Source organism: Burkholderia cepacia complex sp. TUM26381 (assembly GCF_057439935.1).
In genome coordinates this window covers 55,755-97,736 of the sequence record NZ_JBYATD010000004.1, presented here as the reverse complement: position 1 = coordinate 97,736, position 41,982 = coordinate 55,755, and the positions used below count along the sequence as shown (strand labels likewise).

The window sequence follows — 41,982 nt, the reverse complement described above, 5'->3', positions numbered from 1 at the left end:
GCGACCTCCGCTCCCGTTATGGATTTGTCATATCGATCCGTAAGGTACCGACCTCAAGGTGAACTGTCAACACAACCCACCTCACCTTGCGCCCGTGATGCACACAGATCACCTCACCTTTCGGCCCATTCACTTCACCTCTCAGCCAAAAGACCTCACCTTCGATGCCATTTTTCCTCACCTCTCCGGGGACAATCGCTCACCTTGCCGCTCAATCCACAGCGCCTTCGACACAAAATCCCTCACCTTTCTCCCGTAAGCGCATGATTTTAAAAGACTGTGCTCGGCCTGTTTGTGGTTTGTGGGTTTATCTTTTAAAAAACGAACCACCCACGTTTGTAAGAAAGCCTCGTCGCGAATACTCGACGCGCTTTGCCCAGGAGGAGTTCCGTATTTAATGGAGTACTGCTGTTGGCCCGGGACCTTAGGCTTCTAGCCCTTTATCACACTCCTTCCATGGTGAGGTGAAATGTGGGAGTTGCCTGAAGGCGCCTCGCCATTCTCGCTTCAGGGTTGAGCAAGGTGAGGCAATTTGTGAAGAATCGGCGGCTCGCTGAGCGGTTGAGTCCTGAATCTGAACACATTTCACCTCACCTTTAATGAGGATCGTTGGCGTGATGTACATGCCCGCCCGTGCTAAAGCCTTGATCCACCTGTATATGTGGTACGTAAACGTCGAAATGCGGATCCTCACACGATTGAAGTAGCTATTCCGGGGTGAGGCGGGTATTCTACGGTTCGTCGCTGGAATAATTAAAACCGTATAAATGTACGGCAAGCGTGGAAAAATCACCTCACCGTCGAATTTAAGAGGAACCGTCCAATGAAAATGAGCGAGTTGCCGGCCGTCGAGCGGCACGTGAAACTCTCCCAACTCGGGGAGTTCGCCAAGCGACTGTCCGTCATGACCGACGAGCTTCGCGATCAAATCTTAGCCCCGCGACCGCGTAAGACTGCGCCGGTCTTCACAATCGGTGAATTGACCGACATGTGCGGCATCGATCGTCAGAAGATTAATTACCTAGCAACAAAGGAAGGCGGCAGTTTGCCGCCGGGTGAAGCCCACGGCACGGGGCGGTCTCGAATTTTCACGCTTGCGGAGGCGCGCACCTGGGTGCAGCAGGTATCGAACGTCCACCAGACGGCGCTCGTTACTGGCCAAGGCCACCACCGCGGCCGCGTGTTGATCACGGCCAACTTCAAAGGGGGGTCGTGTAAGACGACAACCACGATGTGCATCGCGCAAGGCTTGAGCCTGCGTGGCCGACGCGTCCTGGTTATCGATCTGGATCCGCAAGCGTCCTTATCGGAGCTCTGTGGCCTCTATGCCGAGAAGGACGTGACATGGGAGGACACGGTGCTCCCGTTCATTTACGATCCGGCGATCGAAGGCGGCTTGGGCGCGAAGGTCCAGACCACGTATTGGGACGGCCTCGACGTGATCCCGTCCCACAACTATCTGCATGACGCCGAGTTCCATTTGCCGACGGCGCAGAAGGAAAATCCCGAATACGAATTTTGGTCGGTGTTGCGTCGGGGGATTGAACCGCTGCGCGCGCATTACGACTACATCATCCTCGACACCGCGCCGTCGCTGTCGTACATGACACTCAACGGTCTGATGGCAGCGGACGCGATGGTGATGCCGCTGGTTCCTGAGAGCCTTGACTTCATTTCGTCCGTATCCTTCTGGTCGCTGTTCTCCGAGGTTGCGGCCGGTTTCGTCGAGCACGAGGTCGACAAGACCTACGATTTCATCTCGGTGCTGCTTTCGAAAGTCGATTACGGCACCACGTCATCGGCGCCGGTAGTTCGGTCATGGGCACAGCGCGCGTACGGCGATTGGCTCGCAACGACGGAAATTCCAGCGAGTTCCGTGATGAGCAATGGTGCACTCGCGTTCTCGACAGTCTTTGATTTGTCGCGCTCTGACGGCGTTACGAAAACCTTGGCACGAGTGAAGCAACCATTGATGGATTACTGCAAGTGGATCGACGACCAATACGTGACGCAATGGAGGGCTGAAGCATGAGCAGCTTGCGTGAACGCATGATGAGCAAGACCGCGGACCTACGCCCCGCGAAAGACATCCCGCTCGAGCAGCAACCGGATAAGCCGGCGTCACCGCGCACGGCACCGGGTATGGCCGCTGCTCTCGCTACCGTGCAGAAGCGCGTACTGGAGCTCGAGAAAGGCAGCGGTTCGTCCGAGTTGCCGATCGCGGAAATTGTTCCGAACCCGTGGCAACCGCGACGCGTATTCAACGAAGCGAAACTAACTGAACTCGCAGAATCGATTCGAGAAGCTGGGCTAGTCCAGCCGATCGTTGTACGTCGAGCGGCATCCGGCTACCAGATTGTCGCCGGCGAGCGTCGCTGGCGTGCGCACAAGATGATCGGGAAGGACACGATCAAAGTTGTGATTGTCGACCTCTCCGACGAAGACATGGCGATGCTGGCCTTGGTCGAGAACGTGGTGCGCGACGGCCTTACGGACTACGAGGTTTCCCGCTCGATCCGCGAAACGGAGAAAGAGTTTCCGAACCGCAAGCGCATGGCTGAGGCACTCGGCATCTCGCGATCGGAGCTCTACCGCTATTTGGCCTTCGCTGATTTGCCCGGATTCGTCGTCAAGGACTTGGATATCCAACCGCGACTGCTCGGCGCCAATGCGGCGGAGCAAGTCGTTTCCGTGCTGCGCAACCGCGAAGACCGGGCATTCGAAATTACCCAAGAGTTGTGGTCGCAGGTAGTTGCCGGCGACCTCGATCAAACCAAGCTTGCGAAGACGATCAAGCACGCGATCGAGAGCGACGGCAAGGCCGGGGCCATGAGCGATCGAAATATCGAAAAGATTTTTGCTGGGAAAAACCAGGCGGGTTCGATTACCAAGGACGCGGGCGGATTCACGGTCAAGATTAAAGCGGGGATGCTCACTGCGGAGAAAGAAGAGCAAATCCGGGCCCTGATCGCGCAACTGTTCGCGCCGAACGAGTGATTCGTTCCTGATAGCACATCAAGCCCGCCGTGCGCGGGCTTTTTTGTTCGCCTGTCCGTGTCCCTACTAGGGACACGGACAGGCGACAGTCGTAAGCATCGCTGTCGCGAAGGGAAACCTTAATGCGGTGTCTCTATTAGGGACACTCACGGGCCGAGGGTGCTTGGATAGATGTAACGAAACTGCGAGATAGCGCGTGTCCCTAATAGGGACACGCGATCGGACCTCAACCTCCATGGCTTGGCTATGGCTGCCTGCTTCTCTCGTTCGCGCGCAGGTGAGCCCGAGAATGCCGGCCTCACCCGTCAGGCGCGCCAACATAGCTACGACATCAGACACGGCAAGCTCAGGAACAATCCTGGCAGATAGCGAATCTTCATACGCAGTTGACCAGTCAGAGCAATCCGACAGTCGGCGAACTTCATGCACCCAAGTACTTCCTCAAGACCTTCATCTAGCGTGCGGAATTGAACCTTGGTCGATCGCTCTACATCTGGTTTTGGCGACCCTATCCTCAACAAGCGAAATGGCTTCACTGTAGAAAGCAACCCTTTCATCCCAATGGCTTCCTTTCACGCATGTGCGAAAGACGAAGCTCGCGCGAAACCGGCGAAGGTATTCCGAGTCGACTGGTGCATCCTTGGAGAACCAGGCGACCGCGAAAGTTTCCTTCGCTAGCGCGTCCTGTTCGTCGACAAAGCCTAACCGTCGGTCTTCGCCATCCCGTCGGCCCTCTCCTTCCATGATGGAAAGTAGCGGGCACGAAAGCATGTTGCGGTAAGTCGATCGCGCGAAGGTTCTCGAGCGCAGCCAAGCTCCTCTTGTCAAAGTGCTCTTCGCCGCTGTTCGCTTTTTTGATAAGCGAGACGACATTGCAATCTAGAAGATGGAGGGTCTCGGTTGGGGCTGCTTCGGCGTTCATGGCGAGGGGGCTGCGAGGGCTTGGAGAACGTCAACATTCTTGACGCGGTGGTGACAATCCAGCTCAGCCATAGTTGACCCACAGCACCTCTCCGCCGGGACATTGTGTAGCTACTTGAGCCGCGGATCGAGGTTTTGGGCGCCGGGGCAGCGTGTCGCCCGCTGGTCGAACGTAAGCAACGGCACCCGGCTCGCGGCGCCGGCCTGACCGAAGTGCAGGCAGTCAGCGAAATCTCCGCCGTGTTCGCGATACAGGTGCAGTGCACGTTCGAGCGCGCCTTTCTCCTCAAAGCTCAGTTCCCGCGTTTCAAGCAGCGCCGTGAGCGCTGTCAAGATTTGCGGGCGCTCGAATCGGTAGCTTGACCGCAGCACCCATTCGAACCCGAGCATCACGGTCACAGGCTCGTAGAACGCTTCGGGTTGCACCGCCGAGGCCGAGAACAGTTCACATATGCATGCGACCTGGTTGAGGTCGTCATTGGTCGGCCACCGTACCAGAACCCGACCCCGGCCGCCTTTTTCATCAACCATTCAGTGCTGTAGAGAGATATATCGCGATACAGCATAGGCGGTAACCCGCTACCTGACGCCGCGCTATTCGCGCCGGCTGACGGTGCGGATCTCGCCGGCCGCATCTGCCGCCGCGGCCCTGAACCGCTGCCAGGCGAGCTCGAGCGCGGCCATCTGCTCCTCGGCGTCGGCCGCCAGCCGCTCCCGGTGATCCGTCAGCCAGGCGGAGAGCGCCTCGGGGTCGGCCCGGTCGTTCGCGCGGCGGCCGGGCGTGGCGAAGTGGCGGTGCAGGTCGTTGACCGACACCGCGTGGCCGAACAGCACGCGCATCAGCTGCCGCGTGGTGGTGATGGTCACGTCCGGCGGGGGTGGGGCGATCGCCTGCACGAACGCGATCACCGTGCGCGCCCGCGCGCGACGCTTGATGCCGCTCATCAGGCCGCGCAGGTGGCGGCTGCCGACGTCGGGGTGGTCGAGCATGGCCTGCACGGCGTCGTCGTGATCGGCCGGCGTGAAGAACGTCATGGTCCAACCGTGCTGTATGAAGATATATCTTTATACAGCACGGAGTTTCGGCCGTCGAGCCGAGCCAAGAAATGGCACATCTGATAACTTTTCTTATCAGGTGTGCCACTTTTGCTTGTCAGATTCCCGATTCTGCACGACACTCTCTCCTGACCCTTGACCGGCGCGGCCGAGCGGGGCGGGGCGGGCGAACGCCGCGAACCCGCCCGTCCGCGACGCCGGACGCGCGCCGTGTGGCCCGCTACGGTTTCCGTGGCGTCCCACACACCGCGATGGCCCCGACCAACGACCACCAACGGAGTACAGCCGATGGGCGAAGCACGGCAACGCGGTACCTATGCACAACGCGTCGAGCAAGCCCGCGCGCGGGCACAAGCGCAGGGGCCAGGCCAAGCGACTACCGCGCGGCACCGGGCCGCCGCGCTGGTCGGCGTCGCGGCCCCGGAGCTTTTCCAGGCGCGCTTTCAGGACGGGCGGCTCGCGGATCCGTCGAGCGCCGTGGTGCCGCTGTATCGACAGACCGGCGAGGCAGGCGCGATGGAAGTGATCGGCACGGGTTTTTTCGTCGCGCCGAGCACCCTCGTGACGGCCCGGCACGTTGCCGAATGCGCCCTTGCGCCCGATGACCAGGGGAACCCCGGTCTCTGGGCCTACCAATTCGGGACCAACGGCGAGTACCTTCCGCGTGCCGTCGTGCACGCCGCGCTGCACCCGACCACCGACATTGCGCTGTGCGTGCTGACCCACATGACCAATGACCGGACCGGTGTGGCTCTGTCCAACTCGGCTTTGCGGTTGAGCGCGCGCGACCCGGCGATCGACGAATACGTGTACACGTACGCTTATCCGGACACCGTGTTCACGCAGGAAGGCGAGCGCGGTCGGCTCGATCTGAATCCGCATTTCTACGATGGCCACATCGTCACGCACTATCCCGAGGGGCGCGATCGCGTCATGTTGCCGTTCCCGAGCTTCGAGACGTCCATTCACATTCACGGCGGGGCGAGCGGTGGACCGGTTTTCGACGCCGGCGGGGCGGTCGTCGGCATCAATGTGTCGAGCCTGCAGGAACCCGACACGGACTGCTCGTTCATCGCTAAGGTCCGCGACGCCTTTGATCTGCCGTTGCCGGTTGTATTCGTGGCGGGCCAGGTCGAGCAGTTGACGCTGCGAGAGTTGGCGAGCCGCGGATTCGCGCAGCTGGACACGGGTTCGACACCTGTACCCACTGGCGGTGCGCATTGAGCGACAGCGTCGGCGGCGAAGCCCGCAAACACCACTACGTGCCGCAGTGCTACTTGAAGGGGTTCACGCACGATCGGCGCAAGGACTCGCGGCTCTATGTCGTTGACGCCCGGCGACGGCGGCTTTTCTACACGACGCCGTCGAACATTGCGGCCGAACGCGACTTCAATCGCATCGACGGCGATGAGCCGAACGCGATCGAAGCCATTTATGCCGACTTCGAATCGAAAGCCGGCCCGGCCCTGGTTCGCACCGAAGCCCGCCGCGCCGTCGGCAGCGAAGCGGATCTTGACGTCCTGCTCGAGCTGATCGCGTTGTTCGCGGTGCGAAGCCCGCGGCAACGGGAGAACCTGCGTCAGTTTTACGAGCAGTCCGCGCGCGCGATGATGAAACAGATGGTGGCGACCAAACAGCGCTGGGAGGCCCAAGAGCAGAGCACGATCGAAGCGGGGGGCATGGAATCCTCCGATATCAGCTACGAGGCAATGAAGGCGTTTGTCGACGCAGGTGAATACCGCGTCGACGTGACGACGACTCGACACGTGGTGACCGAGCTCGAATTGCTGCCAACCGTCTACGATCTTCTGCAGCGTCGGACCTGGGTGGTGCTGCGTGCCGCTGCGGATTCCGGAGGCTTCGTGACCAGCGACAATCCGGCGACGCTCTGCTGGGACAACGAGGACATGGCGGGCGGCTTTTTTTCGCCCGGCTTCGGGTCGGCCGATACCTCAGTGGTCTGTCCGCTGTCGAAAACTCTCGCCCTTCGCGGCTGTTTCGACGGCCGCTCCGGCATCGTTGATCTACCCGCCGATCTCGTTGCTGCCGTCAACACGCGAACGATCGCGTTCGCGGATCGCCAGGTCTATGCCGAACATGATCAGTTCACGTTTGTCTCCCCCGATGGACGTTTGCTGAAGGGGCATGAATTGGTTTCTCTGCCACCTGCGGAGTCGCCCGATTCTGATCGTCATGAATAGCCAGGAGCCCACTATGGATCCCCGGATCGTCTCGCTGATCGCCGCGAACCAACTCGGCGCGATTGCGCTCGACACCTCGGTGGTTGACGCGCAACAGCGCAACCTCGAAGGCGGCTTGCTGCGGCGCGTCGAGCAGTTCCATCGCAGCGACCGTGTCCGCGTGCTGATGCCGGACGTGGTGCGACGCGAACTGCTGGCGCACCTGGCGCGCGATGCGACCGAGGCGAGGAGGGGATTCGCGCGCGCTGTGCGCATGGCCGCACGGGCGCAGGTGCTGTCCCGTGACGCGCTCGACCAGCTTCGAGTCATCGAGCCACAGTTGGTCGCGCCAGAGAGTGCGGCGGAGACGAGACTGGCCGGATGGCTGGCGCGTACTGGCACGGAGGTACTCGACGTCGCGGCTCGGGTCAACATGCGCACCTTGTTCGACCGGTACTTCGCGGCACAGGCGCCTTTCGCCGAGGCGGGCGAGAAAAAGCATGAGTTCCCCGATGCTGCCGCGCTGCTGGCGCTCGAGCACTGGGCCGACGAGCACGAAACGGCCGTGCTGGTGGTGTCGACCGATTCCGACTGGCAGCGATTCTGCGCGGCGCATCCGCGGTTGATTTGGACGCCCAATCTGAGCGGCGCCTTGGGTGCGTTTCAGGACGAAAGTGCGCAGTTTGCCGCACGGCGGCTCGCCGAGTCAGTGGTCGACGGCACGGCCCCGGCGCTCACGGAGGCGTTGCTTGTGGCGGGCCGGAATTTCGTGCCCCAGGTCACGTTGCTTGTGGACGCTCACTCTTCGGCATTCGACCTCACGTGGAGCCATCTCGCGCAGCTCGACGATATCCGTTGGAGCACGACGAACGGTGTGCTCGACGACTTCGAGGCGATCGATCACCGCGACGGCAAGGTAGTGGTGCGGATCGAGGGCACGCTGCTGACGAAGGTCGTGATGACGTTCACGTTTTCCGCTGGCACGGGCACCGGCGACGCGACCCTCCCGGTCGGCGACCGAACGATGGTGCTCGATATCGAGATACCGTGCGCGATCCTGGTCACGCTCGACGCTGGCACATCCCGGCATATCGTGTTCCACGACATTGAATTTTTGCCGACCGCCCATGCGATCCTCTTCGGCGAGATCGAGCCGGACTGGGATGCGTCGCGCGACGTGAGGGGATGGCATGACCCCATGGTGTGACATCGCAGCAGCCGGAGACCAGTGACGTGCGCACGACATCCACCCGTTCCCTGCTGCGTTTGACGCCCGCCCACTTCGCGCTGTACCGCGCGTATCTGGAGGGGCTCGACGAGCCGACGCTTCACGCGCACTACGGCGTGCCGGGCACGGACGTGCGCGTCACGCGCCGCACGCTGGCGACACTGCGCGACACGCTGACGATCGCCGCGCGGCGCGCGCGCGACATCGACGCCGCGCACCTGTTGCGGCTGAAACCCGGCAGCCTGCCGCGCGACGCGCACGCCGGGGGCGCCGAGGGTGGGGCGGTTGAAGTGCCGACGCTCGAGGTCTTCCGCGCCGAGGTGGATCCGGACGCGTTCTACAGCGAGCGCGAGCTGGTCGCGCTCTATGTCGAGACCTATCCGCCGGCGACGTCGCCCGCGCTCGATCGGAAGGTCGCCCGCAATCGCCGCCTGCGCGAGCGGCAGGACGCGGCACTCGCGCGCATGGAGGCGAGTCTCGTCGAGGCGCCGCAGCTGGAGCACGCGCTCGACGGCTGGTTCGACGCGCGCGTAGTCGCGCGGCTCGCGGCCGCCGGCGTCACGACCTTCGCCGAGTTGCTCGCGCTGATGCGCGCGCGACGCCAGCGCTGGTACCGCGCGGTGCCGCGGTTGGGCAAGGTCGGCGCGCAGCGCCTCACCGACTTCATCGCGCAGCACCCGGACACGCTGGGCTACCTGTCGCCGCTCGCGGTCACGCCGCGCCGGCAGCTGGCCGCCGGCCACCCGGTGCTGCAGCCGGTGCCGGGCGCGGGAACAGGGAAGGACGGCGACGTGGTGCCGCTCGAGGCGCTGCGTGTGCCGGCCGCACTCGACGGCTCGGCCGGGCTGAACCGCGCGCCGGTGCCCGCCCACCAGGCGGAGCTGAACACCGACCTGCAGGCGGTGCACGCGTGGATCGCGATCCGCGGCGCGCGCAGCGAGGCGACCCGCCGCGCGTACCGGCGCGAAGCCGAACGGCTGCTGTTGTGGGCGATCGTCGTGAAAGGCAAGCCGCTGTCGTCGCTGAACACGCCGGACTGCGCCGAGTACCTCGACGGTTTCCTGCGGGATCCGCAGCCCGCCGCGCGCTGGATCGGGCGCGGCCGCGTCGAGCGATTCGATCCGGCCTGGCGGCCGTTCGTCGGTCCGCTGTCGGAACGCAGCCGCGACATCGCGCGGCGGATCCTCAACGCGATGGGCGCGTGGCTGGTCGGCCAGCAGTACCTGCGCGTGAATCCGTTCGGCGGACTGCCTGCCGCGCCGTCGGTGCCGATCGACGCGACCGGCCGCACGCTCACCCGCGCGCAGTGGCAATACGTGCTCCAGACCGTACTGCGCCCGGTGTCAGCCTTTGACCGGTCGGGCGAACATGCGACGAATCAGGCGACGCATGCACGCGATGCGTTCCTGCTGCTGTTCGCCTACGCGACCGGGCTGCGTCGCGCCGAGCTCGCCGCGGCGACGATCGGCGCACTGTCGCGCACCGCGCTTGACGGCGCCCTGGACGACGCGTGGAGCCTGCGCGTGATGGGCAAAGGTCGCCGTGCGCGCACCGTGCCGATGCCACGTCGTCTGATCGACGCGCTGCGCGTGCAGCTGCGCAGCCGCCCGCTGCCCCTCGAGCTCGAGACGGCGCCGGCGGAGACCCCGCTGATCGCCCATCTCGTGACAGGCCAGGCGTTGCACCCGGACGGGGTCGGCTGGCTGTTCAAGGGGATTTTTGCGCGGGCCGCCGACCAACTGGCGATCGCCTACCCGAACGCGGCCGCGGATCTGCGCCGCGCGAGCACGCACTGGCTGCGCCACACCTTCGCGAATCACGGCCTGGACGCCGGCGCCGACATTCGCGACATGCAGGAGCTGCTCGGCCATGCGAGCCTGGGCACCACCACGCTCTACACCAAAGAGGACGCGGTGCGCCAGTTCCAGTCGGTCGAGACGTTTTTCAATGCGGCGCTCGACGGCGCGGATCCGTCGGCGGCCGCCCCCGCAATGTCGACGCCGGCCGCGGCAACCGGTAGCGCGTCCGCAACCCGCGAGGCGCAGCTGGTCGACGTGCATGTGACGCTGCGCATCGAACCGAAGCGCGCCGGCGGCCGCGGCCGGGCGCGGGTGCTCGAGCGCATCGAGCGCGAGGTGCTGGCCGGCGTGGCACGCACGCCGACCCGCGACGGGGTGACGGTGCTACAGGTGCCGTTCGACAACGACGACGGCTTCGATCGGCGCGTAGACGACCTGTTGGTTGCGATCGCGCTGACTGCCGAGCAGCACCGCTGCGCGTCGGAGAGCGACGCTTGGGCAGAGGTGGCAGGCGAGCGCTGGCGCTGGTGAATGTGAACCGGCGCAGCTGTGCGCCAGCAACGAGGAGCTCCATGAGCATCAGTTACGGGACGATCGCATTGGCAATCGCCGGCTTTGCTGCCGGCATGCGGAGCGCGTATTACTGGTACGCGTCGGCCGAGGTCGACCTGAAGCCGCCGCCAGTCGCGCCGTACGATCCCAACGATCCGCTAGCGTTCGAGCCACTCGAAATCGAACAAAAGCAACTCTGGGCGGACGTTCGTCAGACCGAGCGAACCGAGGCGAACTGGAATGCGCTCGTCGAGGCCAGTCGTGAGATGGGCAGGCTGAACAAGATCGCCGCCCGATGGACGGCCTTCGCGGTGCTGCTCGGTACGGGTAGCTCGCTGTGGTCGGCGCTGGGCGGTCCGTGAAAATCGAGAGTCTCAGCCCCGTGCAATGAAAGTTGTAACGGGCTTGCCGGTGTTGCTGTCTCGACGGGGCGGGGCACCGTTGAGGTGCCCCACTTGAGCCCTTAGTCTTGCTGGCGCGCCCCTGCTTTCATCAGTGCGGCCTCAATGCCGGCGAGCCGATCGAGCAGCGCTCGCCTCGGTCTGCAGTCCGAGTAGCCCTCACTCAGCAGTTCGCGAATGCGGCGAACGGCCTCAATCTGCCTACCCCGATCGACGATCGGTTCTTGGTGAGTACCGTAGTAGGCCGCACGAAATTGCTCGTCCGACATTTGGTCACCTGGATATTCCAGCTGTATCCAGTCATCCAGCGTCGTCCGGACAAACTCGATGGACCTACGTGGTCCGCCCGGGAAACCATGGTGGTCAAGGGCGTGCACGAGTGGCCCCACAGTCAGATGGATGTCGAGAGGCATCCGTCTTGCCGGCCGCCACCGAGACTCTATCCCGCCCACGCTCGATCCGTACGGCAGCGCGCCGTTACGTTCCACGCCTCGCGGCGCGGGCATCGGCCGTGGCCGTCTATTCTTGCCCGTAGCCTGCCTGCCCGGACTGTCGAACTGGGACCAGTAGCCGGCCGACTCTCCGTCCCATTCACGTTCCTTTCCGCGTCCACCGAGCTGAGCGAGTTGCGTCGACAAGCTCTCAAGTAGCGTCCGATTGGCACAGAAAACGTGCGGAATCGTCGTCGGGTTGTGAAGACCTTCCCACTCCGGCGTCGCCATGTGTATTCCCTGATCTGCGACCCAGGTTCGGCGCTCCTCGGAGTTAATGTGCGAATAAGGCTCATCGATAAACACCCACGCGCCCGTCTTGCTGTCGATCCACCGAGAAGGGTGGTCGAACCCGGGCAGGTCATCGAACATGCGCATGGGGCGTCTCTGCTGCAGCGTTGTAGCCGGGCGCAAACCGGTCGCAGCCATAAAGCGCAGTGTCCGCGCAGCAGCGAGCAGTTCATCGCGAGCGAGTTGCTGCTTGCTGACGTCCGTCCTCAACTCGAGGTGATCCGCCGATTCGAGGAAAAACCATCCAAGGTTTTTCGCGGTCCGCAGCTGATGACTTGCGATGACATCGACCAGCGGCTTGGGCAGCCTGATCGTGAGGGTCTCACGGCCGGCACCATCGGCGTTTGCCCAATACGCACTCAGGTATGCCGCATGGGTCGTTGAATGCGCGATCCGGTTCTGCGCATGACGCAGATTCTGGCACCCCGCTTCGCGGGACGCTTCGTCGAGAGCCAGATGATGGGGGATTCCGCGATCGCGCTTGATGGCTTTCGCGAGGCGCTTGATGCCGTCCAGGGTGGACGGCCGTGCATTGATGCTCGGCATGACGGTTCTCCGGCCCTGTGTGCAGCGTTACCCGTCCACCGCTGCGTTCCAGGGCCAAAGAAGGCCATGGAATTGGGGTCACCGCGACAGTGCCGTTACCAGCTTTGCGAAGACGGGTTGCGAGCGCCTGCCTAGCGCTCGTCGACATGATAACCCGTCTGGGTCCGCCCTACCACTGCGGGTATTTCCGCTCTTCCAGCGCGTCGGCGCGAGCGGGCGAGTCCGGCCGTTGCATGCGGCACAGTCGACCAAAATCCCGTGGCAGCGTGTGAAAACGTCCGCTTCCTGGGTGCGGGCCGACTTTGCGGACGTGACGAGAATATGGCCGCGTCACGTAAAGGGGGGCGATGAGGTCGAGGCGGCCCGTATAATTTGATGGTAGCCAGCCGCGATGCCTGACAGTAGCGAGCGTCGGCACGCATAAAAAAGCCCCGCTCTAGGCGGGGCTTCGAACAACTGGGGGCTTGAGCCTTTCGGATTAGGCAGTCGAAACTGTTGGCACCAATCGGGTCGCGCCCCACTAGACTGTAGACCAGCACTGCTACTGGCCGAACGCACACACTAGTCGAAATGTTCAATCTTGTCAACCAGCCCGAACGAATCGCCTTGGCACGGCTCGCTGAATTTTTCTCTGATCGCAAGCATTGGTATCGCTCGCTCTGGGGTATCGGCACCACGCTGTCGATGGAGGAGTTGTTCGAATCCTGTTCCGTGATGCGGCAGGGACATTTGAGCGAGCCCGCAGTCAAGCGCATCGCTTCATCGTTACAAAGGCGGGTTGGCGGGCACCCTGCATTCACCAGGGAAGAGAAAGCCTTCCTGCGCGAACAGGTGCAACAGGTGCCGCGTGCTGAGGGCGTTGCGCATTATGCGATCCGTGAGTTTTCCGAGCGCGTCTCGCGCGACTATCTCACGCGGTGGGCAGCAGCGGTCCAACGAGGCGATTTTCGCGCGGAGCACTTCGCGCGGCACGTTGGCGCCCATCTGCTCGACAGCGGATTTTCCGGCCAGTATCTGCGCGCTTTGATCACTTCCACACAGGAATCGCCTGAGGCCGTGACCCTGGCAGAGTTTTGCGAACAGCTGCAGGGCGAGGTGCGGACAGCCGTTCCGCGGCAGTTTGAGGTGATGCTTGCGTTCAGGACTGCCCCTTGGGTTCGTCGCGGACTCCCCGACATTTGGTTGACCGGCGCTGCGATTACGGGATGGTTGTCGGCAAACGGATTCGACACCACGGGGGTTCGAGCGGCGGCGGCCATGATCATTACCGTGCGTGCGCGCGACGAGATTGGAGCTGCAGAGGCCGCTCGCAATGAAGCCGAGCGCTATTCAGCGCGGGCGCTTCTTGGGACCGGCCAACCGCTCGCATACCTTCCCAACCTGTGGGTCCGTGGCAGCGCGGACGCAGCCCCAATGACTGCCAGTGCCCGGGGCGTTGCGGTAAGAGAGCTGTTTCGCGAGGACCGGGTATTTGCAACAGACGTTAGCCAGGACGTGGATGCGGCACTAGAGCTACTGGCCCACTTGGAGGGAAGTTCGCCGCCGGCTGCGGTTGCGGGCGGATGGGGCGCAATAGAGGGCTTACTCGCGGATCCGAGTGACCGCTCTTCTGCAGCTGACAACTTGGCCACACTGGTAACTTGCTCGTTCCCCCGTGCGGAACTAACCGCATTGTCGCATCGCGTCGAGCGCATCATGCCGGCCGAATTTGCCGAGCTTGCGGGTGTGGACGTCAATCGAGAGCGTTGCCGAATTCTGGCTGCCATGATTCTCGAGAATCGTATCCCGGTGCTGACGAACGTCGCGGACCAGGCCGCCGTTGCACGGATCCGAAAATTGCTTGCCGATCCTCGTCTTGAACTTCAGACGATCAAAGACATGATCGGTGACTCTTTCCACCGGCTCTACCGCCAGCGAAATTTGATACTGCACGGTGGGCGACTCGATAGCGTTGCGCTTACCGCCAGCCTTCGCACCGTGGCAAAGCTCGCCGGTGCCGGGATGGACAGGATTACTCACGGTCATTACGTGCAACGTCTTCGACCGCTCGAACTCGTCGCGAAAGCCAATATGGCATTGGCATTGGTTGGGCGGGATGATCCTCTGGGATGTGTCGACTTGCTCGAAGTGGACTGACCAGCAACCGCTACACTAGAGACGCCGTGCCAGGACGACGGGTGATTGTACTGTGCTGGACGGCTGTCTGACGCCGCGTCGCCAGTGCGATGATCAGTAACCCCTATGCGGTACCGTGGAACAGATCGCCGAGTTGAACCAACAGGTTCACGCGTGCATTAAGGAAAAATAGGAACGTTGAATCACATGATGAAAGTTCGTACCATTTCTGTCGAAGCCGCAAGCGCCCAGCGCGCGGGGGGCCTCATTTCGGACTTCATGCTTCAACGCATCACCGGCGGCTGGTGTGTGTTGCTCATCGAGACGGGGCGTACGGATTCACTGGTTGCCGTGCAGCGGAAAGATGTCCAGGCAACGGATGAAAACGCGGCAACGTTTCCGACCTCGGATGAGGCGTTGGCGGTCATCTTTCAGATCGGCTTCGACATCGCGCGCAATGCGATCGGTATGTGGCGCCCGGAGCCGAAGCATATGGAGCGCCTTCAGAGTAAAACGATGGACGTGTTGAAAAGTGTCGTAGATGCACCGAAGAACGCCACATGACGACTCGCTGAGCAGGAGCGCTTGATGCGAAACTTTGTAATCGTGCTTTTGCTGATTGTGACGCTCGTATTGGGTCGAGCTTTAGTGCAGGTCGAAAACGCGCGGTACGCCCTTTGGCTCGGAATGTGCCCGAACATGCGACAGATAACTGCGGCGATCGGGGACAACAGTTCGGGCCCTGACGCACTGAACTGTACGACGACGATTCAAACCCGCACCGGATGGTGGTGGCACCTTTACTATGCAGTGACCGAAAACGGCTGAAATATCGAGGACGATGGGATGCGCAGACTCGCGGAGATTGCAGTCGAGGTGAGAAAAGACTGGCACCCCATCAACAACGGAGGCGCCGCGTCCGCCCTCGATGCGATGGCAACGATGGGCCTGGTCACGGAACCCTATGGCTTCGACCAGAATGGTTATGGCGTGATTGGCCAATTTCTATCGAACGCTACAGGATGGCGCGGCCCGGTAGCGCGACGCATCAAAGCGGAATTGCGCGCCATGTGTGCGCGATAGGATACGAGAGCGAAGCAGCAGCCGGAGGTCGCGATGAAACGGGTGAATCGGTTCGCGGAGTACGAGGGCTGGACGATCGAGGCGTCACCGATCATTTTGGCGAATCAGCGGCTCTTCGTCTCGGGTGTGATCGTCTCACGTGGTGACGAGCGGTTCATTTTCACCGATCTTGGCAATCGCGTTTATCGAGCCCAAGCCTACGAACGCGGGATCGAATGGGCAAAGCAGTGGATCGACAACAACTACCGATACCGCACACCTCAGTCTCCGAATGAATAGCGGAATTAGCGTTGGGGGGATGTGGCCGGAGCACGGCGGTGCCGCGGCTTGAAAAGGATCTTGCGGCGCCCGACTCACCGGCCCTATCTGGCCACGTTGGGCCACGCCTCGAGTACCTTAAATTCCTTCGGCGAGGCAACCGGATTCAGTAGCAATCCAAAGAAGCCGGCGAAATCGTCGGGATGCTGTAGGAAACGTGCAGCGGGCTCAAGGCTCCTGAGTGTGACATCGATCAGCTGGCCGGCGGCCGTGCGCACGACGGAGTGCGCTACAAACACGTGCATGAGCCCCTCGGGAAGCGAATCCTGGCGTTGGCAGAGCCATCCGCGAAGAACCGCGTCACCGGGATGAGCGGACACCCAGGCGTCCGCGTTGTCGTGGCATTCAGCAACCACCGGCTGCCAATCGGTCAGTTCGTCGGCTCGCGGTACCGCAAAATTCGCTGGCTCGTTGCGTAGCTCCGTGAGCAAACGTGCCGCCAGCTGGGTGAGAGAATCCGTCGTCGGCCACGTACCGAGAATGTTGGTACCCATGTAATCTTCCATCGTCATATGACTTCACCACGGCACACGGCTTCGCGAGCCATCGCTCAACGTCCATTGCAGGGTAGCTGGGCAAGAACGTGCGGGATATGAGCAAAGATTTTTTGCCATGTTTCCTGCAGCAACGGCCGATACGTGATTTCCGTGTCTGGAAATCCGATCGGCGCGAAGCCGCTTAGTTGGAAATGACGATGCGCGCTCAGTGCGCAAGCGTCACAGAACTGCCGGATGCCCAACTGCGCGACAGCCTGTCCAGCCTTCTCGAACTCTGCGACCGAGGTCACGAAAAAGGGCATTGTTTCGACCAGGTTCGGAGCCAACCCGACATTGGCGAGCCGCCGCCGCACGCTTGCGATCAGCTGGTCGACGACGTGCTGCGCAAAGAGGTACCAGTCCTCGTACGTCACCACGATCGGATAGATTGGCAACCCATTCGGCGACCAATTGGTGAGGCCATTGATGGCGTCGTCGATGTTCCGGTAGTGTTGGACCACTGCACGTGCCAGTTCGTCGATTGAGGCCTCGAGCGCGTCACCATCGGTGATTTGCTTCGCTTCACGAGTCATCCGTCGAGCCTTGCACTCCAAGAACAGGTTGCCGGTCGAGTCACTCACGATCCAGTCAACACCATGCTTTTGCTGCTTGTTGACTGTGTAGACCTGCTCTGGATGAGTGACAAACGTCTTGGGATTGAAGATCTCCTTGAGCACCACCCCGACGTACCGCTCAAAGGCTTTGCCATACAGATCCCCGAAATGTTTGTCCGTGTTGAGCAGATCGTAGAACAGTCCTTCCGTGACCCGGCGTAGCAGAAGATCGGGTAATGGGCAGCACAGGCCCGGCGTTCCATTGACGTCGAGACGAATCAACGGATACTTTTCCAGCGCGTTCCAAGTATAGGCCCACGTCTCGTCGTAACTTGCCAAGGTGCGCAGCTCGTCGCGAGTTTGTTCCAAAGTGACGGCGATTCGCCGAAGCAGGGCGTCGCGCATCGGGGCGGGCACACCGAACTCGCCGTAATCCTGAGCCGGACCGGTGTAAGGTGAACGATGTGCGGCGCCCCCTAGGATCAAAGCCAACGTGTACAGAACATGCACCGGAGCGCCCATCGCCCGTTCGAAGATCGGCGCGATCGCTGGTGAACCATAGATGTGATGCGCGCGGAAAATGGCTGCCCCGTAATCGGTCTGCTGCCAGCGCGCCTGCTGATGAATCCGCGGATGAAGCGCTTCCATTGCAGTGCGCTCCGAGTTGACGGTGTGCGCGGTAATTTGATTGTCGATGCGCCGAATGTGATCCACAAAGCCGAGCAGGCCGTCGACACTGGACAAGCCGTCTTCGGTGCCTTCGGCTTGCAGAACGATTTCTCTGCATAGCAGGTGAAGCTCCCAGACGTAGATCTCGAACCACTTTCCTCCGCGCACCCAAAGCTTTGCACTGCCCGACACGTCCGCAAGGCGCTGATACCCCCAGATGCGCTCGAGTGAAGGCCGAAGCGCGAGTCTCTTGAGCTGGTTGCGGAACGGTTTATACAGGTCATAGACGTCCAACTTTTTCTCCGGGATGCAGCAATGGCCTGATGATGCAGATCGCTCCGGCGCTACAGGGCAAGGCCGGAGTAAGGACTCGGCTCTTTGAACATGTCTTCCCACGCGTTCTCCCACTCAAGTCGCAAGTGTTGATGCCCCTGCTGAGCTAGATTCATCCAGACGGAATGGCCAATGGCACGTATCGCTGGATCATCGCCGGGGATCACTGCAGGTAGTCCAAGACACTGCCTGTAATTGCTTTCTTGCCAGATGCACAACGAGATATAACAAGGGCGTAACCAGTCCTTCGTCTTGTCGGTGTGGAAGTCCTGCAGCACGATTCTGGCAATGTTGTAGGCATTCACATAGAGATTCATGACCCAATATCGAAACAGTACCGCGTCCCACATGTCGTCCGACGACGTGACTGGGCTGTCTAGACCGTAAAAGAATTCACGTAGGCCCTTGTCCAACTCCTTAAGCGTCGGAATGTGAGGGCGCAATTCACCGGAGAGGCCTACGAACGGTGTCGGTGGCTGCATGATAAGAACATCAAATTGCGCCGACAGAATCATGAACTCGAGCAGCCGCATTCTCACGGCCAGGGCCGGATTCGGTTGTGAAAGCTGCCTGTCTATATCTGCGAGGCACTCCGTCACGAGGCGTTCCTTTCCCGCTTCGCTAAAATGCTTCCCAAGACCTTGCGATTTGTCGTTCAACACATCTCGCAAGTGTGGAAGCACCTTACCGAGCACTGGATGCCCGGCAATAGTTTTAGCGAGCTGTCTAGCCTTCCAACCTTCGGCAATTCGTTTAAACATTCTGTTCCCCGGTAGCAAGTCCGTCAGGTTGCCGTAGCGAGTTCGCGCGGAAGCCGGATCATTCTACTTTGGAACATGTCGTTCACTTGAACGGTTAAACTAACTCAAACGGGCGAGAGGCTAAACGTTAGGGGATCCGCATGGCACCAGTGGATGAGCTGGACTGGCAGAAATTGCCCGGACAGGTTCAACAGGCGTTGTCGGCAGGTTGGAACGCGGGCTCGATGCCTGCCGAGGCCTCGGCGCTATACAGTCCATGGTGGCAGCTGGAAACGTGGCTGCAGTCCCTGGTCTCTGTGGAGCTGCGCAGCGCGAAGGGCTCGCCGTGGGCTGAAGGGTCGCCACGCAACTCTGCGGGTCGGCAGCAGAAGGACGAAGCCTATCGCTACATGCAATCGCCTGACGCGCAGGACCAGCTCGCGTACTTTGACGCGGCGCCGCTGCTAGCGCTGGAGCAGAACCTGATCGAACCGGCTGAGTTTTCCGCCGCGGGTGCGAAAGTGATCGCGCGTCACGCGACCTTGCCGAACAATTCCTAGTCTAGAACGAGGGTGAAGCGTGCCAACCCAAACCTACCATCGCATTGAACTTGCGCTCGAACAACTCGATACGGCGCTCATGCTGTTTCTCGAGCACCGCACCTTTCCGGCAGTGATCACGCTCGCGGCTGCAGCCGAGGAGGTGTTAGGCAAAGAGGTGAACCGATGCGGCTGGCAGGTCGCACTCGATCGCCGGCTCAACCAGGTTGCGCCGGTGGATCGTAAAGCAGCAATTGTCGAAGCGAATCGCGTGCGGAATGCGCTCAAGCACTTTAGTGACCACGAGCGAGGTGAATTCACCGCCGATCTGGAAGAGACCGCGCGTTGGATGCTTGAACGCGCTTGCGAGAACGCGCATCAACTGGCGCTCGATGTCCCGCGCTCAGGGGCGTTTGGCGAGTGGTATCACCAGACGCTCGTCGAGCGCCACGCGGCGCAGCAAGCAACAGGGCCGACATAACATCGTCGAAGACGAAACGGGGCGAGCGTGGAAACTGGATCGAACGCAATGGTCGATTCCCGGGCAAGGCATGCTGAATACTCGGTTTTGCGGGAGCGGATTGTCGAGCACATCTTCGTCGGCGAGGCCATGCGGCGCCTCTGGCAGCTAGGTTTCCTGGACGTCGAGATTCTGCGTGCGGAGTTCGATTCGAGCGGCTATGACCTCGTCATGTGCTGCGGTAGCGTGATGCGCCACGTCCAGTTCAAGGTGTCGTTGGTGGATGGCTCGCGAGGACAGGTGACCATCAACCAGCGTTTGGCCCACGCGCCGAGCGGGTGTGTGGTTTGGCTGGGCGTCACGGAAGATCTGGAGATCATGGAGTACCGGTGGTACGGCGCCGAACCGGGGCGGCCGCTGCCGGACCTCACCGGTCGCACGCTGGCCCGCCATACACGTGGTAATGCACAGGGCATGAAAGCAGAACGATCGAATCAGCGGGTCCTCACGAAAGGCGCCTTCAAGCGGCTCGGGAGTCTGGACGAGACGCTCGAACGTCTCTTTTCGATCGAACGGTCCAAATAGGAAAGCCCGTCGGTGTGCTTGCCGACCTTGAACTGTGACCAGATCACCGCCCGTGCCTGCGAAAGGAGTCAATCGGATGGCCGACCAGCTACTCATGATGTTGCAGTCCGTGACGGCAGAACAGTTCAACATAGGAAAGAGAGAATATGCCAAAGGATAAAGAACACAAAGGGCAATCAAACCACGAGCTTTATGGCGTTTTTCTTCATGGCAAGTGGGTCTCTCATTCCCCTGTTTTTACGGAAAAGCAGGCCGCCGAAAGTTGGTTGACGAAGCGAAAGCAGCCAGATGGCTACAAGGGGGCGGTGGTCAAAGGATTGAGAGCGGAAGCAAGCGAACTGCGCATAAAAGCAGGGAAAGTGTTAGTGGATGCGAAACGGGAATCGGACCGCTTACTTGAGGAAGTGCCTCCCAGCGACGGGCTATATCACTTGTTTATTAAGGGTAAGCTGGTTGAGGACGCGCCTGCTTTCACCGAGAAGCGGACCGCCGAGATTTGGTTGTTGCTGCAAAAGCCACAGGACTACAAGGGCGCGGCGTTCAAAAGCCTAAAATCGGACGCGAAGCAACAGCGCAACCGAGCTGCGCGAGCATTGGTGGCCGCCGAGCGGGAGTCGGTCCATTTACTTGCAGTTGCGAAACAGCTTGATGCAGTGCCAGTACCGCTGCCGGGAACCAATTTTGTCGGTGTCGAGTTGGTACGGCCGAAAGCAGGCAAGGGTGTTGATGTCCACGCAGAACTGACCCACCTGAGGCAGTAATTTTCATCGAATTTTGACCCACGTGATTGAATGCCCTGCTCAATCTTTGAGCAGGGGATACAGAGGTGATCACGGTGGGCATATTGGCCAAGATCAGGCGGATGTATTTCCGCGAGAAGGTCCCGCTGCGCGAGATTGCTAGGCGCACGGGCCTGTCCCGGAACACGGTGCGCAGCTGGCTTCGGCAAACGGATGCCGTTGAGCCGAAGTACCCGAAGCGCGTCAGCCCGAGCGTCGTCGACGAGTGGGCCGCGCAGCTGACGGGCTGGCTGCGGGCGGACAGCCATCGCCCGAAGCGTGACCGGCGCACGGCGCGGTTCATGTTCGAGGCCATCCGCGGCGAGGGCTACGCCGGCAGCTACGGCCGCGTCAGCGCCTTCGTGAGACGCTGGCACGAGGAGCAGGCTGAAGCCCCGCGCAGGAAGGCCTATGTACCGTTGGCCTTCGAACCCGGCGAAGCATTCCAGTTTGACTGGAGCTGCGAATACGCCTTCATCGGCGGGTTGCGGCGACGCCTGGAGGTCGCCCACGTCAAGCTCAATGCCAGCCGGGCGTTCTGGCTGGTCGCCTATCCGACCCAGAGTCACGAGATGCTGTTCGATGCGCACGCCCGCGCATTCGCCGCGTTTGGCGGCGTTCCGCGCCGCGGCATCTACGACAACATGAAGACCGCCGTGGACAAGGTCGGCCGCGGCAAGGAGCGCGCGGTCAACGCCCGCTTCGAGGCAATGTGCGGCCATTACCTGTTCGAGCCGGAATTCTGCAACCGTGCCGCCGGCTGGGAGAAGGGCATCGTTGAGAAGAACGTGCAGGACCGGCGCCGCCAGATCTGGCACGAGGCCGCGCTACGACGCTGGGAAACGCTGGAGCTTCTGAACGAATGGGTCGCGGGCCAGTGTCGTCAGGCCTGGCAGATGCGGCACCCGCAGTGGCCCGAGCTGACGGTCGAGGACGTGCTGCAGGACGAGCGCACCAGGCTGATGCCCAATCCACGCCCGTTCGACGGCTATGTCGAGCAGACGCTGCGGGTGTCGTCGACCAGCCTCATCCACTTCCAGCGCAACCGCTACAGCGTGCCCACCGAGTACACGAACCAGCTGGTGAGCGTGCGCTGCTATCCGGCATATCTCAGCGTCGTCGCCGACGCCCAGGAGATCGCACGCCACGAACGCAGCTTCGAGCGGCACATGACCTTCTACGACTGGCGCCATTACATCACGCTGGTCGAACGCAAACCCGGCGCGTTGCGCAACGGTGCTCCGTTCGTCACGATGCCACAGCCGCTGCAGCAGTTGCAGCGGCACCTACTGAAGCACCCGGGAGGTGATCGCATCATGACGCAGGTGCTCGCCGCGGTGCGCGAACACGGACTCGATGCCGTGCTGCTTGCTGTGCAGGCAGCGCTGGACTCGGGACGCCCTAGTGGGGAGCACGTTCTGAACGTGCTGAGCCGGTTGAAGGCACCCACCACGAGCACCAACCTCGCGACGACGAAACTCCAGCTTACCGAAGAGCCGGCCGCCGACGTGAGCCGCTACGAAACCCTGCGTGCCAACCCACCGGAGGACCGTCATGTCTAACGACATCGCCGCCCAGCTCAAGGGGCTCAAACTGCATGGCATGGCGAGCACCTGGCCAGAGTTGCTGGCGCAGTCGCGTCACACGGAGTTCGACCCGGAGCGCTTCATGAAGCAGTTGCTGATGGCTGAGACGGCGGAGCGACAGGTGCGCTCGATCGCCTATCAGATGACCGCCGCTCGCTTCCCAGCTCACCGCGACCTGAAGGGCTTCGACTTCGCGCAGGCGCACGTCGACGAAGCGCTGGTTCGAGAACTCAGTGACCTGTCGTTCCTCGCAAGCGCACACAACGTCGTGTTCATCGGTGGCCCCGGCACTGGCAAAACGCACCTCGCCTCAGCGATCGGAATTGAGGCCGTGCAGCGCCATGGCAAGCGCGTGCGCTACTTCTCGACCGTCGAGCTGACCAACGCACTGGAGCAGGAGAAGTCCATCGGCAAACAAGGCCAGATCGCCCATAAGCTAATGTACGTCGACCTGGTGATCCTCGACGAACTGGGCTACCTGCCGTTCAGCCAGACCGGTGGCGCATTGCTGTTCCACTTGCTCTCGAAGCTGTATGAACACACGAGTGTCGCGATCACCACCAACCTCAGCTTCGGTGAGTGGGCGACCGTGTTCGGGGACGCAAAGATGACGACGGCGCTGCTGGACCGCGTCACCCATCACTGCCACATCGTCGAAACGGGCAATGAATCCTGGCGCTTCAAGTCCAGTTCTGCCAAGGCGAAGGCAACCAGAAAAAGAGCAGCAAAAGCAGCAGGCAGTGAGGAGTTATCCACACCGGAATAGATGTACTACGCTGTCTCGGGGTGGGTCAGATTTAGATGAAAACGGTGGGTCAAGATTCGGTGGAAATCAACATCGGAGACTTCCCATGCAAGCAGTCCGAGCCCGCCGTACCTCATCTCGCGTTTATGTCGGGGACCGGAATGATGCGTCGGCATTTCAGTCCGATTACGCGGTTTCCTGCTCGAAAGTCGGATAATCGGTGTAGCCCTTGGCACCAATGACGCCATAGAAGGTCGACCGATCGGGCTCCGTGAGCGGCCAACCGTTCTTCATCCGCTCCACCAAATCGGGATTGGAAATGAAGGCCGTGCCGAACGCGATCAGGTCAAGTTCTCCCTTCGCCAGTTCGGCTTCGGCGAGCTCCTGCGTGAAGCCGCCGGCGCCGATCAGCGTGCCTTGGTAGGCCTTGCGAAAGGCCGCACCAAAGCCATCCGGAGTACCTGCTGCAGAAATGGTCGTCTGATAGTTCAGGTGCACGAACGCCAGCTTCCGTTCGTTCAAGGCCGAGGCCATGCTCGCCCACGCATCCGCTTCCCCTTCGAAGGCCTCCATATCGTAGATGCGCCCGAACGGCGAGACCCGCACGCCCACCTTTTCACCGCCAATGGTGTCTGCCAGGGCGTCGATCGTCTCCAGCAAAAAGCGCTGACGATTAGCGATGGAACCACCATATTGGTCGGTGCGGGTGTTCAGCGCGCTGCTCAGGAACTGGTCGAACAGGAAGGCATTGGCCGCCATCACTTCCACGCCGTCGAAGCCTGCGTCCATCGCCCGACGCGCGGATGCAACGAAGTCCTGAGTGACACGTTGCACTTCGTCCGTGGTCAGCGCACGCGGCACACTCGGGAGAACCGGGCCCTCCTTGCCGGGTTCTACCCACGCGTAGACCATGGTCGTGGTCGCCGGCACTTCGCCCGACGACACCGGAGCCGCATTGCCAGGCTGGATGGAAACGTGGGACAGCCGACCAACGTGCCAGAGCTGGGCAAAGATTTTGCCGCCCTTTTTGTGCACGGCGTCGGTGACCTTCCGCCATCCTTCCGTCTGCTCGTCGGTGTACAGACCCGGCGTATACAGATAGCCGCGGCCCTCTTCGGACACCGGAAGACCTTCGGTGATGATCAAGCCGGCGGAAGCACGCTGCGCGTAGTAGAGCGCGGTGAGATCGTTGGGAATGTTATCGGGCGTACGCGTACGCGTCATCGGTGCCATGACGACGCGGTTGGCGAGCTGCGTCCCGGAGAGATCGTAGGGCGTAAACAATTTACTCATCATGTTGCTCAAAATGTAGGTGCGCCAGGGCGCTGGTGAGTGTCGGGTTAAATGCGAAATGAAACGGACGGCTATCTAACAGCCGGGAATCTGCTTCACGCGCATTTCGGTCAGTCCGGAAAGAATCGATACCTTGTGAATGGGGGGCTGCCTGCCTAGTGAGCGCACCCGTCAATGCTGCAGCTCATGCCTCCGGTGTCTTCGCTTTCGTCCGGTACGTTCTCGGCGGAGTCGAACAACGCTTTTTCGAACACGGCGACTTCACGTGCGCCCGAGAGGTACGTTCGGTTGTTGAAGACAAACAGCGGAACGCCATTTGCGATTCGATTTGCCTCTGCTTCATCTCGCGCGATTTCGGACACCATCTCGCGATCGTCGAAGGAGAGCGCCGCAGCGGAAATGCCGATGCTCTTTGCAAGGTCGATGAGCGCGGCTCTATCGAAGATGTCAATCCCGTCGGTCGTCGCGGCCCGGTAGATTGCTTCGATCATCCGTTGTTTGTCTTCGGACGTTTGGACACTTTTGACGAGTAGGTGCGCGTCGCTCGTATCGCCAAAGCGCATGGTCTCGAATCGGTAGTTCAGACCTTCCTGGGCTCCGGCCGAGCACACCGCATCCATCATTCTTTGCGCTGCTGTCGCGTTTCCGAACTTGGCATAAAGCGCGTCTGTAAAGCCGGTCGGAACCATGCCTCGCGCAAGACGGTAGGACTTGTGTGTCACGACCACGTCGACGTGCTGCGTCACGCCTTCTATCGCTTTTTCCAGGCGTCGTTTTGCGATCCAGCACCAGGGGCAGACAAAGTCCGACCACACTTCTACATTGACCCGCTTCATGTTTCATCCTCAGCTAGAAATTGCTGCCTAGTGGCGCTCCGCTCGCAGCGGTAGCGCCGGGTAGGACATTTACTCGCGACCGAGATGGTCCAGCGCGTCGAGCACATGAGTGCTATAGACCACAGCGGCGCCGGCATTGAGATTGATGGCGACACCAAGTGCTTCTGCAACTTCTTCCTTCGTCACACCAAGCTTGTTGGCTTCTGCCGCGTGAAAAGCGATGCAGCCGTCGCAGCGTGTTGTGACAGCGACTGCCAACGCAATCAGCTCTCGCGTCTTTGCGTCGAGATGATTTGTCTTGGCGCCGGCGGCACCGAGCAAACCAACGCCTTTGAGCGTGTCCGGGGTGTACCGTGCGAGTTCATGCACGCGACGAGTGACGGCGCCGATTGTTTCAGTCCAGTTTTCCATGGTTTTCTCCAAATAACAACCAACTAGTTGGTAGGGTAAATACTCAAATAAAAGAGCCATGTTCACGCGGAAAACGGCTCTGGCGCTGGGTGCAACGATGAATCGTTTGGGGAAGCGATCCCCTTTTTATGCTGCGGAGACGATGAGTCGAATGATGCCGCGGTCGAGCGTTTCGCCGTTCTTCATGGCCCACTCGACAAAGCTGGCTCCCTCTAGAACGCTCAATACCTGATACGCCTTCTGGCAGCTCCCCACACCGGCGGGGATCTCGCCGTCGCTGATGCCCTTGTCGATGACCCTGGTCAGCCAGCGCAGTTGCAGCTCGAAAAACCGGTGCGTGAGCTTCTGCAGTTCGGGCGGCAAAGCAGCCATCTCGGCGGCAAGCGCACCGCAGAGCGGGAGCAGGCTTCCATCACTGCTGGCGCGAAAGGTATCGAAAAATCCGTTCAAGCGGCCCCAGAAGTCCTCATTCTCGCGGTCGATTCGCTCGAACGCTTCCACCACTCTCGCGACATAGGCTTCCACAATCGCAACGCCCAGATCTTCCTTCGTCGGGAAGTGATGGTGAATGCTTGCCTTCCGGATGCCAACGGTTTCGGCCAGATCCGCATAACTGAAGGCGGCATAACCCCTCGAGCGCATCAGGCCTTCTGCAGCTTGAACCAACGCGTCGCGCGTACCTACTGCCATGCATCCTCCGGCACACTGCCATCTTCAATTGAACGAACCCAGCGAATCACTGCAAGCGCAATCTACCTACTAGTTGGTTTTTTGTCAAGCATGACGGCGCATCTCGTCTTCGCAGCGGGCCAACCTTGCAGGGACGCCCCGCAAGCAGATGGTAGAGGAACGTGTCCCCAATTGCACTAACCGACCTCGTGCATTTTTTCATTGAGCGGGCAGCGCCGCAAATTCGTCCGATCAATCTCGAAGGAGCGTCACGACTACAAGGACGAGAAATGCCCTTGTGACGCTACCAACTAGATGGTAGGCTTGCCGCGTGTTTGAACTTTTCCCTGCGCGAGAGCGCTCCTAGGAGGACCAGCAGATGACTACCCACCCGAACGGAATCGATGTGCCGGCTTTGCAGCAATTCGCGCAAGAAGTCGCCACGGACCCCACGAAGCGAAACGCGCGCTTCAACGTCAAGACGAAATGGGAACACCAGACGCGTTCCGTGGCGACTGTCAGCCACTATGAGCTGGGCGGGGTGACTCACCAGCGGCATTTCGAAATCGCAGCGGACGAACCCACCCAGCTTTTGGGCATGAATAGCGCGCCTAATCCGCAAGAGCTGCTCATGGCCGCGCTCAACGCTTGTTTGACGGTCGGATACGTGGTCAACGCCGCCGCGATGGGGATCACTGTCCACAGTCTGGAAATCGAGACCGATGGTGAGCTGGACTTGCGCGGTTTCCTCGGGCTCGACGAGAGCGTGAACCCGGGATACGACGAAGTGAGCTATGTCGTTCGCCTGCACACGGACGCTTCGCGCGAGCGTGTCGAGGAGTTGCACCGGGTCGTGACGAAAACTTCGGTCAACCTCGCGAATTTCTCGAAGGCGATCCGCATGGTCTCGACTCTCGAAGTCCGCGAAGGCTAACCAGCGGAGGTACTTGCGATACCGGCCGCGTTCTGCGTTCTCCGCGAGGCGAGCTGATTCATGGACGCGGCAAGACGAGTAATGTCCGCGTTGGCGCGGCCGCGCATGCGGAACTGATCCAGACATTTAAATTAAGGAAGCCAAAATGAACGATTTTTCCGGTAAGAAACTTCTTGTCGTCGGTGGCACCAGCGGTATCGGGCTCGCAACGGCCAAACAAGTGCTGAAAAGCGGCGGTAGCGTCGTCTTGACGGGAAACAGGAAAGACAAAGCTGAAGCGGTCCGTGCCGAACTGAGCGGGCTCGGTCCGGTCTCCGTGATTGCGGCGAACCTCATGACAGAGGAAGGCATGAACGCCATTCGCTCGGAGATCAACGCGAATCACAAAGATATTTCGCTTCTGGTGAATTCTGCGGGAATCTTTGCTCCGAAGGCCTTCATCGACCACGAAGAATCTGATTACGACATGTACCTGTCGCTCAATCGTGCCACTTTCTTCATTACGCGGGACGTGGTCAGGAACATGCTCCGCTGCGAAGCTCCAAGGCGCTATCGTGAACGTCGGGTCGATCGGAGCCCAGGCAGCGCTGGGCGACTCCGCGGCATCGGCGTATTCCATGGCAAAAGCAGGTCTGCACGCGCTCACGCGCAATCTCGCGATTGAACTTGCCGATGCGGGTATCCGAGTGAATGCTGTCTCGCCGGCGATCGTACAGACGTCGATTTATGAAGGCTTCATGGCGAAGGAAGACATTGCCGGTGCGATGAAAGCGCTGGAGTCGTTTCATCCGCTCGGACGCGTTGGTACGCCCGAAGACGTTGCAAACACGATCGTCTTCCTTCTTTCAGACAAGACCTCGTGGGTAACCGGTGCCATCTGGAATGTGGATGCGGGGGTGATGGCCGTGCGCAAATGATGGCTGTTTGGATGTGCGCGCGCTAGCAGTACATGGGCGACGGAAACGTGATGAAGGAGGGGCTACCGCTGCCTCCAGCGGTGGTCCAACAGGACAGTGAAGGCGTAGTCGACGACTTCATGGACGGCGAGCAAGGAGTGTGCGATGCGATTTGCAGTCTATAAAAAGGATGGGCACCGCGGCATCGCGGTGGAGCACGGCGGGCGATGGTTCGGGCTGACCGCCGAGGACACCGCCTATCCGGGCGATCTGGATGCGCTGCTGGCGCACGGCGCTGATCTTGCCGAAGTGGGCGCGCTTCTCGCGCGCGGCGCGCCGGTCGATCTCGAGGCGGTGCGCTTGCTGCCGCCGTTCGGACGGTCCGGCAAGATCGTCTGTGTCGGATTGAACTACCTCGACCACTCGACCGAGACCGGGTTTGCGAAGCAGGCCTATCCGACCGTGTTCGCGCGGTTTGCGTCGAGCCTGATCGGCCATGGCGACCCGATCGCGCTGCCGGCGCAATCGTCCCAACTCGACTACGAGGGCGAACTAGTGGCGGTGATCGGCAAGGGCGGACGCAGCATCGCGCGCGAGCGGGCGCTCGATCATGTTGCCGGCTATTCGATTTTCAACGACGCCACGCTGCGTGATTACCAGTTCCGCACGCCGCAATGGACGATGGGTAAGAACTTCGACGGGACGGGGGCATTCGGGCCGTGGTTCGTCACGGCCGACGAACTGCCGCGCGGCTGCAAGGGGCTGAAGATCCAGACGCGCCTGAACGGGGCGGTCGTGCAGGAGGCATCGACGTCGGACATGATCTTCGATGTCGAGACGCTCGTCGTGCTGCTGAGCGAAGTGATGACGCTGCAGGCCGGCGATGTGATCGTCACGGGCACGCCTGCCGGTATCGGGATGGCGCGCGAACCGCAGCTCTGGATGAAAGCCGGAGACGTCTGCGAAGTCGAGATCGAGCGGCTCGGCGTGTTGCGCAACCCGGTCATGCCGGCGGCGATGGTCCGGCGCGACGCCTGACGGACGCGCATGGTGCCCTGCGCTCGGCTCGCCAAACGCGCCCGTGCACTCAGACGCCTGCAGCCAGGAAGTTCACCGGACCGTCAGTCAAACGCAAAGCGGGGGGATCCGATCCGCCCACGGTTCAGCGCGCTCAAGCTGCGCGGCGAGCGAGAACAGCAGCGACTCTGCGCCGAACGCCCCCGCGAAATGGCTGCCGATCGGCAGGCCTTGCTCGTCCCAGTAAAGCGGCACCGACATCGCGGGCTGACCGGTCGCGTTGAACCATGCCGTGAACGGAGAAAACCGATGCGCTCGATCGATGACTTCGCTCAACGACTGCGTGTCGTCCGCGGTCGCAAGTTCGGCCGGCGCAAGCGGCGGCATTGCGAGCGTCGGCGTTAGCAGCACGTCGTAGCGCTCCATCAACCGGCCGAACGTCCGGCCCAATGCATGGATCCAGTCGACGGCGCTCGCGTATTCGGCGCCGCTTGCATTGCCTTTCTCCCGCAGGATGATACGGGTGCGGGCCTCGATTTCGCCGTCGCGCACCGGAAGTCCGCGCTGGTTGCCTATCATGTCGACCAGCGCACGCGTTTGTGCGCCGATGATCGTGAATACACGGTCATAGAACGCTTCCGAATCGACCGGACTATCGAGCGGCTCGACGTGGTGTCCGAGCGAGCGCAGCAACGCGACGGTATGTGCGAGTGCGGGTCGGCAGGCCGGATGAAGCGGCCACGGTGGAGCTTGCTCGATCACGGCGATTTTTAGCGGCCGCGGATCGCGCTGCGTGGCCGCGAGAAACGTCTCCGGTTGGCATGGCGCCGCATAGGGCGCGCCGGTATCGGCGCCCGCGGTCAGGTCCAGCAGGGCGGCGCTGTCGCGAACCGAGCGCGTGATCGCGTGGTTGATGGCCATGCCGGCCCATCCTTCGCCGATCATCGGGCCATTCGGCGTTCGGCCGCGTGTCGGCTTCAATCCGAACACGCCGCAGCAGGACGCGGGCACCCTCAGCGAGCCACCGCCGTCGTTGCCGTGCGCGAACGGCAGCACGCGCGCGGCGACAAGCGCTGCCGCGGCGCCGCTCGATCCGCCGGCGCTCACATGCGGATTCCACGGATTGCGTGTGACGCCGAAACGCGCTGAGGAGGTGCAAAACGACGTGCCCAGTTCGGGCGACAGCGAGGTTCCAGCGATCGGTATGCCCGCGCGCCGTAGGCGCCCCACGAGTTCGCCGTCGAAGTCGGGCCGGTAGTCGCCGAACAGGAACGATCCGTTCGCCATGCGTGCGCCGCGCACCGGCATGAAAAGGTCCTTGATGAGTGTCGGGACACCGGCGAGTACGCTCTCGTGGCCAGTGATGGTCGATGCGGCTAGTCTGGCCGTTTCGTCGAGGCGCTCTGCGACGGCATTCAGCGAGGGGTTGATCGCGTCGAGACTGGCGAGGACGGCGTCCAGCAGTTCCGTCGGCGTTACTTCTTTCTCGCGAACGAGCGCCGCGAGCGCGATGCCATCATGCGTGGCGATGAGCGTTTGGAAATCTTTCATAGGTCTATCGTTCGAGAACAAGAAAATGGGAGTGGATCAATCGTCGCCGCGGCTACGAAATGCCGGCAGCAACCATAGCAGTGCCGTGGCGGCTGTACCGGACGCGATGGAGACGATTGCGGGACGCAGTCCGCCGAACGCCTGTGCACATCCGAGCACGACCAACGGGCTGAGGAACTGGCCCAAATAGAGCGCGGCTGTGAAACCGCCCAGGGCGCGGCCACGAATCGCGAGCGATAGCCTGCGCATCAGCGGCAGGATTGCGTTTGGGACCAGCATGCCGCCGCCGAAGCCGTGAATCACGACCGCCACGACGATGGCCGGCACCGTATTGGCGCTCGCAAGCAGATACAGACCCACCGCAAGCAGCACAAGGAGCGCGACATTGACGAAGCGCCGGCCGAGCGCGTCGCGCAACCATGGCCATGCGATGGAGCCGGCCAGCGTCGATAGCAAACCGATACCCGAGACCGCACCGATCATCGTCGACGAGTGCTGCCCGATGTCGATCATCAGCTGCGGCATCTGCACCGGGACCACGAAGGAACTGACCATTCCGACGCAGATCAGCAGATAGCCAATGGCGAGCGTCGACGCGAGCTTGCCGCCGGACAGCGGCGTGCCGCCGTCGCCCGGCTCGGCGGGCCGACCATGACGCAGCGGCTCCCACAGCAGGGCGGCAATCGCAGGTATGAGCAGGATCGGCAGCAGGTAAAGATAGAACGGATAGCGCCATGCGTGCTCGCCGGCCGCGCCGCCGAGCACGAAAAAAATCGTGCCGACGACACCGATCGTGACGACCTGCCGGTTCACGTAGCGCACCCGTTGTTCACCGTGCCAGTAGTCGCCGATTAACGTCGTGCAGCACGTCATCACGCACGCTTCCGCGGCGCCGAGCGCGAACCGGCAGACGAGGATCGCGGTGAAACTGTCGAGCCATGCCGGCGCAGCGCCGACCAGCCCGTACACGAGCGTTGCTAGCAAAAGCAGCATCTTGCGTCCGACGCGATCGGCAAGCCAGCCGGCGAGCGGCGCACACAGCGCGATCGCAAGGGCGGGGCCCGTCGCGACGAGCGGCACGAGTGCGGCGAGGCGCGGGTTGGCTGGCACGAAGTCCGCCGCGAGTTTCGGCAGGATCGGCGCGATCATGACTGCGCCCATTACGGTGAGACTGCTGCCGAGCAGCAGCACAGCACCCTGGCTGGCGCCGGCTTGCCTAGCGGCACGTGAATATGGCGCGGTATGCGTGGAAGAAAGCGGATTCATCGACTGCTCCCGAATCAGAACATCAGAACGACAGCGCGGCACGCAGCGCGATTTGGTACCCCTGCGCGTGGTTTTGCGCACCGAATTCCTTGTAAACGTGCAGCCATACCGCCGGCTTTCCCGGTTCGACATAGCTGATCGCGGGGCCCAGCGCGTTCACGTGCGCGCGGTTGCCGTCGACATTCGGGCCGTGGTCGTTGCTCAGTTGCCGCTCGATGTAGCCGCCGAGGCCGGCGGTGAACGGGCCGATGTGCTGTCCGAGCGCGAATTCCTGGCGGAACCCGGTGCCGCTTCGATAGTTCGTTGCACGGTTCGTCGTGTTCTGATCGACCTCGATGCTGGTCGAGATTTCGAATCCGCTGTCGGTGATGTACGTTGCGCCGATGATCGGCGAGAAGGTCCAGTGGTTGACGCCAGGATTGAAAAGTCGAGTGGACCGATAGGCTCCCGTTGGCGCCTGCACTTGGAGTGCGACGTTGACGAACAGATTAGGCAAAGTCCACGCGAGAATCAGCGGCTGGAAATCCGCATCGCCGATATTGGTCGGATCGGCCGACATTGCGAGCGTTCCCGCGGGCGTCGGTACGTTCACGTGCCCGTTCAGATTCAGGAACGGCACGATCGCGCCGAAGCCGACGTTCGCGCCGAACAGCCTCGCGTTTGTCATTCTGATGTATGCGAGGCTCCACGACGCGGCTGTTAATGAGAAGTCGGCATTGCCGCCGTTGCGCATCGTGTGCGTCGAGTAGTACGCGAAGCGTGTGGCGAGCGTGCCGTTGGGCGTGGGTGGCGGCGTCATCCCCGCGCCGAAATCGAACACGCCGAACGGCGTGATCGGGCCGTCGTTTTCAAGCGCGCCAGCGCTCTGACATGCGAGCGTTGCCGCCAATGTGCCGATCGCGACGACGGTGGTGCGTGTGCGACAGTGCCGCACGCCATGCGGGCGTCTTAGGACTTTCATCGTGCCGTTTCCCGTACAGTTAAAATGTGTACGGAGTCTAGGAACGTCAAAATCCGGCGCGTTATCCGCTTTTGGTAATTATCGTGGGGGGCGTTTGAGCGTATCGGACGGCAGTTCGCCGAACAGTTCCCGGTAGTGCGACGCGAATCGGCTCAGGTGCCAGAAGCCCCAGCGGCACGCGACGTCGCTGACCGAAGCGCTCGCCGGGGAATGTTCGCGCAGTTCGCGACGCACCGCGTTGAGCCGTACCACACGCAAGTACCACGCAGGATGCGTGCCGAGGATTTCCTCGAAGCAGTACTGCAGCTTGCGCCGGCTCGCGCCCACCGCACGGCATACGTCGAGCACGGTCAGTGGAACGCCGGGCTGCGAGATCACGAGCTCGCGCACGCGGTCGACGATGCGACGCCGCGCGGATGGATCGAGCCGAACGGGCCGGCCGGCCGCTTCAAGCGCGTCGACGAGTTCGATCAGAATAGTGTCGCGCAGCGCCTTGCGCGTCTGCAGACGCGCAAGGCGCTGCTCTGACGTGTCTGCAGCGCTGAAACCCGCTACCAGCAAGGATTTCAACGCTTCGTAGCGGGCCACCGGCACGCGCGCGATGCTGGTTTCGCTGGACGGCGTTTCGCCGGCTTCGCCATCGTTATCGCCGAGCCATACCAGCCTGCGAAGCGTATCGGTGGGGACAGTCAGCAATACGACGTCCTGGTGGTCCGGGGTGCGCAACTCCGGCAGCGATGTGCCGCTGGAGACAAGCAGCGCTTTGTCGCGCAGCGGTGAGCCGCCGCAGTATCCGGTGCCTGAGGTTTCCAGCGGGATGCTGAACGACGTGCTACCGGCGCACTGGTCGCCACGTTTCAGCAGCGAGCGATTCACGCGTTCCCTCAGGAGCTGCATCTCGTCGAGGCGGATCGCATGGACGGTACCCTGGAAAGGCCCAGGCGAGAGCTGATCGAGGTGGATCGACCAGCCGTGCGTGCATTCGGCGAGGCTGTCGACGTCATTGCAGGTGAAGCGCCGGATGAACGGCATCCCGTCGGTCGAAGAGTCGCCGGTTGTCGCGGGCGGCAACGGGGTGTACGGCATGGCAGGTTGGGCGATGGACGAAGACCAGTGCTGACAGTGCGCACACCATAAATCGGTGACAATGCGTCTTTACCCCGAGGCCGGACGTGCCCGACGCGCTCGCGGCTGGCAGACCTTCGGCCGACGACGTCGGCGGCGAATTCACGAGCCAGCCTCCGTCATCGACTTCCTGATAGCGCCGCATCAGCGGGTTGACTTGGCGAACGCTCAGACCGATCCGTTACGCTGCACCCCCGGGTTTCCAACCCATCTCGGCGATCAGCATCACCTTGGTTCGGTCAAGTTCTCGCATGGCGCACTCAGTGAGATTGAGTACCGGGAGAGTCTCGGGCTGACGACATAACCGATCGTATGTCTATGCAGTTATTATTGGTGCATACAGAAGAGAGACCTAAAGTTTCAAAATAATTACAAAAGACGCCGATATTAATATTCGCGTAATAATTTGATCGCTGAATTTCAAAAAGAACTCCGGAATTTTGCTGGTGCGGCGAGAATGAGGGCGCGTTGGAGAGTCGATATTTAATTTATAACTATTGCCTTTTTTATCTATCGTTTGATCCAAAATTTGCAGTTGCTGGATGCGCGTCAATGACTATGCGGCGTATAATTAAGTGAATTTGAAAGCCGTTTGTCATAAATTGCTTTGTACATGTGGGGTCGCTGGGAGATGCAACTTGTTTGACGCCCGGTTATCGCATAAACAGAGGCGCCATTGTGATTGCTGCTCGCACTCCCGTCAGTGCCATCACTTTGCCGACGTTCTCAACTGAGGATCATTATGGTCACCGATCCGTGTTAGTGCTCAGGGATTCGAGAAAAATCCGAGGCCCTGAGCAGTATCCTGGGATACGTGTTGTGTCCCGGCCGAGGTTCGTCCGGCGGCGAATTGCGACTCATAGGTTACCCCCACTGCTTGCCGGCTGCACCTATTTCGCTCTCTTATTTTAAATGCAAGGAAAACCAATGAAAGGCAAAAGCAGCACGCGCCTCGTCCTAATGCTCTCCGCCTTGGCCGCGCTCGCCGTGCAAGCGTCCGCGCAAGCGGCCACCTGCACGCCCCAGTGGAGCAGTTCGGCCAGCACCAACACCACGAATCTGCAGAACGCCATCCAACAGTGCGCCGCCAGCGGCACCAGTAGCAGTCCGGGCCTGGTCGACCTGGCAAGCAACAACGGCATCTCGACGGCGGTCATCACCAGCGTGAATCTCGCCAGCAATATCGTGCTGAAGTTGGAGAAGGGCTTCACGCTGAAGGGCTCGCCCGCGCAGCCCTCGAGCGGCGCAATGCTGACCGGCAGCAATTTGAGCAACCTGACCATTACCGGCACCGGCGCGATCGACGGCGACGGACAGGACTACTGGCCTGCCGCAGTCGGGCAGAACAATACGGCCCGGCCCAAACTGATCGCCATCACCGGCTCAAACCTGCAGATTGGCTCGAACTTCACCGATGCCGGCAAATCGCAGTCGATCGTGGCCTTCCCGAGTTCGTCCAATGCTACCGGCAGCGCACTGATCATCCGCAACTCGCCGAAGGAGCAACTGGTGATTGAATCGGGCTCGAAGAACGTCACGATCGACGGCGTGTGGATCTACGCGAATCCGAACCGCAATGCCAGCGGTGACGATCTCGCGCCGAACACCGACGCGATCGACATCATCGGCACCCAAACGGCGACCATCAAGAACTGTCTGCTCGACACCGGCGACGACGATATCGCCATCAAGTCAAACGCGGGCGGGGCGGCCACCTCGAGCGTCAACGTCAGCCATTGCGTGGTGGGCGGTGGTCATGGCATCTCGATCGGCGGCCAGGAGGCGGCCGGCACCACGCTCGCCAAGCCCGGCGTCTCGCAGGTGACGGTCGACACGATGCAGTTCAGCGGCACCGACTACGGCTACCGGATCAAGACCGACCAGACCGCCAAGGACAGCGGTGCCACCACCGGCGTGACCTACCGGAACACCTGCATGCGCAACGTCCAGCAGCCCTTCCTGTTCACCTACGCCTACGCCTCGGGCACCGGCGGCGCCCTGCCGATCATCGCCAACGTCACCATCGACAACGTGATCGCCACCGCCACCAAGCAGCAAGGCGCCATAATCGGGCTCTCGGACAGCCTGATGGGCGTGCCAAAATCGGGCGACACGGGAATCAGCATCACCAATAGCCAGATCAGTGGCGGTAAGGCCTTCTCCGTGACCGACGGCGAATTGCAACTGGGCAGCCACAGCAGCGCGACGACCTCGACCGGTTCGAACGGACAAGTAGTGGGGATTCCGGATACCGGCGCGACGCTGTCCTGCCCGAGCAGCATCACGATCCCTGCGCAGATTTGAGCGACATGGGGACACGTCTTCGGTAGGGGCCAAATTAGGATCAAAACGCCTGATGCGTAAGCGCGAAATCCTCCGCACCTAGCCGGCACTGCTGAATCGATCCACGATTGCGTCCGCAACTCACACTTGCGGACGCAACCACGATGACAGCTGACACGATTGACCTCGTTTACCTGCCCCTGAAGGTGATGCACGTTTCGCCGCACGGCAAACGGTCGTTCGATCCAGATGGGAAACGCCGCCTGGTCGAAGCATGCTTGCAACCCGGCGCGTCACTATCGTTGGCCAGGCTGGCTTACCCGGATACGGGAGGCCAATCTGATCCGTTCAATGTCGTGCAAGGGCTGCTCGCCCCATAACGCGGCGTGCGAAGGCTTCTTGGGACGGCTGAAAACGGAACTGTTTTACTCTCGAGACTGACAGACCATCACCACCGACCAATTCATCGAGGTCGTCGACTCGTACATTCGCTGGTACAACGAGAAACGGAGCAAGATCTCGCTTGGCGCACTCAGTCCGATTGAGTACCGGGAGAGTCTCGGGCTGACGACATAACCCAGTCCAAGAATTCCGCCGCACCCCCAAACGCGACACCTGAACTTGGGACCTACATGTATGTCATACCCGGATTCAGATGTCCACCTTCCAGCTAATTAAAAATGTCCGGTTTTAAGGTTGGTTTTGCTGCGTTTCTTTCTTCGCTTTAACCGTTACGCAGAGTCGAAGGTCGGCGCCTGAACGGGCAGGGCGCTTGCGTTTGCTTCCTCAGTTTTTGCTGACCGACGGCCAGGTTTGTCTGCTGGCTTTGCGGTTTGCCGACGTTGCGCCAGATCGACGATCACATGCTCGACGTCGGCCTGCGTGATCTTGCGTTGCTTCTTCTTACCCGGCTCGGCCTCGTTTCTGTTGGTCCGCGTCGAGTCGCCTCGATGCGTTCGAGATGGGGCCTTGCCGATTCGACTGTTATCGCGTTGCGCCTGAAGCGCTTGCGCGATCTGCAGCACGTGACTCAAGCGCTTGTGTTCGACGACGGCACCTTGATCGATTTCAGACAGTCGGTCGTACTGTCTGCAGTCCAACACACGGTCGTCAGCCCGGAGTTCGATCCGTCCATCCGGGTACTCCAACACCTCGATCTGCCGGTCGATCAGCTTCCGGTTGGCCGGCGTGTCCTCCAGCAAGTACATCACTCGGTCGTACTGCACCGTCAGCGACTTCGTTACCTTCCGCGGCTCGCGCCACGTCAGCACCAGGTCCAGGCTTTCGTCAGGCCGCAGTGGTCGGTGCGCATTGAAGTCGCTCTTCGGCGGCTTCGCGAAGCGTGCGTTGTAGGCGGCCATGAAGGAGGGCGCGTAAGCGTTGGCGTCGGCTACCGTGTTGATGCCGCGCAATCGCATCTCCTTGACCAATCGGTCCTGCAACGTCAGGTGTGCTCGCTCGACTCGCCCCTTGGCTGAACTGCTGTTCGCGCAGAACGTGTCAATGTTCAACTCGTACATCGCCCGGCCGAACGGCGTCACGCGATTGCCAGTCTTGCCTGGCTTCACGTTGCGGAACACGCTGGCCTTGTCGCTGTAGAACGCCCCAGGTTTGCCGTGCCGTTCGATGTACGCGCGTGTCGCTTCGAAGTAGCTGAAGGTCGATTCCGTCTGCGTGAAGTGCAGCATCATCAGCCGGCTCGTCGCGTCGTCCACATACACCAGCAGCGTGCAGGCTGGCGCCCGTTCCTCGAACCACCGATGGTCGCTGCCGTCGATCTGGATCAGTTCGCCCAGGCACGCCCGGCGCGCTCGAGGCTGATAAATCTTCGGCGGTCGCTGCCGGCGCGGCACCCATAAACCTGCCTCCGTCATCAGCTTCCTAACCGTCTCCTTGGCCAGCCGAATGCCGTGACATTCCCAGAGCTTCTCGCAGGCCAGCGTCGGCCCAAAATCGGCGTAGCGATCGCGGATGATCGACAGCGCCCGGTCGGCGGCTCCTGGGTCCAGCCGACGATTGCCGGGCTTCGATCGGTGTCCCGATACCAAACCCGCCGCGCCGTATTCCCGAAGCCGGGCGACCAGCCGGCGAATCTGCCGCGTCGTCAATTCCAGCCGTTCCGCTGCACGCCAAGGCTTGAGCTTGCCGTCCGCGACGTCCTGAATGACCTTGAACCTGTCCAGCTCGCGCATCGTCATCGTGATCCGCTCCGTTGCAGCCATCGCAGCCTCCGGCGCCGGACACCCGGCGGCCGAACAGCTTACGCGGCACGAAAGCGGACATTTCTATGTAGCCAAAAGCGGACATTTCAATCTAGCCACTACACCCTAAAAAATTGCTAGTTTAGCTTATGTCAAATTAAAATTATTCAAATGGAATCCGCGAGCCGCTGCCGCTCTTTTCCGTAAAGCTGTTCCCGTTTCTATCGCAATTTGTTCCTGGCTGTCGGCCACGCTCGGACTTCGCTCTCACCCGTGGTTTATGCGCCGCAGTCGGCGCCAGGCGTCAGCCTGTTCATACCGCTCCGGTTCCGGTAGGGTGCGGGATCGCGCGGGACTTTGTCCATTGGGTCGGATGGCAACGAAACCGGGAGAGGCCGCTGTTCGGGCCGTTTCGGTTTCGTTGCTTCGCGGTTGCCGAGCAACCAGCCTTTTGCAATGACCTGACTGCGGTTCTATTCTGTTCTGATTGTGCGACCGCGCGCGGAGAGCAACATGCGTAAACCTGCGGAGCTTGCCGAAAAATTCTTTGGCGTCCCCTATGAATCACTGGACGAGCGCACGAAGAATGTTGCACATCTCATCTCGGAGCGAAAGCACATCGCGAGAGACCCCACGAAAGAACTGGATGCAGCGGCAACGCGCGGCCAGCGCGCAGCGGATGCCGTTGCCGCCTTCGGCGGGTCGTGGATATTCATCACGTGCTTTGTCGTCATCATGGTCGCCTGGGTCAGTCTGAATTCGCTGATTCTGGCAACGTACAGCAAGGCCTTCGATCCTTACCCGTATATCCTGCTCAACCTGTTTCTCTCGATGCTGGCAGCTATCCAGGCACCCATTATCCTGATGGCGCAGAACCGGCAGTCATACAAGGACCGGGTCTCTGCCGAACACGATTACGAAATCAATCTGAAGGCCGAACTCGAGATCATGTTGCTCCATGAAAAATTGGACGGGTTGCGCGAGGAGCAATGGACTGAATTGCTGAACATGCAGAAGGAACAGATGGCGGCGCTGAAGAACCTGCTCGAGTCTGGCAGGACGTGAGCAATGGGGTATCCGGGTCGCCAGCTTCGCTAAACGACGCGATCGAATGGCGAACGACGCGGCCCGGCCATCCATGGCGACTGCCGGTCGTTTCTTCCGATCGATCTGTTTGGGAGAATCGCCGTACAACGGGATATGAAAGGCGAACTTCGACACGGCGACGTGTGCGTTGCCAAACCGCCGCATCGGTCATGATGAAGCGCACCGGAAGGACGCTGTTTTCATGTGATGCTCGCAGCCCTGACCTACCATCCCTCCCGTTGCCCTGCCCCATGCGGCCCCTGGTCATCGGAACGCCCGGAATGATTCACGTGGTCGCGCGAAGTGGCGCCTCGATTCCATCCGCTTTCGTGATTGCCGCCATACGCACCGCCATACCCCCCGTTTCGATCGCCGCGATAGCCGTCACCAGGTACCCAAAAGCATCCGGCAAGCACGGTCGCAATAGCCGCAAGACAGACATAGACAGACGCACGCATGTTGCTCTCCTTGCCGGTCGCATCCAGGCACGTTGCTTCGTTTGATCGACCGGAGACGAATGACGGAATCATTCACCGCTGACGTGAACCATGCCGATGTGCGTGAACAAGTCACGCACGAACGAACGGATGGTTGCAGGGGACATCTTCCCGTCAACGAGATTGCGTGTCTGTACGGTGAAGGACGCTTGCAGAGACGTACCGGTTGCGCGGCATCGACCGCCATTCACCCCACACACGATGCACGTGCCGCGAACGCGACGCGGGACAACGCGGATGTCGCATTTTTGTACGCTGTCGTACCGCATCCGTGGCCGTCCTGGCATAGCCTCGGAAGCTCGAGCAGCAATCAGGAGACGATGATGCTACGACGAACGTTTCTATGGGGTACGCCGGGATCGATCCTGGCTGTTTCCCTCGCGGTTTCAGGTTGCACGATGACCGGAACATCCGACGCCAGCGGCCACCAGACCGACAAACGCCACACCATCGATGCGGGTGTCGACTCGACCCTCGCACGTCTTTACTCCAGCGCCAACGGCTCGCATGAACTTGTCGGCAAGGCGCGTGGCGTGCTGGTGTTCCCGTCGGTCATCACGGCCGGCTTCTGGATCGGCGGTCAGTACGGTGAAGGCTCGCTGCGCGTGGCCGGCAGCACCGTCGGGTACTACAGCACCACGACCGGCTCGATCGGGCTGCAGATCGGCGCACAATCGAAAGCCATCATTTTCCTGTTCATGACCGAGGACGCGCTTAACCGGTTCCGTAGCAGCGAAGGCTGGTCGGCAGGCGGCGACGCATCGGTGGCAGTCCTGAAAGTTGGTGCGAACGGCGATGTCGACACCAGCACCGCGACCGCGCCGATCGAAGCATTCGTGCTGACGAACAGCGGGTTGATGGCGGGGGTGACGCTTGAAGGAACGAAGATCTCGAAGCTGAAGACACTGTAGTGCTCAGCGCGAGCCGGCAGACGCCGCGTCCTGAGGACGCGGCGGCGGATCTGAACCCGACTCGCCTGATCCGCACGCAACCGCGCCCGCGCGTGGCGCCTGTCCTGCAACGTACCGGCCGCACGCGAATCGTCACGGCCCACTCTTCCGCGACCGACGCCACGCAGCCTGCCGACTGCGATCGATTTCCCGTCAACCGCGCCGTGAAATATCGGTTCCGTATCGAGTGCGCGTGATTGCGCCCACCTTGATGAGACATGTGCCGGCACTATAATTTTTGATGCAGGATTCGCGCTCGAACGGTCTCCCGAACTCATCGAGAAAAGGGACATATTGCTGCCGCCATCCCGTCCGGTCGTCGGATCGGTAAAGTGTGAGGATTGGCCTCTCCCGCCGATTCCCACTGCGCCCCCTAATGGCTGGATTCTTCATCGTCGCCCGAGCGCGAGCGCAGGAGCCACGCATGCAGGACAACCCGCCCATCACCGAAAATCACCTGCTTGCCGCGCTGCCGGAAAACGAGCTTGCACACATCATCCCG

38 protein-coding genes and 3 pseudogenes (1 of these 41 cut by a window edge) are annotated in these 41,982 nt (G+C 61.2%); 26 read left to right on the top strand and 15 right to left on the bottom strand.

What is annotated here, in order from left to right:
- Positions 1–823 precede the first annotated feature (823 nt).
- Both ACWMMN_RS37895 and ACWMMN_RS37890 read left to right on the top strand, forming a co-directional pair.
- Positions 824–2,032, top strand: coding sequence for a ParA family protein (locus tag ACWMMN_RS37895; RefSeq protein WP_060280506.1), 1,209 nt, complete (start codon positions 824–826; stop codon positions 2,030–2,032).
- Positions 2,029–2,997: a ParB/RepB/Spo0J family partition protein gene (locus tag ACWMMN_RS37890; RefSeq protein WP_486424518.1), complete on the top strand. Its 969-nt coding sequence runs from the start codon at positions 2,029–2,031 to the stop codon at positions 2,995–2,997. The genes ACWMMN_RS37895 and ACWMMN_RS37890 overlap by 4 nt, the downstream gene beginning before the upstream one ends.
- Positions 2,998–4,029: 1,032 nt before the next feature.
- Here the strand turns inward: ACWMMN_RS37890 and ACWMMN_RS37885 are convergent.
- Together ACWMMN_RS37885 and ACWMMN_RS37880 are read right to left on the bottom strand one after the other, a co-directional pair.
- Positions 4,030–4,449, bottom strand: coding sequence for a type II toxin-antitoxin system VapC family toxin (locus ACWMMN_RS37885; protein ID WP_354006976.1), 420 nt, complete (start codon positions 4,447–4,449; stop codon positions 4,030–4,032).
- 63 nt (positions 4,450–4,512) lie between these two features.
- On the bottom strand, positions 4,513–4,953 hold the full coding sequence (locus ACWMMN_RS37880; protein ID WP_486424517.1) for a hypothetical protein: 441 nt from the start codon (positions 4,951–4,953) through the stop codon (positions 4,513–4,515).
- Between the two features lie 309 nt (positions 4,954–5,262).
- Here ACWMMN_RS37880 and ACWMMN_RS37875 point away from each other — a divergent pair, with 309 nt between their 5' ends.
- From ACWMMN_RS37875 to ACWMMN_RS37855, 5 genes are read left to right on the top strand one after another with little or no spacing between them, the layout of a single operon-like run.
- Entirely contained in the window at positions 5,263–6,198 is a 936-nt protein-coding gene (locus tag ACWMMN_RS37875) for a S1 family peptidase (RefSeq protein ID WP_486424516.1), read from the top strand.
- Positions 6,195–7,175: a DUF4238 domain-containing protein gene (locus tag ACWMMN_RS37870; protein WP_486424515.1), complete on the top strand. Its 981-nt coding sequence runs from the start codon at positions 6,195–6,197 to the stop codon at positions 7,173–7,175. Before ACWMMN_RS37875 ends, ACWMMN_RS37870 begins: the two co-directional genes overlap by 4 nt.
- 13 nt (positions 7,176–7,188) lie before the next feature.
- The gene (locus ACWMMN_RS37865) at positions 7,189–8,361 is read left to right on the top strand and encodes a PIN domain-containing protein (RefSeq protein ID WP_486424514.1); all 1,173 of its coding nucleotides are present in this window, start codon (positions 7,189–7,191) and stop codon (positions 8,359–8,361) included.
- Positions 8,362–8,387: 26 nt separating this feature from the next.
- Complete coding sequence (locus ACWMMN_RS37860; protein WP_486424513.1) at positions 8,388–10,712, top strand: phage integrase family protein; 2,325 nt, start codon at positions 8,388–8,390, stop codon at positions 10,710–10,712.
- 41 nt (positions 10,713–10,753) lie between these two features.
- Complete coding sequence (locus tag ACWMMN_RS37855) at positions 10,754–11,095, top strand: hypothetical protein (protein ID WP_486424512.1); 342 nt, start codon at positions 10,754–10,756, stop codon at positions 11,093–11,095.
- 101 nt (positions 11,096–11,196) lie between these two features.
- Here the strand turns inward: ACWMMN_RS37855 and ACWMMN_RS37850 are convergent, their stop codons facing one another.
- A complete protein-coding gene (locus ACWMMN_RS37850; RefSeq protein WP_486424511.1) occupies positions 11,197–12,462 on the bottom strand; it encodes a DUF5623 domain-containing protein in 1,266 nt (421 codons plus the stop codon).
- A gap of 570 nt (positions 12,463–13,032) precedes the next feature.
- Between ACWMMN_RS37850 and ACWMMN_RS37845 the strand changes: the two genes are divergently transcribed.
- The 4 genes from ACWMMN_RS37845 (at position 13,033) to ACWMMN_RS37830 (ending at position 15,939) form a co-directional block, all read left to right on the top strand.
- Positions 13,033–14,598, top strand: coding sequence for an integrase (locus ACWMMN_RS37845; protein ID WP_486424510.1), 1,566 nt, complete (start codon positions 13,033–13,035; stop codon positions 14,596–14,598).
- Positions 14,599–14,784: 186 nt separating this feature from the next.
- Entirely contained in the window at positions 14,785–15,141 is a 357-nt protein-coding gene (locus tag ACWMMN_RS37840; protein WP_486424509.1) for a hypothetical protein, read from the top strand.
- Positions 15,142–15,423: 282 nt separating this feature from the next.
- Positions 15,424–15,660: a hypothetical protein gene (locus tag ACWMMN_RS37835; RefSeq protein WP_486424508.1), complete on the top strand. Its 237-nt coding sequence runs from the start codon at positions 15,424–15,426 to the stop codon at positions 15,658–15,660.
- Between the two features lie 33 nt (positions 15,661–15,693).
- On the top strand, positions 15,694–15,939 hold the full coding sequence (locus ACWMMN_RS37830; protein ID WP_486424507.1) for a hypothetical protein: 246 nt from the start codon (positions 15,694–15,696) through the stop codon (positions 15,937–15,939).
- Positions 15,940–16,022: 83 nt separating this feature from the next.
- Here ACWMMN_RS37830 and ACWMMN_RS37825 read toward each other — a convergent pair whose 3' ends face one another.
- From ACWMMN_RS37825 to ACWMMN_RS37815, 3 genes are read right to left on the bottom strand one after another with little or no spacing between them, the layout of a single operon-like run.
- Positions 16,023–16,490 carry a hypothetical protein gene (locus ACWMMN_RS37825; RefSeq protein WP_486424506.1) on the bottom strand — a complete coding sequence of 156 codons (468 nt, stop codon included), beginning with the start codon at positions 16,488–16,490 and terminating at the stop codon, positions 16,023–16,025.
- 38 nt (positions 16,491–16,528) lie between these two features.
- The gene (locus ACWMMN_RS37820; RefSeq protein ID WP_486424505.1) at positions 16,529–18,031 is read right to left on the bottom strand and encodes a hypothetical protein; all 1,503 of its coding nucleotides are present in this window, start codon (positions 18,029–18,031) and stop codon (positions 16,529–16,531) included.
- A 50-nt stretch (positions 18,032–18,081) separates the two neighbouring features.
- A complete protein-coding gene (locus tag ACWMMN_RS37815; RefSeq protein WP_486424504.1) occupies positions 18,082–18,831 on the bottom strand; it encodes a hypothetical protein in 750 nt (249 codons plus the stop codon).
- Positions 18,832–18,971: 140 nt separating this feature from the next.
- Between ACWMMN_RS37815 and ACWMMN_RS37810 the strand changes: the two genes are divergently transcribed.
- The 6 genes from ACWMMN_RS37810 to istB all read left to right on the top strand — a co-directional run bounded on the left by ACWMMN_RS37810 (position 18,972) and on the right by istB (position 23,525).
- Complete coding sequence (locus tag ACWMMN_RS37810; protein ID WP_486424503.1) at positions 18,972–19,370, top strand: hypothetical protein; 399 nt, start codon at positions 18,972–18,974, stop codon at positions 19,368–19,370.
- Positions 19,371–19,389: 19 nt separating this feature from the next.
- Entirely contained in the window at positions 19,390–19,830 is a 441-nt protein-coding gene (locus ACWMMN_RS37805; protein WP_486424502.1) for a hypothetical protein, read from the top strand.
- Positions 19,831–19,878: 48 nt separating this feature from the next.
- Positions 19,879–20,394 carry a hypothetical protein gene (locus ACWMMN_RS37800; protein WP_486424501.1) on the top strand — a complete coding sequence of 172 codons (516 nt, stop codon included), beginning with the start codon at positions 19,879–19,881 and terminating at the stop codon, positions 20,392–20,394.
- A 146-nt stretch (positions 20,395–20,540) separates the two neighbouring features.
- A complete protein-coding gene (locus ACWMMN_RS37795; protein ID WP_486424500.1) occupies positions 20,541–21,155 on the top strand; it encodes a hypothetical protein in 615 nt (204 codons plus the stop codon).
- Between the two features lie 101 nt (positions 21,156–21,256).
- Complete coding sequence (gene istA, locus ACWMMN_RS37790) at positions 21,257–22,735, top strand: IS21 family transposase (protein ID WP_233621336.1); 1,479 nt, start codon at positions 21,257–21,259, stop codon at positions 22,733–22,735.
- Positions 22,728–23,525 (top strand): IS21-like element helper ATPase IstB, encoded by a 798-nt coding sequence (gene istB, locus ACWMMN_RS37785; RefSeq protein ID WP_175223704.1) that lies wholly within the window; start codon positions 22,728–22,730, stop codon positions 23,523–23,525. Before istA ends, istB begins: the two co-directional genes overlap by 8 nt.
- A gap of 165 nt (positions 23,526–23,690) precedes the next feature.
- On the opposite strand, the gene ACWMMN_RS37780 is transcribed toward istB, so the two are convergent.
- The 4 genes from ACWMMN_RS37780 to ACWMMN_RS37765 form a co-directional block, all read right to left on the bottom strand.
- Positions 23,691–24,797, bottom strand: a complete 1,107-nt coding sequence (locus tag ACWMMN_RS37780; protein WP_486424499.1) for an alkene reductase — start codon at positions 24,795–24,797, stop codon at positions 23,691–23,693.
- Between the two features lie 155 nt (positions 24,798–24,952).
- A complete protein-coding gene (locus ACWMMN_RS37775) occupies positions 24,953–25,633 on the bottom strand; it encodes a DsbA family oxidoreductase (RefSeq protein ID WP_486424498.1) in 681 nt (226 codons plus the stop codon).
- Between the two features lie 69 nt (positions 25,634–25,702).
- Positions 25,703–26,044 (bottom strand): carboxymuconolactone decarboxylase family protein, encoded by a 342-nt coding sequence (locus ACWMMN_RS37770; RefSeq protein ID WP_011548518.1) that lies wholly within the window; start codon positions 26,042–26,044, stop codon positions 25,703–25,705.
- A gap of 126 nt (positions 26,045–26,170) precedes the next feature.
- Complete coding sequence (locus ACWMMN_RS37765) at positions 26,171–26,734, bottom strand: TetR/AcrR family transcriptional regulator (RefSeq protein WP_011695171.1); 564 nt, start codon at positions 26,732–26,734, stop codon at positions 26,171–26,173.
- A 358-nt stretch (positions 26,735–27,092) separates the two neighbouring features.
- Here ACWMMN_RS37765 and ACWMMN_RS37760 point away from each other — a divergent pair, with 358 nt between their 5' ends.
- The 3 genes and pseudogenes from ACWMMN_RS37760 (at position 27,093) to ACWMMN_RS37750 (ending at position 29,581) form a co-directional block, all read left to right on the top strand.
- Positions 27,093–27,647 carry an OsmC family protein gene (locus tag ACWMMN_RS37760; RefSeq protein WP_011695172.1) on the top strand — a complete coding sequence of 185 codons (555 nt, stop codon included), beginning with the start codon at positions 27,093–27,095 and terminating at the stop codon, positions 27,645–27,647.
- A gap of 145 nt (positions 27,648–27,792) precedes the next feature.
- Positions 27,793–28,564 (top strand): annotated as a pseudogene (locus tag ACWMMN_RS37755) (SDR family NAD(P)-dependent oxidoreductase).
- A gap of 144 nt (positions 28,565–28,708) precedes the next feature.
- Positions 28,709–29,581, top strand: a complete 873-nt coding sequence (locus ACWMMN_RS37750; protein ID WP_486424497.1) for a fumarylacetoacetate hydrolase family protein — start codon at positions 28,709–28,711, stop codon at positions 29,579–29,581.
- 87 nt (positions 29,582–29,668) lie between these two features.
- Here the strand turns inward: ACWMMN_RS37750 and ACWMMN_RS37745 are convergent, their stop codons facing one another.
- The 4 genes from ACWMMN_RS37745 to ACWMMN_RS37730 all read right to left on the bottom strand — a co-directional run bounded on the left by ACWMMN_RS37745 (position 29,669) and on the right by ACWMMN_RS37730 (position 34,424).
- The gene (locus tag ACWMMN_RS37745; protein ID WP_486424496.1) at positions 29,669–31,111 is read right to left on the bottom strand and encodes an amidase; all 1,443 of its coding nucleotides are present in this window, start codon (positions 31,109–31,111) and stop codon (positions 29,669–29,671) included.
- A gap of 36 nt (positions 31,112–31,147) precedes the next feature.
- A complete protein-coding gene (locus ACWMMN_RS37740; protein ID WP_124675962.1) occupies positions 31,148–32,377 on the bottom strand; it encodes an MFS transporter in 1,230 nt (409 codons plus the stop codon).
- Positions 32,378–32,399: 22 nt separating this feature from the next.
- Entirely contained in the window at positions 32,400–33,338 is a 939-nt protein-coding gene (locus ACWMMN_RS37735; RefSeq protein ID WP_011695176.1) for a SphA family protein, read from the bottom strand.
- A 78-nt stretch (positions 33,339–33,416) separates the two neighbouring features.
- Complete coding sequence (locus ACWMMN_RS37730) at positions 33,417–34,424, bottom strand: helix-turn-helix domain-containing protein (protein ID WP_486424495.1); 1,008 nt, start codon at positions 34,422–34,424, stop codon at positions 33,417–33,419.
- A gap of 966 nt (positions 34,425–35,390) precedes the next feature.
- Between ACWMMN_RS37730 and ACWMMN_RS37725 the strand changes: the two genes are divergently transcribed.
- The 3 genes and pseudogenes from ACWMMN_RS37725 to ACWMMN_RS37715 all read left to right on the top strand — a co-directional run.
- Positions 35,391–36,767 carry a glycoside hydrolase family 28 protein gene (locus ACWMMN_RS37725; protein ID WP_474236558.1) on the top strand — a complete coding sequence of 459 codons (1,377 nt, stop codon included), beginning with the start codon at positions 35,391–35,393 and terminating at the stop codon, positions 36,765–36,767.
- Between the two features lie 143 nt (positions 36,768–36,910).
- Positions 36,911–37,048 (top strand): annotated as a pseudogene (locus ACWMMN_RS37720) (IS66-like element accessory protein TnpA); the annotation flags it as partial.
- A pseudogene (locus ACWMMN_RS37715) lies at positions 37,041–37,322 on the top strand (IS3 family transposase); the annotation flags it as partial. The pseudogenes ACWMMN_RS37720 and ACWMMN_RS37715, both read left to right, overlap by 8 nt.
- A 155-nt stretch (positions 37,323–37,477) precedes the next feature.
- On the opposite strand, the gene ACWMMN_RS37710 reads toward ACWMMN_RS37715, so the two are convergent.
- Positions 37,478–38,968, bottom strand: coding sequence for an ISNCY family transposase (locus ACWMMN_RS37710; RefSeq protein ID WP_334069054.1), 1,491 nt, complete (start codon positions 38,966–38,968; stop codon positions 37,478–37,480).
- A 492-nt stretch (positions 38,969–39,460) separates the two neighbouring features.
- On the opposite strand from ACWMMN_RS37710, the gene ACWMMN_RS37705 reads away from it, so the two are divergent.
- The 3 genes from ACWMMN_RS37705 to ACWMMN_RS37695 all read left to right on the top strand — a co-directional run.
- Entirely contained in the window at positions 39,461–40,012 is a 552-nt protein-coding gene (locus ACWMMN_RS37705) for a DUF1003 domain-containing protein (protein WP_059234120.1), read from the top strand.
- Between the two features lie 841 nt (positions 40,013–40,853).
- Complete coding sequence (locus tag ACWMMN_RS37700; protein ID WP_174993916.1) at positions 40,854–41,441, top strand: BPSL1445 family SYLF domain-containing lipoprotein; 588 nt, start codon at positions 40,854–40,856, stop codon at positions 41,439–41,441.
- Positions 41,442–41,904: 463 nt separating this feature from the next.
- Positions 41,905–41,982: the start of a Crp/Fnr family transcriptional regulator gene (locus ACWMMN_RS37695; RefSeq protein ID WP_059234121.1), read on the top strand. 642 nt of this gene lie beyond the right edge of the window; 78 of the gene's 720 nt are visible here — the first part of the coding sequence; it begins with the start codon at positions 41,905–41,907; its stop codon lies off the right edge, out of view.

Excerpts from the sequence above, each read along its gene's own strand:
- ACWMMN_RS37775 (WP_486424498.1), bottom strand. The coding sequence starts at position 25,633 with ATGAAGCGGGTCAATGTAGAAGTGTGGTCGGACTTTGTCTGCCCCTGG.
- istA (WP_233621336.1), top strand. The coding sequence starts at position 21,257 with ATGTATTTCCGCGAGAAGGTCCCGCTGCGCGAGATTGCTAGGCGCACG.
- ACWMMN_RS37830 (WP_486424507.1), top strand. The coding sequence starts at position 15,694 with ATGAAACGGGTGAATCGGTTCGCGGAGTACGAGGGCTGGACGATCGAG.
- ACWMMN_RS37795 (WP_486424500.1), top strand. The coding sequence starts at position 20,541 with ATGCCAAAGGATAAAGAACACAAAGGGCAATCAAACCACGAGCTTTAT.
- ACWMMN_RS37845 (WP_486424510.1), top strand. The coding sequence starts at position 13,033 with ATGTTCAATCTTGTCAACCAGCCCGAACGAATCGCCTTGGCACGGCTC.
- ACWMMN_RS37875 (WP_486424516.1), top strand. The coding sequence starts at position 5,263 with ATGGGCGAAGCACGGCAACGCGGTACCTATGCACAACGCGTCGAGCAA.
- ACWMMN_RS37705 (WP_059234120.1), top strand. The coding sequence starts at position 39,461 with ATGCGTAAACCTGCGGAGCTTGCCGAAAAATTCTTTGGCGTCCCCTAT.
- ACWMMN_RS37895 (WP_060280506.1), top strand. The coding sequence starts at position 824 with ATGAAAATGAGCGAGTTGCCGGCCGTCGAGCGGCACGTGAAACTCTCC.
- ACWMMN_RS37780 (WP_486424499.1), bottom strand. The coding sequence starts at position 24,797 with ATGAGTAAATTGTTTACGCCCTACGATCTCTCCGGGACGCAGCTCGCC.
- ACWMMN_RS37700 (WP_174993916.1), top strand. The coding sequence starts at position 40,854 with ATGCTACGACGAACGTTTCTATGGGGTACGCCGGGATCGATCCTGGCT.
- ACWMMN_RS37825 (WP_486424506.1), bottom strand. The coding sequence starts at position 16,490 with ATGACGATGGAAGATTACATGGGTACCAACATTCTCGGTACGTGGCCG.
- ACWMMN_RS37815 (WP_486424504.1), bottom strand. The coding sequence starts at position 18,831 with ATGTTTAAACGAATTGCCGAAGGTTGGAAGGCTAGACAGCTCGCTAAA.
- ACWMMN_RS37750 (WP_486424497.1), top strand. The coding sequence starts at position 28,709 with ATGCGATTTGCAGTCTATAAAAAGGATGGGCACCGCGGCATCGCGGTG.
- ACWMMN_RS37890 (WP_486424518.1), top strand. The coding sequence starts at position 2,029 with ATGAGCAGCTTGCGTGAACGCATGATGAGCAAGACCGCGGACCTACGC.
- ACWMMN_RS37730 (WP_486424495.1), bottom strand. The coding sequence starts at position 34,424 with ATGCCGTACACCCCGTTGCCGCCCGCGACAACCGGCGACTCTTCGACC.
- ACWMMN_RS37735 (WP_011695176.1), bottom strand. The coding sequence starts at position 33,338 with ATGAAAGTCCTAAGACGCCCGCATGGCGTGCGGCACTGTCGCACACGC.
- ACWMMN_RS37880 (WP_486424517.1), bottom strand. The coding sequence starts at position 4,953 with ATGACGTTCTTCACGCCGGCCGATCACGACGACGCCGTGCAGGCCATG.
- ACWMMN_RS37840 (WP_486424509.1), top strand. The coding sequence starts at position 14,785 with ATGATGAAAGTTCGTACCATTTCTGTCGAAGCCGCAAGCGCCCAGCGC.
- ACWMMN_RS37770 (WP_011548518.1), bottom strand. The coding sequence starts at position 26,044 with ATGGAAAACTGGACTGAAACAATCGGCGCCGTCACTCGTCGCGTGCAT.
- ACWMMN_RS37710 (WP_334069054.1), bottom strand. The coding sequence starts at position 38,968 with ATGGCTGCAACGGAGCGGATCACGATGACGATGCGCGAGCTGGACAGG.
- ACWMMN_RS37855 (WP_486424512.1), top strand. The coding sequence starts at position 10,754 with ATGAGCATCAGTTACGGGACGATCGCATTGGCAATCGCCGGCTTTGCT.
- ACWMMN_RS37835 (WP_486424508.1), top strand. The coding sequence starts at position 15,424 with ATGCGCAGACTCGCGGAGATTGCAGTCGAGGTGAGAAAAGACTGGCAC.
- istB (WP_175223704.1), top strand. The coding sequence starts at position 22,728 with ATGTCTAACGACATCGCCGCCCAGCTCAAGGGGCTCAAACTGCATGGC.
- ACWMMN_RS37865 (WP_486424514.1), top strand. The coding sequence starts at position 7,189 with ATGGATCCCCGGATCGTCTCGCTGATCGCCGCGAACCAACTCGGCGCG.
- ACWMMN_RS37760 (WP_011695172.1), top strand. The coding sequence starts at position 27,093 with ATGACTACCCACCCGAACGGAATCGATGTGCCGGCTTTGCAGCAATTC.
- ACWMMN_RS37740 (WP_124675962.1), bottom strand. The coding sequence starts at position 32,377 with ATGAATCCGCTTTCTTCCACGCATACCGCGCCATATTCACGTGCCGCT.
- ACWMMN_RS37885 (WP_354006976.1), bottom strand. The coding sequence starts at position 4,449 with ATGGTTGATGAAAAAGGCGGCCGGGGTCGGGTTCTGGTACGGTGGCCG.
- ACWMMN_RS37810 (WP_486424503.1), top strand. The coding sequence starts at position 18,972 with ATGGCACCAGTGGATGAGCTGGACTGGCAGAAATTGCCCGGACAGGTT.
- ACWMMN_RS37745 (WP_486424496.1), bottom strand. The coding sequence starts at position 31,111 with ATGAAAGATTTCCAAACGCTCATCGCCACGCATGATGGCATCGCGCTC.
- ACWMMN_RS37765 (WP_011695171.1), bottom strand. The coding sequence starts at position 26,734 with ATGGCAGTAGGTACGCGCGACGCGTTGGTTCAAGCTGCAGAAGGCCTG.
- ACWMMN_RS37850 (WP_486424511.1), bottom strand. The coding sequence starts at position 12,462 with ATGCCGAGCATCAATGCACGGCCGTCCACCCTGGACGGCATCAAGCGC.
- ACWMMN_RS37725 (WP_474236558.1), top strand. The coding sequence starts at position 35,391 with ATGAAAGGCAAAAGCAGCACGCGCCTCGTCCTAATGCTCTCCGCCTTG.
- ACWMMN_RS37800 (WP_486424501.1), top strand. The coding sequence starts at position 19,879 with ATGGTCGATTCCCGGGCAAGGCATGCTGAATACTCGGTTTTGCGGGAG.